Source organism: Paenibacillus sp. J22P143 (assembly GCF_059692035.1).
Genome location: NZ_JCAUAQ010000008.1, coordinates 1 through 57,671, shown reverse-complemented (window position 1 = coordinate 57,671; position 57,671 = coordinate 1). Strand labels below are relative to the sequence as shown.

The 57,671-nt window shown below is 47.9% G+C and carries 44 protein-coding genes, 1 rRNA gene and 1 riboswitch (1 of these 46 running past the window's edge); of the genes, 36 read left to right on the top strand and 9 right to left on the bottom strand.

Annotated features, from left to right (window positions below; genetic code table 11):
- The 9 genes from queG to AC58PQ_RS14380 form a co-directional block, all read left to right on the top strand.
- Positions 1-1,123: the 3' portion of a tRNA epoxyqueuosine(34) reductase QueG gene (queG, locus tag AC58PQ_RS14420; protein WP_497242769.1), read on the top strand. It extends 50 nt beyond the left edge of the window; the window shows 1,123 of its 1,173 coding nt (coding positions 51-1,173); its start codon lies off the left edge, out of view; the stop codon is at positions 1,121-1,123.
- A 1-nt stretch (position 1,124) separates the two neighbouring features.
- Positions 1,125-1,661 (top strand): methylated-DNA--[protein]-cysteine S-methyltransferase, encoded by a 537-nt coding sequence (locus AC58PQ_RS14415; protein ID WP_497242612.1) that lies wholly within the window; start codon positions 1,125-1,127, stop codon positions 1,659-1,661.
- Between the two features lie 34 nt (positions 1,662-1,695).
- Positions 1,696-2,727 (top strand): HD-GYP domain-containing protein, encoded by a 1,032-nt coding sequence (locus AC58PQ_RS14410; RefSeq protein WP_497242611.1) that lies wholly within the window; start codon positions 1,696-1,698, stop codon positions 2,725-2,727.
- A 78-nt stretch (positions 2,728-2,805) separates the two neighbouring features.
- Positions 2,806-3,027, top strand: coding sequence for a YneF family protein (locus AC58PQ_RS14405; RefSeq protein ID WP_028555371.1), 222 nt, complete (start codon positions 2,806-2,808; stop codon positions 3,025-3,027).
- 25 nt (positions 3,028-3,052) lie between these two features.
- Positions 3,053-3,643 carry a GTP cyclohydrolase I FolE gene (folE, locus tag AC58PQ_RS14400; RefSeq protein WP_497242610.1) on the top strand — a complete coding sequence of 197 codons (591 nt, stop codon included), beginning with the start codon at positions 3,053-3,055 and terminating at the stop codon, positions 3,641-3,643.
- Between the two features lie 259 nt (positions 3,644-3,902).
- A complete protein-coding gene (locus AC58PQ_RS14395; protein WP_497242609.1) occupies positions 3,903-5,228 on the top strand; it encodes a deoxyguanosinetriphosphate triphosphohydrolase family protein in 1,326 nt (441 codons plus the stop codon).
- Positions 5,229-5,425: 197 nt separating this feature from the next.
- Entirely contained in the window at positions 5,426-6,646 is a 1,221-nt protein-coding gene (locus AC58PQ_RS14390) for a sensor histidine kinase (protein WP_497242608.1), read from the top strand.
- A gap of 3 nt (positions 6,647-6,649) precedes the next feature.
- A complete protein-coding gene (locus tag AC58PQ_RS14385) occupies positions 6,650-7,243 on the top strand; it encodes a response regulator (protein WP_497242607.1) in 594 nt (197 codons plus the stop codon).
- A 118-nt stretch (positions 7,244-7,361) separates the two neighbouring features.
- Positions 7,362-12,008, top strand: coding sequence for an S-layer homology domain-containing protein (locus tag AC58PQ_RS14380; protein ID WP_497242606.1), 4,647 nt, complete (start codon positions 7,362-7,364; stop codon positions 12,006-12,008).
- A gap of 124 nt (positions 12,009-12,132) precedes the next feature.
- Here the strand turns inward: AC58PQ_RS14380 and AC58PQ_RS14375 are convergent, their stop codons facing one another.
- Positions 12,133-13,161, bottom strand: a complete 1,029-nt coding sequence (locus tag AC58PQ_RS14375; protein WP_497242605.1) for an alpha/beta hydrolase — start codon at positions 13,159-13,161, stop codon at positions 12,133-12,135.
- 298 nt (positions 13,162-13,459) lie between these two features.
- Here AC58PQ_RS14375 and AC58PQ_RS14370 point away from each other — a divergent pair, with 298 nt between their 5' ends.
- From AC58PQ_RS14370 to AC58PQ_RS14360, 3 genes are all read left to right on the top strand, one after another.
- Positions 13,460-14,203, top strand: coding sequence for an IclR family transcriptional regulator (locus AC58PQ_RS14370; RefSeq protein ID WP_497242604.1), 744 nt, complete (start codon positions 13,460-13,462; stop codon positions 14,201-14,203).
- 200 nt (positions 14,204-14,403) lie between these two features.
- Complete coding sequence (locus AC58PQ_RS14365) at positions 14,404-15,300, top strand: cation diffusion facilitator family transporter (protein WP_497242603.1); 897 nt, start codon at positions 14,404-14,406, stop codon at positions 15,298-15,300.
- Between the two features lie 117 nt (positions 15,301-15,417).
- The gene (locus AC58PQ_RS14360) at positions 15,418-16,335 is read left to right on the top strand and encodes an SRPBCC family protein (RefSeq protein ID WP_497242602.1); all 918 of its coding nucleotides are present in this window, start codon (positions 15,418-15,420) and stop codon (positions 16,333-16,335) included.
- Positions 16,336-16,446: 111 nt separating this feature from the next.
- Here AC58PQ_RS14360 and sleB read toward each other — a convergent pair whose 3' ends face one another.
- Both sleB and acnA read right to left on the bottom strand, forming a co-directional pair.
- Positions 16,447-17,106, bottom strand: a complete 660-nt coding sequence (sleB, locus tag AC58PQ_RS14355; RefSeq protein ID WP_497242767.1) for a spore cortex-lytic enzyme — start codon at positions 17,104-17,106, stop codon at positions 16,447-16,449.
- Between the two features lie 238 nt (positions 17,107-17,344).
- Positions 17,345-20,062 carry an aconitate hydratase AcnA gene (gene acnA, locus AC58PQ_RS14350; RefSeq protein ID WP_497242601.1) on the bottom strand — a complete coding sequence of 906 codons (2,718 nt, stop codon included), beginning with the start codon at positions 20,060-20,062 and terminating at the stop codon, positions 17,345-17,347.
- A gap of 227 nt (positions 20,063-20,289) precedes the next feature.
- Here acnA and AC58PQ_RS14345 point away from each other — a divergent pair, with 227 nt between their 5' ends.
- From AC58PQ_RS14345 to fabI, 5 genes are all read left to right on the top strand, one after another.
- Positions 20,290-21,312, top strand: coding sequence for an amidase domain-containing protein (locus AC58PQ_RS14345; protein WP_497242600.1), 1,023 nt, complete (start codon positions 20,290-20,292; stop codon positions 21,310-21,312).
- Positions 21,313-21,351: 39 nt separating this feature from the next.
- On the top strand, positions 21,352-22,494 hold the full coding sequence (locus AC58PQ_RS14340) for a D-alanine--D-alanine ligase (RefSeq protein ID WP_497242599.1): 1,143 nt from the start codon (positions 21,352-21,354) through the stop codon (positions 22,492-22,494).
- 7 nt (positions 22,495-22,501) lie between these two features.
- Positions 22,502-22,819: a hypothetical protein gene (locus AC58PQ_RS14335; protein WP_497242598.1), complete on the top strand. Its 318-nt coding sequence runs from the start codon at positions 22,502-22,504 to the stop codon at positions 22,817-22,819.
- Positions 22,820-23,150: 331 nt separating this feature from the next.
- A complete protein-coding gene (gene uvsE / locus AC58PQ_RS14330) occupies positions 23,151-24,140 on the top strand; it encodes a UV DNA damage repair endonuclease UvsE (RefSeq protein WP_497242597.1) in 990 nt (329 codons plus the stop codon).
- A 96-nt stretch (positions 24,141-24,236) separates the two neighbouring features.
- The gene (fabI, locus tag AC58PQ_RS14325; protein ID WP_497242596.1) at positions 24,237-25,007 is read left to right on the top strand and encodes an enoyl-ACP reductase FabI; all 771 of its coding nucleotides are present in this window, start codon (positions 24,237-24,239) and stop codon (positions 25,005-25,007) included.
- A 188-nt stretch (positions 25,008-25,195) separates the two neighbouring features.
- Here fabI and AC58PQ_RS14320 read toward each other — a convergent pair whose 3' ends face one another.
- Positions 25,196-26,137 (bottom strand): spore germination protein, encoded by a 942-nt coding sequence (locus AC58PQ_RS14320; RefSeq protein ID WP_497242595.1) that lies wholly within the window; start codon positions 26,135-26,137, stop codon positions 25,196-25,198.
- 367 nt (positions 26,138-26,504) lie between these two features.
- Between AC58PQ_RS14320 and AC58PQ_RS14315 the strand changes: the two genes are divergently transcribed.
- The 4 genes from AC58PQ_RS14315 to AC58PQ_RS14300 all read left to right on the top strand — a co-directional run bounded on the left by AC58PQ_RS14315 (position 26,505) and on the right by AC58PQ_RS14300 (position 30,139).
- Positions 26,505-27,365, top strand: coding sequence for an inositol monophosphatase family protein (locus AC58PQ_RS14315; protein WP_497242594.1), 861 nt, complete (start codon positions 26,505-26,507; stop codon positions 27,363-27,365).
- A 200-nt stretch (positions 27,366-27,565) separates the two neighbouring features.
- Positions 27,566-28,531 carry a sugar kinase gene (locus tag AC58PQ_RS14310; protein ID WP_497242593.1) on the top strand — a complete coding sequence of 322 codons (966 nt, stop codon included), beginning with the start codon at positions 27,566-27,568 and terminating at the stop codon, positions 28,529-28,531.
- Positions 28,532-28,561: 30 nt separating this feature from the next.
- On the top strand, positions 28,562-29,224 hold the full coding sequence (locus tag AC58PQ_RS14305; protein WP_477589232.1) for a bifunctional 2-keto-4-hydroxyglutarate aldolase/2-keto-3-deoxy-6-phosphogluconate aldolase: 663 nt from the start codon (positions 28,562-28,564) through the stop codon (positions 29,222-29,224).
- A gap of 69 nt (positions 29,225-29,293) precedes the next feature.
- A complete protein-coding gene (locus AC58PQ_RS14300; protein WP_497242592.1) occupies positions 29,294-30,139 on the top strand; it encodes a DinB family protein in 846 nt (281 codons plus the stop codon).
- 343 nt (positions 30,140-30,482) lie between these two features.
- On the opposite strand, the gene AC58PQ_RS14295 is transcribed toward AC58PQ_RS14300, so the two are convergent.
- The 4 genes from AC58PQ_RS14295 to AC58PQ_RS14280 form a co-directional block, all read right to left on the bottom strand.
- On the bottom strand, positions 30,483-30,611 hold the full coding sequence (locus AC58PQ_RS14295; RefSeq protein ID WP_477589236.1) for a DUF6254 family protein: 129 nt from the start codon (positions 30,609-30,611) through the stop codon (positions 30,483-30,485).
- A gap of 145 nt (positions 30,612-30,756) precedes the next feature.
- Entirely contained in the window at positions 30,757-35,298 is a 4,542-nt protein-coding gene (locus AC58PQ_RS14290; RefSeq protein ID WP_497242591.1) for a glutamate synthase-related protein, read from the bottom strand.
- A 519-nt stretch (positions 35,299-35,817) separates the two neighbouring features.
- Complete coding sequence (locus AC58PQ_RS14285; RefSeq protein ID WP_497242590.1) at positions 35,818-37,164, bottom strand: glutamate-1-semialdehyde 2,1-aminomutase; 1,347 nt, start codon at positions 37,162-37,164, stop codon at positions 35,818-35,820.
- Positions 37,165-37,457: 293 nt separating this feature from the next.
- On the bottom strand, positions 37,458-38,498 hold the full coding sequence (locus AC58PQ_RS14280) for an LCP family protein (RefSeq protein WP_497242589.1): 1,041 nt from the start codon (positions 38,496-38,498) through the stop codon (positions 37,458-37,460).
- A 344-nt stretch (positions 38,499-38,842) separates the two neighbouring features.
- Here AC58PQ_RS14280 and AC58PQ_RS14275 point away from each other — a divergent pair, with 344 nt between their 5' ends.
- From AC58PQ_RS14275 to AC58PQ_RS14265, 3 genes are read left to right on the top strand one after another with little or no spacing between them, the layout of a single operon-like run.
- Entirely contained in the window at positions 38,843-39,895 is a 1,053-nt protein-coding gene (locus AC58PQ_RS14275; RefSeq protein WP_497242588.1) for an ABC transporter ATP-binding protein, read from the top strand.
- Positions 39,888-40,682: an ABC transporter permease gene (locus AC58PQ_RS14270; RefSeq protein WP_497242587.1), complete on the top strand. Its 795-nt coding sequence runs from the start codon at positions 39,888-39,890 to the stop codon at positions 40,680-40,682. The genes AC58PQ_RS14275 and AC58PQ_RS14270 overlap by 8 nt, the downstream gene beginning before the upstream one ends.
- A 3-nt stretch (positions 40,683-40,685) precedes the next feature.
- On the top strand, positions 40,686-41,471 hold the full coding sequence (locus AC58PQ_RS14265) for an ABC transporter permease (protein WP_497242586.1): 786 nt from the start codon (positions 40,686-40,688) through the stop codon (positions 41,469-41,471).
- A 76-nt stretch (positions 41,472-41,547) separates the two neighbouring features.
- On the opposite strand, the gene AC58PQ_RS14260 is transcribed toward AC58PQ_RS14265, so the two are convergent.
- Positions 41,548-42,426, bottom strand: coding sequence for a YheC/YheD family protein (locus AC58PQ_RS14260; protein WP_497242585.1), 879 nt, complete (start codon positions 42,424-42,426; stop codon positions 41,548-41,550).
- A gap of 226 nt (positions 42,427-42,652) precedes the next feature.
- Here AC58PQ_RS14260 and AC58PQ_RS14255 point away from each other — a divergent pair, with 226 nt between their 5' ends.
- The 12 genes from AC58PQ_RS14255 to AC58PQ_RS14200 all read left to right on the top strand — a co-directional run.
- A complete protein-coding gene (locus AC58PQ_RS14255; RefSeq protein ID WP_497242584.1) occupies positions 42,653-43,846 on the top strand; it encodes a phenylacetate--CoA ligase family protein in 1,194 nt (397 codons plus the stop codon).
- Between the two features lie 14 nt (positions 43,847-43,860).
- Positions 43,861-44,826, top strand: a complete 966-nt coding sequence (sbnA, locus tag AC58PQ_RS14250) for a 2,3-diaminopropionate biosynthesis protein SbnA (protein ID WP_497242583.1) — start codon at positions 43,861-43,863, stop codon at positions 44,824-44,826.
- Between the two features lie 16 nt (positions 44,827-44,842).
- A complete protein-coding gene (locus AC58PQ_RS14245; protein WP_497242582.1) occupies positions 44,843-45,838 on the top strand; it encodes a 2,3-diaminopropionate biosynthesis protein SbnB in 996 nt (331 codons plus the stop codon).
- A 203-nt stretch (positions 45,839-46,041) separates the two neighbouring features.
- Positions 46,042-46,662 carry an FAD-dependent oxidoreductase gene (locus AC58PQ_RS14240; RefSeq protein WP_497242581.1) on the top strand — a complete coding sequence of 207 codons (621 nt, stop codon included), beginning with the start codon at positions 46,042-46,044 and terminating at the stop codon, positions 46,660-46,662.
- Positions 46,663-46,843: 181 nt separating this feature from the next.
- Complete coding sequence (gene bcp, locus AC58PQ_RS14235; RefSeq protein ID WP_497242580.1) at positions 46,844-47,326, top strand: thioredoxin-dependent thiol peroxidase; 483 nt, start codon at positions 46,844-46,846, stop codon at positions 47,324-47,326.
- A 165-nt stretch (positions 47,327-47,491) separates the two neighbouring features.
- Positions 47,492-48,955, top strand: a complete 1,464-nt coding sequence (locus AC58PQ_RS14230; RefSeq protein ID WP_497242579.1) for a polysaccharide deacetylase family protein — start codon at positions 47,492-47,494, stop codon at positions 48,953-48,955.
- A 64-nt stretch (positions 48,956-49,019) separates the two neighbouring features.
- The gene (locus AC58PQ_RS14225; protein WP_497242578.1) at positions 49,020-49,997 is read left to right on the top strand and encodes an AAA family ATPase; all 978 of its coding nucleotides are present in this window, start codon (positions 49,020-49,022) and stop codon (positions 49,995-49,997) included.
- Between the two features lie 11 nt (positions 49,998-50,008).
- Complete coding sequence (locus AC58PQ_RS14220) at positions 50,009-51,229, top strand: DUF58 domain-containing protein (protein WP_497242577.1); 1,221 nt, start codon at positions 50,009-50,011, stop codon at positions 51,227-51,229.
- Positions 51,216-53,663, top strand: a complete 2,448-nt coding sequence (locus tag AC58PQ_RS14215) for a transglutaminase TgpA family protein (RefSeq protein WP_497242576.1) — start codon at positions 51,216-51,218, stop codon at positions 53,661-53,663. The genes AC58PQ_RS14220 and AC58PQ_RS14215 overlap by 14 nt, the downstream gene beginning before the upstream one ends.
- A gap of 159 nt (positions 53,664-53,822) precedes the next feature.
- The gene (guaA, locus tag AC58PQ_RS14210) at positions 53,823-55,361 is read left to right on the top strand and encodes a glutamine-hydrolyzing GMP synthase (protein ID WP_497242575.1); all 1,539 of its coding nucleotides are present in this window, start codon (positions 53,823-53,825) and stop codon (positions 55,359-55,361) included.
- Between the two features lie 97 nt (positions 55,362-55,458).
- A riboswitch (purine riboswitch) is annotated at positions 55,459-55,559 on the top strand.
- Between the two features lie 141 nt (positions 55,560-55,700).
- A complete protein-coding gene (locus tag AC58PQ_RS14205) occupies positions 55,701-57,104 on the top strand; it encodes an NCS2 family permease (RefSeq protein ID WP_497242765.1) in 1,404 nt (467 codons plus the stop codon).
- 370 nt (positions 57,105-57,474) lie between these two features.
- A 16S ribosomal RNA gene (locus tag AC58PQ_RS14200) occupies positions 57,475-57,671 on the top strand; the annotation flags it as partial.

Genomic DNA, 57,671 nt, shown 5'->3' with positions numbered 1-57,671 from the left:
AGCCGCACCCTCTCTCGGTATTGATAAAATCGGCTTCACCTCCGCGGAGCCATTCCACGAACTGAAAGACATCCTTCTCCGCCACAGGGAGAAGGGCTTCGAATCCGGCTTCGAGGAGCCGGATATCGAGAAGCGGGTGCATCCCGAGCTTAGCTTCGAGGCACCGCGGTCGATCATTTCAATCGCCGTCGCGTACCCGTCGAAGCTGCCGAACCCGCCCCGATCCGAGCCTGGGGCTTATCGGGGCATGATCTCGCGCTCCTCGTGGGGGAGCGACTACCACGACGTGCTTCGCGATCGGCTCGCGAAGCTGGAGGCCTTCATCGCCCAGCGCGTGCCAGGGGCGAGGCTGCAGAGCATGGTCGACACCGGTGCCCTGGTCGACCGTGCTGTCGCCGAACGTGCCGGTATCGGCTGGAGCGGCAAAAACTGCGCCGTCATCACCCCCGAATGGGGATCGTGGGTGTATTTGGGCGAAATGATCACGAACATCCCGTTCGAATCCGATATATCGATCATGGACCAATGCGGAGACTGCACGATTTGCATCGATGCTTGTCCCACAGGGGCGCTAGTCGGCCCGGGGCAGCTCAATTCGAGCCGCTGCATCTCTTTCATCACACAGACCAAAGGGTATGTGGATGACGAATACAAACGCAAAATCGGCAACCGACTCTATGGCTGTGATACGTGCCAGGTCGTCTGTCCGAAGAACAAGGGGATGAACTGGACGCATCATCCAGAGCTAACGCCTGACCCTGAGAAGGTCAAGCCGTTGCTCATTCCCTTGCTCACGATGTCGAACAAGGATTTCAAAGAGCAGTACGGGCGCATCGCGGCATCCTGGCGCGGCAAAAAACCAATCCAGCGCAACGCGATTATCGCGCTCGGCAATTTCAAGGACGCGTCAGCGGTGCCGGTCCTTCGAGACCTGCTGCTGAGCGATCCTCGCCCGGAGATCCGGGCTACCGCAGCGTGGGCACTAGGGCGAATCGGCGGCGCAGAAGCTTGCGCAGCCTTAGACAAAGCTGCTGCGGCTGAGCAAGAGCCGCAGGTGCAGAAGGACATCGAGAAGGCCATTGCTGGACAGAACAGCGAAGCGGTGGTCGTACAGGAGGAATAAGATGAAACCGCCTCAGGAGGTTGTCCCGCTTACCTATACCGAGATCGATTCACCCATCGGTCCCCTTGTTCTAGTGGCATCTCCGAAAGGGCTGTGCAAGGTTGAGTTCGGTACGTTTGAGAAGAACCGAGAGCAACGTGAGGGGTGGGTTCGTCGTTGGTATGGGGCGTTTGAGCTTAGCGAAAATGCGGAGCAGCTAACGATCGTAGCTGAGCAGTTAACGCAGTATTTTAAGGGAGAACGAGAAAGCTTTGAAGGGGAACTGGATCTGCAGGGGACTGATTTCCAGAAGCGTGTTTGGCTAGCCCTGCAAACGATCCCTTACGGAGATACTGCCTCATATAAGCACATTGCAGGAGCTATTGGCTCGCCTAAGGCTGTAAGAGCTGTAGGGGGCGCGAATAATCAAAATCCGATTCCTGTCATCATCCCTTGTCATCGCATTATTGGAGCAAGTGGAGATCTTGTAGGGTATGGTGGAGGCCTTCCGACCAAAGTGCACTTATTAGATTTGGAACAACGAACATTGCTAACATAGAAGTTCAACAACTACAACATGTGGAGTGAATCCTATGAAATATGTGCATTTGGATTCTGTAGAGGCTGGTCAATATCTGGGACGTACGATTTATTCCAGTAATGGGGCTATTTTGCTTGCGGAGAATGTGCAGCTAACCGTATTTATGATTAATACGCTGAATCGTATTGGCGTGACGATGATTTATATCAAGGACCCGAATCTGGCGGATGTGGAAATCCCGGAAATTCTTTCGGATGAAACGAAACGTCTTGTCATGACGCAAATGGGACAGACGTTCGCCTCTATTCAGTCGGGTAAAGATTTTAATTCGCGGAACGTCAGTATGACGATCAATACGCTGCTGGATGAGATTATGAAAAATCGCGATGTTCTCGTGCAGCTGAATGATATCCGTTCGCAGGATAATCAAATGTATATCCATGCCATGAACGTGTGTATGATGTCTGTGCTCATCGGGATGAATATGGGGATGAATGCGACCCAATTGAAAGATCTGGCTATGGGGGCACTGCTGCACGATATAGGGAAAGTGGAATTGCTTACGGACGATAATTCGGAGGATCCGCGGCGACATCATACGTGGCGCGGGTTTGAGCTATTGAAGAATAAGCGGGAGTTCAATCTGCTCATTGCACATGTCGCGTTCCAGCATCATGAGGCATTGAATGGCGAAGGCGTTCCTAGGGGGCTAATGGGTGAAGACATTCATCTTTATGCCAAAATAACGGCCGTCGCCAATATGTACGACAATTTGCTATTCGATATGTCTGCGGGTCGCCGCATGCTGCCGCATGAAGCCTGTGAATATATGTTGGCGTTGGCTGAGACGAAGCTGGATCGCGATGTGTTGATTCAATTCCTGAAAATAGTTTCGATCTATCCCACAGGTAGTTCGGTTAAGCTAACCAATCGGGAGACGGGCGTTGTGGTGGGTCAACATAGAGGACTTCCAACACGACCGATTATTCGGATTGTGAAGCAGGATGCGACAGACAAAGTGCTCGAGATCAAAGAAGTCGATTTAGCCAAGGAAACGACGGTATTCATCGAACAAGTGCTTTAATTTGTAAACCGAGGAACAGTAATGATATGATAGAACAAGCATTCTATTCTAATAATGTATAAGCAGGGGGCATAGGTTATGTGGAGTTATTTGATTCCCATTCTCACGTTGATTGTTGGTTTGGTTGGCGGTTTCTTTATTGGTGTGTTCTATTTGAAGAGACAGCTCGAATCCATGCAGAACAATCCTGAAATGCTTGCCAAAATGGCGAAGCAAATGGGCTACAACATGAATAAGCAACAATTGAATAAAGCACAGCAAATGATGAAAAACCAAAACTTTAACCAAAAGCGGAAATAAGAAATAGGGTGGAGTGGTAGAGAAGATGGCATCCATCGATTATAAAAATGAAAGAGTCGCGGAGAATCGCGAACAGATCGAAAGTCATGTTCGTGAGATTTTGCGCTTGATTGGTGAAGATGTAGATCGGGAAGGGCTATTGGAAACGCCAGCTCGTGTAACACGCATGTATGAAGAGATTTTCGCAGGGTATGCTGCAGATCCTCGTGAAGTCCTCGGGGTCACCTTTGATGAACAGCATGAAGAACTAGTCATCATCAAAGATATCGTCTATTACAGCCAGTGTGAGCACCATATGGCGCCTTTCTTTGGAAAAGTCCATGTGGGTTACTTACCGAGCGGTAAAGTGGCGGGTCTCAGTAAATTTGCGCGTTTGGTCGATGTCGTTACACGCAAGCTGCAGGTACAAGAACGGATTACATCCGAAATTGCTGATATTTTGGCTGAAGTGCTGAAGCCGCATGGCGTCATGGTTGTCGTTGAAGGCGAGCATATGTGCATGTGCGCAAGAGGCGTGAAGAAATACGGCAGCCAAACCGTAACATCTGCTGTACGCGGCTCCTTCCGTAAAGATGCGACACTTCGTTCCGAATTTCTATCCTTAATTAAATCATAAGAGCGAGGGAATGTGCATGGAGACAACGGTCTTGTGCAGCATTCCCTTTTTTCACGTTTACAGCAAGTAAGGCTTGTTGGGGCATGAGGAATATAGTATCCTTTTAACTTAATAATCCTTATGATATCGGCCACTTCAAATAGTGACTATCGTACATGCTCTCGCATAAACTGATAGAAGAATGATGGATGGCTTGAAACAGCAGGATACGGATGAGATCGGCGCCCTACAGCGCTAGAGGGCTAGAGGAGGCAAGCATATGAACAACATACGGAAATTTCGGCCTGGTGAGGCAGCTTCCTCAAAATGGAGTGAAGAACGGGATGAATTTGAGCGGGATTATGCAAGGTTGATTCAATCACCGACTTTTCGGCGTCTGCAGGGGAAGTCTCAGGTGTTCGGAGCGGGCTCGGGCGATTACTATCGGACACGGTTGACACACTCCTTGGAGGTCGCACAGATTGCGCGAGAAGTAGCGAAGCGCTTAGAACGGACGAATCCCTTTTTGAGCAAAAGAGAGCATCCAGGCCTGATCATTGATCCGACCGTGGTCGAGTGTTCATCCATTGCGCATGACTTCGGTCACCCGCCTTTTGGTCATAAGGGCGAAGAAGTGCTCAATCATATCCTGATGAAGGACCACGGCTTGAAATACGAAGGCAATGCGCAAAATTTTCGGATCCTCATGTTTCTGGAAAAGCGAGCAGGCAGCGAGAGCGGCTTAGATCTGACGGCAGCCGTGCTTCTTGGAATCAATAAATATCCCTTCCTCATCGAGGAAGAGGGGCGCCTCAAGGGGGTATACGGGGCGGAGTGGGACATTATTCGTGAGCTGCGTGACATTTGGAAAATGCCGGTGGGTTGCTCCACATTGGAAGCGCAATTGATGGATTTATGTGATGATATAGCCTATTCCACACACGATATAGAGGATGGCATCCGGGCAGGTAAGATTCAAATGAACGCCACCTTTTTTGAGGATCAACGATTGATTCGCCATCTCGTGATGGAGATTTTGAATGACCCGAATCAGCATAAATTCGGCTGGGAACAAGTCGATATCGAGCAGATGGTGAGACGCGTACTGCATGATTATTTGGAGCAATGGGAGATCATCTTTGCCGAGTGCAACCGCGAGGAATCCCGGACGCGCAGAGAGATGAAAGCTCGCTGGGTCAGTTCTTTCGCTAGTCGCCTCGACATTATCGACGATACGGAACGCGGCTGGAAGAAAGTCGCCCTCGTCAGAGAAGGCGCGGAGGATATGGACCTGCTGCGGACGATGGAAATCCTCAAGAAGCTGGCGTGGGTCACGCTGATTAAGGATTTCCGCGTCTTGCGCCTGCAAAAGCGCAGCGAGATCATCGTCGAGCGTCTCTGGGACAGCTTCATCGATCAGGAGAAGGGACAGTGGATCATTCCACCCGACTGGATCGATAGCTACGAGCGTCGTAGCAGCACTAGCAATTGGAGCTGGCCGCGCTTCGTGGCGGACTATATCTCTGGCATGACCGACGCGTATGCGGAGAAGGTATATGCGGAGCTGTTTGCGAGTAAATCCGGATCGATTTATGAGATGGATTGAAGAGGCTGTCTTGGCAGCGCGGCAGGAGCCAGCGCGTTGTGAGAGGGGAGTGTGTGCGGGTTGCACACGCTCCTCTTTCTTGTGAGAGGGCGTACGTGGAGCGCTGTTAAGCAAAATGAGATATACTAAATAAGAAAAAGCGCAAGTAAAACCAATAGTTTCTGTGGATACTTAACGAAATAGGTGATAGGTTGACTATGAACATTATAAAGGACTTTTTAACACCAATTTCACTTATAACATCGCTTATATTCGCTTTTCAAATATTTGTTGCGGAAAGGTCGGAGGGCCATAAGCACGAAAAGGCCATTCTAACCGTACTCATGGGACTAGCCATCCTTTTATGTATGACTTTCCCTGTCCATATTACCACCGGCATCCGTATGGATATTCGAATCGTTCCCTTACTGTTGGGAACATTATATGGCGGCGTACGAACAGGCGTAGTCTTAGCTGCGCTTATCATCCTATACCGATGGTATATTGGGTTTAATTTGGGATTCTATACGACGTGTCTGACGCTTGTATTCAGCATGCCGATTATGTTAATCTTTCAAAAATATTTCATTAAAGCACAGAAGAAAAAGAGAATACAAATTGCGGTTCTCCTATCCTTCTATTATTGTATTGTTGGGGAAATAATGGGGTTTTCTATTATAGGCGTTACAGCAGATGCTCTAAGGGTTCATTCCATTTATTTCATGATAGCTGCAACGGCTGTGTTGTTCTTCGTTTCTTTAAAAGAAACGATCAATGGAATGATCAGCAAGATTCAACAGATGAAAGCAGACGCGAAGGATGCGGAAATCGCCTTTTTGCGATCCCAGATCAAACCGCATTTTCTGTACAATACCCTGAGTTCTATTGCTGCGCTCTGCATCGACGAGCCTCGTAAAGCGGGAGAATTGACGATCGATCTTTCGCAGTATTTGAGAAGCAGCTTCGACTTCAAGCAATTGGATACACTAACAACTTTACAGAATGAAATGGAACTGGTAAAAGCGTATGTCAATATCGAAAAAGTACGATTTGGGGCCAGATTGCATGTGGAGTACGATGTGGATGCCGATCCGGATATCCGAATTCCATCGCTGATTGTGCAGCCATTGGTGGAGAATGCCATAAGACATGGCTTGATGTCCAATTTGCGTGGGGGAACCGTAAAAATAGCTGTGAAACAGGAAACATCCGCCGCGGTTAGCTTTACCATAGAAGACAATGGATGCGGTATGAGTCAAACCAAACTAGCGGAAATACTTAAACCGAGAGCGAACAAGAAGGGCGTAGGGCTGTGGAACATTAGACAGCGCATTCAACTGCTATATGGGAAAAGTCTTCGTATTGAAAGCTCAGAAGGCACAGGCACGAGTATTTTTTTCGAAATACCCTCTGGACCGTTCAAACAGATTGGAGATTAAAGCATGCTGCGAGCCATAATCGTGGATGATGAAGAATTACCAGCGAAGCTTTTGAAGAAAATCGTATCCGAAATCGGCGGGATCGAAATTTGCTGTACGTTTCTGAATCCACTAGAAGCCTATGAATTTGTGAAGGAGAATCCGATACAACTTGCATTTCTGGATATTTCCATGCCGGAAATGGACGGTATGCAGCTTTCCAGCCTGTTGATGGATCTCGATGATACGATAGACGTGGTCTTTGTAACCGCCTATGACGATTATGCCGTTCAAGCTTTCGAGATGAGTGCTTTAGATTATGTGATGAAGCCTGTGATCGCACAGCGGCTGTCGAAAACATTGGACAAGATCATGAAGAGACGTCGCCATGTGCCTACCAAGACCTTCACAGAGGTCCCTCAAGACATACTAACCGAGCAGGAAGTGAAGGCGCTGCGGTTGATTGCGGATGGATTGTCGAACAAGGAAATCGCCCTTCGACTGAATATTACAGCAGAAACCGTCAAGTTTCATATCAAAAATGTGTACAAAAAGCTTAGCGTCATCAACCGCGTGCAAGCGCTGCAACGTGCTAGAGAATTAGGGATAATTGGATAATATTCAAACATAGTTTCACCAATAAACTACCCATTTGGGTAGTTATTTTTTTGGAATGAAAGTTTTATAGTTGAAAAATACGACAGAAAGTGACATGAAGGAACGGGAGTTGAAGAATATGAAACATGTAATCAATAAGAAGAGATTAACAGCTATGCTAATGAGTTTCGTACTGGTTATCCTTCCGATGATCCAGATATTTATGGAGGGGGGAGCGGCTCATGCTGCATCGGCGCCCAAAGCTTGGGTTGACATTACGGGTGCAGGAGGATTTAGTAGTCCGTGGAGTGTAGCAGTAGGTAGTGACAGCACCGTGTATGTGTCTGATTTTGGAAATAATCAAATTAAAAAACTGCCGAGCGGAAGCAGCACTTGGGTGGACATCACCAATGGTGCAGTATTTAACAGTCCGCGTGGCATAGCAGTAGGCAGTGACGGCACCGTGTATGTAGCCGATACTTTGAACCAAACAATCAAAAAACTGTCGCATGGAATCGGTACATGGGTTGACATATCCAGTCCGGGAGAACTTGCGTATCCGGGTGATGTAGCAGTAAGTAGTGACGGCACGGTGTATGTGTCTGATGATAATCATTCAAAGATTAAAAAATTGCCAAGCGCAAGCAACACATGGGTTGACATCACTAGTAATGGAGCTTTTTACTATCCGCGTTATATAGCGGTAGGCAGTGACGGTGCCGTGTATGTGAAAGATCATGAGAATATGATTAAAAAACTGCCAAGCGGAAGCGACGCATGGATTGACATCACTAACGGCACAGTATGTTCGTCTTATAATTGTGAAATTACAGTAAGCAGTGACGGTACCCTGTATATTGTAGAACCTACTGGGATAATTAAAAAACGTCCAAGTGGAAGTCATACATGGGAGGACATCGACAGTGCGGGAGGATTCAACAATCCGCAGGGTATAGCAATAGGCAGTAATGACACCGTGTATGTGGCAGATACGAATAATAATCGAATTAAAAAGCTGTCTAGCCCCTATACGGTAAGCTTCGATAGCAACGGAGGGGCAAATGTTGCTGCTCAAGATGTTATTCCTAACGGCTTTTCTTTTACAACAGCGCCTATTGCTCCGACCAAGACGGGCTCGGTGTTTGGTGGATGGTATAGCACAAGTGACCTAAGTGGCACCCCATTCAACTTTGAAACAACTGCGATTACAGCGGATACAACTTTATATGCGAAGTGGAAAGTTTGGGTTGACATTGACTCCACCCCGGGTGCAGGAGGATTTTACATGCCAGGTGGTGTTGCAATAGGCACTAACGGCGCGGTGTATGTAGCTGATTCTGCTAATAACCAAATTAAAAAACGACCGAGCGGAAGCAGTACATGGGATGTCATCACAAGTACAGCATCATTACAAAGTCCGCAGGGTGTGACGGTAGGTAATGACGGCACGTTGTATGTGGCTGATACGAATACTAGCATGATTAGAAAAATGCCGGTTGGAGCAACTGATTGGGTTGACATCGCGAGTGCGGGATTATTTAGCTATCCGAATAGTATAGCCGTAGACAATGGCGGCGCGGTGTATGTGGCAGATACGAATCGTAACATGATTAGAAAGCTGCCGAGTGGAGCAAGTGACTGGATTGACATCGCCATTAATGATGAATTTTCGGTGCCAAAGGCTATAACAATAGGTAGTGACGGCACGGTGTATGTGGCTCATGTTGGAAGTGGCAAAATCAAAAAACTACCGAGTGGAAGCAGCACATGGGAGGACATCACCGGTACGGGAGTGTTTGCTAATCCGAATGGTATAGCAGTAGACAGTGACGGCACGGTGTATGTGAGTGATTTTACAACTAATAGAATTCAAAAACTGACGAGTGCAGCAGGCAGTACCTGGGAGGACATCACGAGTACGGAAATATTTGATCGTCCGGGTGGTGTAGCCATAGGAAGTGATGGTGTCGTGTATGTGGCTGACACTTATCATAATAAAGTTAAAAAACTATCGGACATCTACACAGTAAGCTTCAACAGTTTCGGTGGGACGGCCGTAGCAGATCAGTCTGTTATGCCTAACGGAACTGCTTCAACACCGACTGCCCCGACTATGATGGGCTACACATTCGGAGGGTGGTACAGCACAAGTGATGTAAGTGGTGCGCCATTCGATTTTACAACGAATATGACAGGGAATAAGACGTTATATGCGAAGTGGGAAATGGCCGCAGCAGCAGTAAACATTGTTGCGCCAGCACTGGGTGCAACCCCGCAAAACTCGGCGGCGATTCAAACAGCATCGAATAGCGCTGATTACCTCGTAACAAGTGCAACTTGGAATGAACCCTTAACAACTGGCGGTAAATTCAAAGCAGGTCAAGGGTATACAGCAACACTCGTACTGACTTCAAAGAATACAAAAGTATTCCAAGAAGGAGCATTCACCCCGACCGTATTAGGTTCGGCTTCTGTCGGACCTACTACGACAACGGGTACAGGGGTAGGAAATACCGTGACCTTTACGGTAACTTACCCAGCAACGGGAGCTTTAGCCGTAACTGGCATAGCGGTAGCTACTCAGCCAACGAAGATGAGTTATTTGGAACCAACAGATGCTGTATTAGCTTTGAACGGCATGGTCGTCACAGAGACGAATAATGATGGTTCGACAACAACGGTGCCATTTACTGATGGAACAGCTTTAGGCTATACAGCAAGTCCAGCGAATGGAGTGACGTTGACATTAACTGGCAACAATGGTAATCCGGTAACCATCACACACACGGAATCGAGTCAAACTGCAACAACGAATACCTTATCAGTAAATGCATACATCACTGCTGCAGCAGTAACTATCGTTGCGCCAGTAGTAGGTGCAACCCCACAAACTAGGACAGCGATACAAACAGCAACAGCAAACCCTGATTACAGCGTAACAACTGTAACTTGGAATGAAGCCAGAACATCTGGCGGTAAATTCAAGGCAGATCAAGTCTATACAGCGACAGTCAGACTGACCTCAAAGAATTCAAAATTATTCCAGGCAGGAGCATTCAGCCCGACAGTAGCAGGTTCGGCTTCCGTAGGGCCAACTACGACAACGGGTACAAGCGTAGGAAATAACGTAACCTTTACGATAACTTACCCAGCAACGGGCGCGTTAGCTGTAAACAGCATAGCCGTAACTACGCAGCCGACGAAGATGAGTTATATCGAAACGACAGATGATGTGTTGGCATTGAACGGCACGGTAGTCACGGCGACGTATAACGACGGCTCGTCAACAACAGTACCATTTACAGATGGAACGGCTGGAGGTTATACGGCAAGTCCAGCGAATGGGGCGATGTTGACAGTCGCAGGGAACAATGGACAAGCAGTGACAATTACGCACACTGCATCAGGTCGTACAGCAACAACTGGTAATTTAGCAGTGTCGCCAGCAGACACTTCCATGTTCGTTACAATCCCAACAGCAGCTATAGCTGGTGTAACAGCGCCAGTGACAGGGGCAACTCCAGTACCTACAATAACGGAGACAACGTACTACACTGGAACTATAACGTGGTCGCCTTTGGACGCAACATTTGCTGGAGGTACAGCGTACACAGCGACGATTTCAATCCTACCGAAAGCGGGATATAAGTTAGCAGGTGTGGCTCAAAACTTCTTTACAGTAGCAGGAGCTACATACGCAGCAAATAATGCCGATTCAGGCGTTATAACTGCGATATTCCCAGTAACAGTATCAACAGCGCCAGTTACACCACCATCAAGTGGAGGCAGCGAAGCTCCAACAACCATTACGCCTGTAACTTCAACGGACGGTACATTATCACTGCCATTAGGTAGAGCAGGCGAAGTTAGCTTGAATCAAGAGGTAACACTCTCTATACCGGCAGGTGCTACAAATAAAGAATTGAAATTAACAATCGAAAAAGTGCTTGAAACTCAAAATTTTTTAACGAATAAAGACGTACTAGCCAGCCCGATCTTTGAGATTCTAAAAAACTTCTCGGAAAACTTCAGTAAGCTGGTCACACTGACCTTTTCATTCGATCCGGCCAAATTGAGTGGCGACCAAAGAGCAGTCGTATGCTATTTTGACGAAACGAAGAAGGAATGGGTAGAGGTTCCTGACGGTAAAGTAAACGGTGATAAGATATCCGTAAATGTAAACCATTTTACGAAATATGCGGTATTTGCTGTTGGTCGAGGGGCAACTTTGCCAGTAAATCCAACGATTAACTTTAGCGATATCGCTGGACATTGGTCTGAAGAGAACATCAAGAAGGCAGTAAGCGGCGGGATCATCACAGGTTATCCGGACGGCACGTTCAAGCCTGAGAAAACCGTAACGCGTGCGGAATTTGCAGTCATGCTGATGAACGCATTGAAGCCGCAGGATGAAGGTACGACACTGACTTTCACAGATACAGCGAAGATCGGAGCTTGGGCGCAGCAAGCAGTCGCGCAAGCGGTACAAGCTGGCATTATTAGTGGTTATGAGGATGGCACTTTCCGTCCAGATGCTCAAATTACACGCACGGAGATGTCCGCGATGATCGCGGCCGCGCTGGGCAAGTCAAACGAAGTGAATACAGCAACTGGCTTTACCGACGACAAGGACATCCCAGCTTGGGCGAAATCGAGCGTTGCCTACGTGAAGCAAGCAGGTATCGTGCAAGGGAAGGGCGACAATGAATTCGCTCCTCAAGACCATGCGACGAGAGCTGAGGCTGTAACGATTCTATTGAACCTGTTGGCACAGAAGAGCAAGTAAAGCAAACGTATATCTACCTTGCAAAGGCACCGCCCAATGTAGTCTTACTACAGATTGGTCGGTGCTTTTTGCTTTGCCAAAACTCAAATAGACAAAAAAAGACCGACCTCATCAGAGGTCGATTTTATAGGGAGGAGGGAATACCAGCGTTAACGTGCTCGGATGTGGCCGATGGCTTAATGCTGCCGAGGAAGTCCATCGTGCGGCGCACATACGTTTTAGGCTCAGCACGGTACAGAAGCTCATGCTGTGCGTTAGGAAGAATCCATAGCTTAGAGGCGGTGTTGTGCTGCTGCTTGAACATTGTTTCGACTAGGCTATGTGGAGCTTTGTTGTCATTGGTGCCATGGATCATGAAGATCGGCATCTCATAAGACGTTGTAGTTACTTTGGTGAAGGGAACATCCTGTAAGCTTACGCCATTTAGTAAAGGAAAGAATAAACTTACAAGCGGTAGAGAAGGGTATCTAGGTAAATGCACGACTTGATTCATATTTTGATAAAGGGTGTCCGAGTTCAGCAGAAATGTGCTGTCCAGAATCATCCCTGAAATATCCCCGTTTTGCTGCAGAGCCGTCTGCAAGGCAGTACCTGCCCCCATGGAAAAGCCCCAAATAAAGATCGAACCGCCAGTTGACTCTTTGATATAATCAATGGCTCCAAGCAATTCTTGTGATTCTTGAACACCGCCGGTCATAAGGCGACTGCTATTAGGATTCACGTAACCATAGTCAAACATAAGAACATTGTACTGCTGTTTATGAAGCTCGCGGGCCAGGGTGTACAAGGGAACCCATTCTTCTTCGCGATTACCGCCGTAGCCATGCGAGAAAATAACCGTTTTATTCGCCCCAGCAGCGGGGATGAACCAACCTTCCAGTTTCGAAGTGCCATTTTGACTCGGGAAGGACACGTTTGTATAAGGAAGTCGAACGGCCTTCATCGGATTCGAATGTAGAGGCTCAATATGAGGCCGGGCTAAGGTCCAGGCAACATAAGCATGGAAGATGAGAACGATCGATGTACTTAGAATTAATAAGGCTAAAAGAGTCGTGGTGATTAGCTTTTTCCTGCGTAAAAATGGTTGCGTGATCACCTGATCAAGTGTGGGTTGAAGCGATCCAGTTCCAGGATTTAGTGTTGTAATAGACATCGATGTAGCCTCCCTCCGTGAAGATATGTATGTGAAATGCTGCGAGTTAGAGGTGTAAATTGTGAAGGGAGTTTTAATTGTTTAAATATTCTGATAAGTTAGGTTCTTACTTTTATAGTAGTATGAATGCGCTTTCAAGTCAATGGAGATGCGGCATTTGTAAGCCTATTGTAACGGTCCTGTAATAATGGGAAAAAGAGGTGTTTAAGCTTTACGGTTCCATGTAGTTTCGTTATACTGAACATAACAAGGTTTCATATAGTGAAACAGTTTGGCTCATGAAAGTGGTGACTCATCTATGGAAGATGGCAAGCTGACCGTGCGTGCTGTTGAGCGCGCTTTAGATATTTTGCTTTGTTTTACGGGGGCGTCCGAGCTGACGTTAACCGAAATTGCCACCCGTGTGCAGCTTCATAAAAGCACGGTGCATCGCCTTCTAGCATCCCTAGAAGGCAAAGGCTTCATCATGCGTGATGAAGCGACGGAGAAGTACAGACTAGGCTACCGTCTATGGGAGCTTTCGGCTAACTTGTCCAAAGAAGGAGATCCAGGCATCATTCTGCTGCCTGAGATGGAACGATTGCGCGATCAGCTCGGCGAAACGATCTCGCTGTACGTACAGGACGGCTTGGTGCGTGTACGCATCCAAGCCGTGCAGAGCAACCATGCCATTCGCCGTGTTGCCCCTGTCGGGGCGCGAATGCCGCTTTATGTCGGCGCCTCGAGCAAGGTGCTCGTCGCCTTTGCTGAGCCAGGGCTGCTGGAGCTGCTTCTAACCTCGGCCGATTGGCCGACAGGGTTAGATACGCAGGCATACCTGCAGCAGCTCAGCGACACAAGACGCGCGGGCTTCGCCACGAGCGTCGAAGAGCGCGAGCCAGGCGCGGCGGCTGTGTCCGCGCCGATTCTTGACCGCGGCGGCCGACTCGTCGCCGCCCTCGCGGTCTCGGGTCCAGCGAACAGGCTTACGCTGGAGCTGATGCAAGAGCAGGCGCCGACGATTATGGAGGCGGCGCGGCGCATGGGGACGATGCTGCGCTAGCGGCATTGTTCCCATGCGAGACTCAAGTGCTTATCGCTTCGCACACAGTCTAAGATTCCGTTCCATCTCCATCACCCTCCAACTAGCTCATCTATCTCTAATCAATAACAATACCCTCACCCAACCCAACCTACCCAACCTCGACGGATGCTTTACTTCTGAAAGGTCATACTATTGGTTGGAAGGGGAGTGGGCAAGTCATGAAGAAGACAGCCTCGATGCTGGCGATCTGGATAAGTCTGGCCAGTAACATCGTGCTGACCGCCATCAAAATCATCGTCGGCCTTATGTTCCAAAGCCAAGTACTGATTGCCGATGGCATTCATAACGCTGGCGACGTTATCGCGACGGCAACCGCCTACAGCTCTATGCGCGTGTCCTCGAAACCAGCGGATGTTGAACATCCCTATGGGCATGGGAAGGCAGAGGTACTCGGTGCTTTTATTGTTGCTATTATATTGGTCGGAGCCGCTATTTATATGGGCTATCACTCCATTCATGCCCTATTCGAACCAGCGGGTGAGGCGCATATCATTGCTCTTTGTGCAGCAGTGATTTCGCTGATCTGGAAGCAAATTCTTTATGTCTACACGATGCGCATTGGGAAGAAGCTCAATAGCAAAGGGTTGATTGCTACAGCCTACGACCATTTAGCGGACGTATACGCCTCAATCGCGGCTTCCGTGGGGATTGGCCTGGCATTAATCGGAGATCAGTACAACATCAGCTACTTGGGGTACGGAGATCCGGTAGCAGGGATTATCGTCTCCTTCCTCGTTTTGAAACTCGCCTACGAAATGGGCAGCGAATCCTTCGATATTTTGATGGAGCGAAGTGTCAGTCCCGACTATATTGAGCAGTATGCCGCGTTGATCAGAGGTGTACCAGAGGTGAAGCGGATCGATCGCCTCCGTGCGAGGGAGCATGGCCATTACATATTAGTTGATGCGAGACTCGGCGTTTCGGGTAAACTGACGATTCAAGAAGGTCACGATATCAGCCGCAACATTAAGCGGAAAATTAAAGAAGCCCATAGCGATGTGGATGAAGTGCTGGTGCATTTGAATCCCTGGTATGAAGAGCAAGCTGACGCATGAGTATCTGCGTTAGCTTTTTTTATTTTCCTAAATATTTACAATCTATCTGATTCGGGTTAGATTAGTCATAACATCTTACCGGCAGTGTTTATGTTTGAGTCAAAGGGAGTGAAGGCGATGAGTAGAAGAGCAAAAGATATCTGGTTAGGGATTCTCGTGGCAAATGGAAGCGCGGCATGTTTAATTGCTTTGACCGCGTATATTGTCAAAATATCAACAGGTGCGGGCGGTATACTAATCCTATCTGATTTTGTCCTACTCCCGTTTATCATGGGCATTATTAATGCTTATTTCTGGCGAAGTCATAGAGTGACTGCTGGTCCAGTATTCGGCTATGCGTTTCTTAATCTGCTTTTGGCTCTCATTTATAGTTATTTCATGATGGGCGAAGGCTACATTTGTGTTATCATCGTGGCTCCTCTAATTTATCTCTTTATTTTACTTGGCATTACACTCGGCAAGACAATGTTCAAAAAGGAACAAAAGACGATCAATATCTCCATCATCGCCGCGATGTCCGGCCTCATCTTGATGAATGTGATTACCGCTCAACCAGGTGAAAATGAGGTCACAGACCGCATCCTGATTCATGCCAAGCCCGAAGTCGTATGGCAAAATGTCACTGCATTTTCGCCCATTACGTCAAAGCCCGACTATTGGTTGTTTAAAATCGGATTGCCAAGCCCCGTACAGTCAACGGCAGAAGGCAAGTATGTTGGTGCAGACCGTAAGTGCATTTTCAGCAACGGAATCGTTTTCGATGAGAAGATCGTGGAGTATGAAGAAAACCGCAAGCTAACCTTCGCGATTACCAAGCTCCCTGACGATCCAGAAATTTTGGGGCATATCAGTTTGTCCAAGGGACAATTCATCCTAGAAGACAATGGTGACGGGACCACCACACTCGTAGGCACAAGCTGGTATGATTTGAAGATAAAGCCATCGCTCTATTTTGACATATGGACGAAAAGCATTATTCGCAATGTACATCTTGAGGTTATGGAACACATGAAGGAGCTGGCGGAGCAAGCATAACAACGGTCTTCTTATATCAAAAAAACACCTCTACACGAGCGCGCTTCAATAGCGGCTTCGGTTAGAGGTGTTTTCGAGTACTAAGCATCATGCTCTCACAAGATTCGCACATTATTTCGCGAAAATATGATTCCCAATCTGCACGATTTGCTCACGTGACCAGATCCAAGAGCTTGTCGCTGTTTTCGGGTTGAAATAGTAGAGGGCTCCACCTGTTGGATCCCAGCCTCGCACGGCTTCCAGGGCGGCTTTGTAGGCGTCGCTATCTGGCGTTAGGTTGTATTGGCCGTCACTGACTGCCGTAAAAGCACCAACCTCGAATATAATGCCTTGAATGGTGTTATCAAACTGACTGGATTGTAGTCGGTTCATTACGACTGCTCCAACAGCAACTTGACCTTTAAAGGATTCACCGCGTGCTTCACTGTAAATAACCTTAGCTAGCATATCGAGCTCAGCTTGATTGACTGTGAATTTACGCAAATATTCCCACGTTTTCGCACCGACAATACCATCCACACTCAAGCCATAATTCGTTTGGAAATTACGAACAGCCGCGGCTGTAGTCGGACCATATTTTCCATCTATAGATGGCTCATATAAGCCTAAAGTTTTTAGTCGGAATTGCGCGTCCCAAACGTCACCGTTTTGAGTGCCTTGTTTCAAGGTAGTAGCTCCTGCTGCGGATGCCTTCGGGCTCCACGTTCCTGCGTTTATTCCTAAACCAAAGGAAGCTACGAGTGCGACTACGACTAGTTTTTTAAACAACATCATCTTCATCTCCCCTTTCGCTGTTCTCAGTATAGGGTCCTGATATACATCGTCTCAACCCGCAGTTTTTGGAAATGTAAGTCAATGCCTTGGGGCTCTAAGGTTTGAGAGGGGTGCATGTTTCATCGATTTTGTGAAATTATGCGTGATTTTTCCCATAAATATGCAAAAAGCCCAAGACTGCCATGATGGCAATCTCGAGCTTTGTGTGTGTGTGTGTTTTACTGGTTACTTACAATTAGTTTTTATTTTCAGCAAGAATCGAACGAAGAACGGTTTGCAGGATACCACCATTACGGTAGTAGTCTACATCAACCAAGCTATCCAAACGCACAAGAGCTGTGAATTCGAAGTTTGTGCCATCTTCACGAGTTGCAGTAACTTTTACCGTTGAACCTGGTTGAACGTCATTGCTAAGGCCTGTGATATCGAATGTTTCGCGGCCAGTAATACCTAGCGTTTTCCAGCTTTCGCCGTTAATGAATTGAAGTGGAAGAACACCCATTCCAACAAGGTTACTGCGGTGAATACGCTCGAAGCTTTCCGCGATAACAGCTTTAACGCCTAGCAAGAATGTACCTTTTGCTGCCCAGTCACGGGAAGAGCCAGTTCCGTACTCTTTACCTGCGATAACGACAAGGTTTTGACCTTCAGCTTGATACTTCATGGAAGCATCATAGATGGACTCAACTTCGCCAGTTGGCAAGTAAGTTGTAACGCCGCCTTCAGTTCCTGGAGCTACTTGGTTACGAATACGAATGTTCGCGAATGTACCGCGCATCATCACTTCGTGGTTACCACGACGGGAACCGTAGGAGTTGAAATCTTCTCTTTTCACACCATGGTTGATCAAGTATTGGCCTCCAGGGCTGTCAACTTTGATGTTACCAGCAGGGGAGATGTGATCCGTTGTAACGGAATCGCCCATAAGTGCTAGTGTTTTTGCGCTGCGAATATCTGCGATATCATCAAGAACTGTGCCTAGGTCTGTGAAGAACGGAGGCTCTTGGATGTATGTGGAGTTCGTGTCGAACTCGTACAGATCGCCTTCTGGAATTTGAATTGCGTTGAAACGCTCGTTCGCACGGAATACATTGCTGTATTTGTCGCGGAACATATCAGGACTCATGGCTACGTTAAGCGCATCTTGAATCTCTTGGTTTGTAGGCCAGATGTCTTTCAAGTAGACAGGTTTGTCGTTTTGGTCGTAACCAATTGGATCAGTTGCCAAATCAATGTTCACAGTACCTGCAAGCGCATAAGCAACAACAAGTGGAGGTGATCCAAGGTAGTTCGCTTTTACTTGTGCATGTACGCGGCCTTCAAAGTTACGGTTACCGGAGATAACAGCAGCAACGGTCATATCGTTGTCGATAATCGCTTTGCTTACTTCGTCTGGAAGCGGACCGGAGTTACCGATACAAGTTGCACAGCCGTAACCAGCAACGTGGAAGCCAAGAGCTTCAAGGGACTCAAGAAGGCCTGCTTTAATCAGGTACTCAGTAACAACTAGGGAACCTGGTGTCAAAGAGCTTTTTACGAAAGCTGGTTTTTTCAAACCAAGCGCTACTGCTTTTTTCGCTACGAGACCAGCACCGATCATAACACTTGGGTTGGAAGTGTTCGTACAAGAAGTAATCGCCGCGATTACGACTGCACCAGTACCCATTTTAACGGTTTCATTTGGATACACAACATCAACAACTTCAGCCACTTTCTCTTCTGTCAAACCGTAGCCGCCTTTTTCGATCGGTGTACGGATGATAGCATTGAAAGATTCTTTCATGTTCGTAAGCTCAACGCGATCTTGCGGACGTTTAGGACCAGCTAAGCTAGGAACTACCGTGCTAAGATCTAGTTCAAGAACTTCTGTGAACACTGGATCTGGTGTGCTGTCAGTACGGAACATGTTTTGTGCTTTGTAGTAAGCTTCTACAAGCGCGATTTGCTCTTCATCACGGCCAGTAGCACGCAAGTAGTTCAATGTTTCGTTATCAACAGGGAAGAAACCGATTGTAGCGCCATACTCAGGAGCCATGTTCGCAACTGTTGCACGGTCAGCCAAGGAGATGTTGCTTAGACCAGGACCGAAGTACTCAACGAATTTACCAACAACGCCTTTTTTACGCAAAATTTGAGTAACCGTCAATGCCAAGTCAGTCGCTGTAGCGCCTTCTGCCAATTGACCTGTCAATTTGAAACCAACTACGTCTGGAGCGACAAAGTATAGAGGTTGACCAAGCATACCAGCTTCCGCTTCGATACCGCCAACGCCCCAACCTACGACACCAAGACCATTGATCATTGTTGTATGGGAGTCTGTACCTACAAGGGAATCTGGGTACACGACAGTTTCGCCGTCGATTGTTTTCGTTGCTGCAACAGATGCCAAGTACTCCAAGTTAACTTGGTGAACGATACCTGTTGAAGGTGGCACAGCACGGAAGTTATCAAATGCAGTTTGTGCCCAACGCAAGAAACGGTAACGCTCTTCGTTTCTTTCGAATTCTAAGTCAATGTTCATTTCGAGTGCATCCGGGGATCCGAAAGCATCAACCATGACAGAGTGGTCAATTACAAGGTCTACAGGAACAAGCGGGTTGATACGTTTAGGATCTCCGCCTTCACGAGCCATAGTCGCACGCATTGCCGCAAGGTCAACGACGACTGGAACGCCTGTGAAATCTTGAAGAACGATACGAGCAGGAATGAAAGGAATTTCTTTATTCTCATCGCGGCCTTGAGCCCAGCCAGCGATTTGTTTCACGTGCTCACTTGTAATCGCGCGTCCGTCGAACTGACGAACAGCTGCTTCAAGCAAAACGCGGATGGAAACAGGCAGATTGCTAATTGTGCCATGACCTTGGCTTTCAAAGTCAGGAAGGCTGTAATACTGGAACGATTTCGTGCCGACAGTTAACTGCTTACGCACAGAAAAAGAGTCCTTATTGGACATAGGTAGTTCCTCCTCATTAATTAAGATCATCCATTGGTTTCATCTAATGAAACTCAATTTCATAATTCCCTCTACTTCAAGTATAGCGTCTCACCACGTGTGAGTAAAGATTAATTTCAATCATTTTTACGGTCAAAATGTCATATATTGAATCAATTCAAACCAATTCGGGCTTGTCCTGCCTAAACCGATAACTACCCTAATAAAAGCTAAGGAGGGATACCAAGATGTCCTGGAAAACAGCGCTCTATAATTACGTTCATGCGAAAAATCAGGCTGAGCTTGAAGGCTCATCTGCACCCTTGGAAGCATTTGTCTTGGACAGCGCTTATGTACGGAAACAGGATGTCAAGGTACGAAGGCTCTTGAACAGTTACCGAGATCGCGATGCTAAGCTGCTGCGGGGCGAAACAAAGCTTCGTCTGCTGGGCGTTAAGGAATTGCCTTATGGCATTATTGCGGATATCCAGCTGCATCGATTTTTGACCTATCAAATTGGTTCCAAAGAACATCAAGAGGAGCGCATAGAGTCAGAACGCGTGATTATTGAGAATGGAGCTTCTACCTGGAAGGTCCAAAGTGCGGAGCCATTACAAGGCGAAAGGTCGCATCCCAGCCGGGGGCGCAGCTTCCATTTATCAGAGAATGAAACATTCATAAACACCAAGCGCAGCTCACCTTCTCTTCCTTATATCAATCCTAGTATACGCAATACGAGCAGTCTGGAATCCGTTCATCGCAAAATCATTTATAATCGCCCCAAAGCCGTCCAATATGCGGAAACTTGGTGGCAAACACCAAATCCGAGATACGAGTATTTTGAGGTAGATTGCACGAATTATGTGTCTCAATGCCTCTTTGCAGGCGGGGCTCCAATGGACTATACTGGGAAAAGGGATTCGGGTTGGTGGTATTCTGGGAAAAAAGGTCATCAAGAGCTCTGGAGCTTTAGTTGGGCTGTGGCCAATAGCTTACATCATTATTTTGAACGTCCCCACAACCATGGTTTGACAGGTACAATCATCGGCGACCCTCGGGATCTTCAGCCAGGGGATACCATTAGCTATGATTGGGATGGCGATGGTCGGTTTCAGCACAATACGTTTGTTATCGGAAAAGATGCCAATGGGATGCCGCTTGTTAATGCGCATACCTTTAATAGTCGCAATCGGTATTGGGCATATAAGGATTCCCCTGCTTGGTCGGAACGGACGAAATACGTGTTCATTCATGTTCCGGATGAAATGTAAGAAGGCATAGAAACTGTAAATACTAGACGGAGGTACGTAATGAGCCGCAAAATACGAATTGGACTAATTTATGGAGGGAAATCCGGCGAGCATGACGTGTCTTTGCAAACCGCATTGGCGGTTATGAAGGCTGTGGATTTCACGAAATATGAGATTACACCGTTTTATATATCGAAAAAAGGGGAGTGGAGAAGCGGTGCACCCCTTCTAGGGCCTGCCCAAACCAAGGAAGCGCTGACCTTCAGCACGGACGATGCTAGCACGCCTGCATCCAATGCCTTGGCGCCGATTTTCGGCGGCATCCAAACGAAGGGCGATGTGGCTGTTTCTTCTATTACTTCAGCTGGTGCTGAGGATCTCGGATTAGATGTCGTGTTCCCGCTTTTACACGGCACATTCGGTGAAGATGGTACGATTCAAGGGCTTTTGGAAATGGCGAATATCCCTTATGTGGGAGCTGGCGTACTGGCTTCTGCGGTAGGCATGGATAAAGTCATGATGAAAAAGGTATTCGCGCAGGAAGGGCTTCCTCAGTGTATTTTCCGTCATTTTACCCGCACAGAGTGGGAGAAGAATCGCGCTTATCACCTTATGGAGCTGGAAACGGCAATCGGTTATCCGTGTTTCGTAAAGCCGGCTAACTTAGGCTCAAGCGTTGGGATCTCCAAAGCGAGGAATCAAGAAGAGCTGATCGCGGCGGTTGCTTTCGCCTTTCAATATGATCGCAAAGTTATTATTGAAGAAAACATTGATGCTCGCGAAATCGAAGTTGCCGTTCTGGGGAATGATGAGCCTATCGCTTCTGTTGTTGGTGAGATCGTATCTTCGAATGAATTTTACGATTATAAAGCCAAATATCTAGACGGTAAATCGGCAATGATTATCCCTGCTGAGATCTCCCAAGAGATATCAGATGAGGTCAGAGCGTTGGCGCTCCGTGCATTCTTGGCGGTAGATGGCAGCGGCTTGTCGCGTGTGGACTTTTTCCTAGGCAAAGCCGATCAGAAAATCTATATCAATGAAATCAATACGATGCCGGGCTTCACGCCGTTCAGCATGTATCCATTGCTATGGCAAGAGACAGGTAAACCATATAAAGAGCTGCTGGATGATCTCATTCGTCTGGCACTTGAGCGACATGCAGCTAAACAAAATATCCAATATTCTTTCGATGCGGAGTAGATGAGCCATGGGTTTTCAAACGGAATTCAATTCAGTTTGTAAGTTTAAGTCCGAGCAGGAGCTCTATGAGCTGCTGGAGTATGGCCGCGGCAAAATGGTAAAGAGCGGCTTCCGAGTGTTTCCAACAGGTCAGAAGGTCATCGCGTACACGCCTGAGAACCAGGCGATCGCCATCGTACGCATTGTGGCCTCCATCGCGGAAATCAATTTCCAAGGTGAAGAAGTCACGCAGGTGGAGATGGAGCTGATTCGTCAATTGACGGAGGAAGAAGCTCGCATTCAGACCTCGCTTGCGTTCGAGATGTTTTTCGGGGAACAGGCTTAAGATGTAATGATATAGAGAAGCACCGTCCTTTTTTTTGGCGGTGCTTTTTATAATTCTATGCGGTCTCGGTTGTCCCTTTCGAACAGAGTGCTAGCTTCATATAATAGCTAAACCGAAGCGTTTGCAATCCAGCTGGTATACTTGCACGTATTGAGATTAAATACGAGCACTAATTGTTTCTCAAGAAGTACAAAGGCCCTTATGACGTTCTTGAACGTCGAAGGGCCTTTTGTACTTGATCGTTGTATGTGCATCTATTTGCTAGGGCAATCTATTTGTGAGAAGCAACCATACAAATCCATTTGGGAACGAACCTGGAGGTTAACCGAACATGCTCATTCGCCTCGGATACGTGGCCATGTCCACCGTGGTTAAGAATGCTTCCCCGTCCAAGACGATGACGGCAACAAATTTTAGTAAGCTGCTCGATCACGAGGCAGCCATTCGTAAGCTAGAGCGAATCGGCGCTGAAAATTTATTTAACACACTCCGCCTACTTAAACATAATCGCGCTCATGATATCATGGTGTTCCGATTTTCATCCCGTTTTATCCCGTTGATTGGTCATGAGATGCTGGGAGATTGGGATCCAATCCCGGCGCTAGCGGCTGAATTCGAAGAGCTTGGCAGCTATGCCAAGCTTAATCATATGCGTGTCAGCTTCCATCCGGATCACTTCACCGTGCTCAGCACCCCGAGGAAGGACGTGCTGCAGAAATCCATCGAAGATCTAGAACGTCACTCCGCCATGCTGAACGCCATGGGTCTTGGTATGGAGGCGATGTGCAACATCCATGTCGGCGGTTCTTATGGGGACAAAACAAAGTCAGCGAAGCGATTTGTCCACAACTTCAACTCCCTGCGTATCCCCATTCAACAACGAATCACGCTCGAAAATGACGACAAAACTTTCAACGCGCTAGAAACGCTTGAGATTGCCGAGGAAGTCGGTGCCCCGATGGTGCTTGACATTCATCATCACACGGTTAATAACAACGGCGAGGACGTCACGGAGCTATGGCCTCGCATTCAAGAGACGTGGCTAACACGCGCACGCTTGCATCTCGATGAGGCTTCAGCCACGCTCCCTCCGAAAATTCACGTTTCCAGCCCCAAAGGTGAATCAGAGCCGAGAAGTCACGCCGACTATGTGGAGGTTGGGCCCTTATTTACATTTCTCAAAGCAATAGCCCCAATCACACCGAAGCTGGATATCATGATTGAAGCGAAGATGAAGGATGGCGCCTTATTCAAGCTGATGGAGGACCTGAAGGGACAAGAAGGCGTCACAGCGCTCGATCAAGCATCGATTCAGCTGTAATCCCATATTTTGCTTGAATTGTTGGACAAAATGGGGTACTTTGAATGGTAGATCTAACGACTAACCATGCCATTGTGAGAGGGGCTTCTACGAACCATGAGTCAACTATTAAACGGAAAAAATATACTTGTAATGGGTGTTGCCAATGACCGCAGTATCGCTTGGGCCATTGCACAATCTTTAGCCGCACAAGGCGCTAATCTTGTGTTCACGTTCGAAAACGAGCGCGTTGAGGAACGCGTACGCAAGCTAGCAGACACGATTCCAGGCTCAACTTTGATGCCGTGTAACGTAACCGTTGATGCAGAGATCGATACCTTGGCATCCGCGCTTAAAGAGAAGTTCGGTGTGGTGCACGGGCTTGTACATAGTATTGCTTTTGCTAAAACAGAAGAACTCGACGGGCTGTACGTTGATACATCACGCGAAGGCTTTGCGCTTGCGCATGACATTAGCGCCTACTCCCTAGTAGCAGTTTCCAAACGTATTTACCCGCTAATGACCGAAGGCGGAAGTATCATGACAATGACGTACCTTGGCGCAGAGCGCGCAATGAAGAACTACAACGTCATGGGTGTTGCCAAAGCGGCACTTGAAGCGAGCGTTCGCTACTTGGCGGCAGATCTTGGTCAATTCGGCATTCGCGTGAACGGTATCTCAGCGGGTCCGATCCGTACCTTGGCTGCCAAAGGGATCAAGGATTTCAACTCCATCCTGCGTCAAGTCGAAGAGAAGGCTCCGCTCCGTAAAACAACAGATACAGCTGAAGTTGGCGACACGGCCATGTTCCTAATGAGCAACTTGTCCCGCGGCATCACTGGCGAAGTTATATATGTAGATGGCGGGTACCACATCGTTGGTATTTAAACAGAAGTATGAGACAAACAACCCTCAAGCCGCGGCTTGAGGGTTGTTCTGCGTGCGCCCGAGGGGGGGACTTCACATAAACTCCACATTGCACACGATAATTCATCTCATGAAAGAGGTGGTTGAAAGGCATAAATAACACCTAAAGTCCTATCGAAAATAGTCGTATTTTGTCTGTTTTTATACAATTATATTAGTGGGAGGAATAAAGAAATATAGCAATTACTCCGAAATTCTCCGATAGTTAACAACAGCTTGATTGGAATAAGATCGAAATTGAATGAAATTAACGCAATATAGAAGGACGGCAAGAAAAGCGCGATGAAAAACGCTAAAAATCGCAGGAGTCGCAAAAAAGTGGATACCATCCAACGGGTGCCATAATCATCGACATTCTGAAAAAAGGATGAAAACGATGCCGGTGCAATAAGGACACTTGGGGACCCGTCAACGATGGCCACAATTCTACCCTGTAATAGTTGGGAAGCGGCTGCATCCGGCCGCTCGGTTAATATAAATTGCGGAAAGGGAGAATACGGGTTGTCCTCAAAAAATTCTGCCAATTCTCCTGAATTAATAATAGAGTCCACAGACAACTGAGTAATACGGTCTTCCAATTCTTGAAGTATTTCTGGGTTCGCCACATCAGCCAAGTACATGAGTAAGATTTGGGTGTTCCCTCTAGCTCCGACCGTAAGCTTCTTGATCTTCAGTTCCCGGTTTGCAATATAGCGTCGAACCAAAGCAATGTTCTGTCCAGCCGTTTCAGTAAAGCCTTGATGAGCCCCCTTTAAGGAAGACTCAAGCTGAGGATCTTCGATCGCCCTTTGCGGCCATCCATGTGTATCCAGAGAAAGCGCGTCTGTGCGACCCTCAATAAACAAGATACTACTGCCTTGAAAAATTTCATTTTCGATTTTAAACCATTCCGTGAGCCATTGGATATTGCCGACCGACACCGGAATTTGAATTTCGCCTTCCATCGACTCACTAGTAGCCGACTTTTGAAGCAACGGCTTAAGTATATTGTTATTAATAGCGTTCAAATCTGAGAGTCCGACCAAATAAATAAGCGCTGCCCGCTTTCCCGTTTGTTGTATGACAAATTCGCGAATAACCAAATCGGGCATTTGGGTAAAACGCGAGTTTAACTCCGCTAAATTGCGGGTAATATCGCTGCTAACTGACTCCGTTATCGGCAGATCGTTATTTGACGGATCCGTTGAGTTGGTTTTTTTTACTAAATAGACTTCTAATAGATAACATGCATCATCATCCTATAATTGCAACATTTGCTTATAGTGTTAGTTCATTAGTACCATTTTAATCCTGATGTTGCTTCTCTTTTGCGATCGTACCGATTCTCATGCAATGGACGGCAAGCTTTCATGTGAAAATGTACGAATAATTTAGGATGAAACGCACTAGTATTAGAAACGTATAATTTACTATACTTAACGTATTATCTAAATTAATGAAAAGAAAGAGTTGATATATATGGTACATGGTGAGACGGAAACCTTCGTAGTAGGAAGTAAAAGTTTTACAGCAGTAGCCATTAATACGGCAGCGAAAGCGGGTCAATGGATCAAGACGAAGCTCGGGGACATTAATCATGTAGGGACGAAGTTCTCTGCTCAAGACCTTGTGACAGAGGTTGATAAAGGCTCGGAAAAGCTGATTCGCAATCTCATTATGACCCATTTCCCAAACCACTCCATTCTTGGGGAGGAAGGCGTTGAACCAGGTCCTGAAGCGTCGGCCAAAGCGCTGCAAGAGATGAGTGACGAAGAGTATCTCTGGATCGTAGATCCGATCGATGGGACAACGAACTTCGTACACGGTTTTCCTTTCTACTCCGTATCCATTGCGCTTGCGCACAAGGGTGAAGTGATCGTAGGGGTTGTATACGACCCGTCACGCGACGAGCTTTTTGTAGCGGAGAAAGGGAAAGGCGCCTACATGCACGGCAAGAAGACAGAGGTCTCCGAGGAGGAGACACTGCTCACCAGTTTAATTGCCACGGGGTTCCCGGCTGATCGCGATGGAGCTTTGCCAATTAATCTGAAGGGTGTTGGGGCGCTATCGCCCAAAGTACGCAACATTCGAGTAGCAGGCTCTGCTGCGCTGCATTTGGCTTATGTGGCTGCTGGGCGTCTTAGCGGCTTTTGGGAAATTGGTCTGAATGCCTGGGACATTGCAGCAGGTGCCTTGATCATTCAAGAGTCAGGCGGCCGTGTGACGGATACGGAAGGCAAGCCGTATCATTTGGGTGTCCGTAACGTATTGGCGTCGAATGGGCGCATTCACGAGGAGTTTCAGCATGAGCTAGCTGTGGCTGAGGCGACGGGGCTATAGAAATAATCCAACCTCTTGCATGATCGTTCCTTGTGGAATGATTGTACGAGAGGTTTTTTCCTCTATTTGGAAACGGCGCAACGCTTGGTAAAAGTCTGGTGAAATCCGTTCAAATCCACTATAATATGAGATATCTCTTTATTTAAGCGTTTCAATTAACAGGACACGCGAGTCGTGATCGGAATGGATGGAGTGCTTCTATGTTGATAAATACAGGATCAGGACCAGATATTATTACGTTTGGCGAAACAATGGCATTGCTAATGCCTTCAGGCGGTAAGGGTTTGGAGTATTCTTCTGAGCTGCATAGCCTTTTTGGCGGTGCAGAGAGCAATGTGGCGATCGGGATTTCACGTCTTGGCGGCAGCGTAGGCTGGTTTGGCAGGCTGGGGAAGGACCCGCTAGGTCGTATGATTTTCAAAAAAATCCGAGGTGAAGGCGTCGATGTTTCTCGCGCGGAGTTGACCGCAGAGGCGCCAACAGGGCTTATGATGCGTGAAGTGATGATGGGCAAAACGTCCGTCTACTACTACCGCAAAAACTCGGCAGCAAGTCAGATGAGCCCGAGCCATTTGGATGAGGCGTACATCGCTGGGGCTAAGCTATTGCATATTACCGGTATCACACCGGCGTTAAGTGAGTCGTGTAGAGCTGCAGCTTTCGAAGCCGTTCGCATGGCACGTAAGCATGGTGTGAAGGTTAGCTTTGATCCGAATTTGCGCTTAAAGCTGTGGAATATCGAAGAGGCACGTCCAGTGCTGCTAGAGCTTGCGAAGCTGTGCGATATTTTCTTGCCAGGCTTGGATGAGCTGAAGCTGCTGTACCAAACAGAAGACTGGGATGTCATTGTGAGCAAGCTGCGCGAGTTGTCGGCCGTATCCATCGTCAAAGGTGGAGAAGATGTGACGTACGTCGTAACAGCTGATACCATTACGACGGTGCCTTACTTCAAAGCAGAGCAAGTCATTGATACCGTGGGTGCGGGCGATGGGTTTTGCGCGGGCTTTTTGGTTGGCGTGCTGAAGGCGTATGAGTACCCAGAGGCAGTTCGCATCGGTAATTTGGTGGGCTCCATGATCGTGCAGACAGAAGGCGACTGGGAAGGCGCTCCGACGTGGGAGCAAGTGGAAGCGGTACTTAACAATATTAAACATATAGAACGTTAAACAAGCACAGACATAGAAGGGAAGATGATTGTGAAAAAACTTCAATTACTTCAGCAAATTACAAATGAGGGTGTTGTTGCCGTCCTACGCGGCGATACTCCAGAAGAAGTCGTCGAAATGGCGGATCAAGCCATCGCCGGCGGTATTAAAGTCATCGAAGTCACGATGACTGTACCATTCGCGCTGCGCGCGATCGAGGAGCTTGCGAAGCGCTACTCGAGCACAGCGAAGGACGCGTCTAAGTACGCGATTATCGGGGTGGGCACAGCCCTAGACCCCGAAACGGCGCGTGCCGCGATCCTTAGCGGGGCCGAGTTCGTTGTCGGCCCGTCCTTGAACCCGAACACGGTTACGCTGTGTAACCGGTATCGTGTACCCATCATGCCAGGGTGCATGACGATTGCTGATATCCAAGCCGCGCTGGAGCTTGGCGTAGATATTGTAAAGCTCTTCCCGGGTAATCTGTACTCCCCGGCGATGATTAAGGCCATTAAAGGTCCGCTGCCACAGGCGAACATTATGCCTACTGGCGGGGTGTCGCTGAGCAACCTCGGCGAATGGATCCAAGCCGGCGCAGTTGCTGTCGGCATCGGCTCCGATTTGACCAGCGAAGCGGTCAAAACAGGAAACTACAGCCTTGTAGCGAAGAAGGCTGCTCAATATATCGAAGCCTATCAAGCGGCTAAGAAGTAGGTATGGAAGTGCGCTCCGTCGAAATTAGGACGGAGCGTATTTTTATGCGCGGAAATGGAGGCATAGAAAATGAAGCAAGCTAGACTTTTGCTGAGGGTGGACAACCTGGAGGCTTCGTTAGCTTTTTATAGAAGCCAGCTAGGCTGGGAAGTGATAGAGCTTGCTGAAGAGGGTTATGCGGTCTTGCTGCGCATCGGCAGGACAGAAGATCATGCAGTGTTGATCGCTGAAGGAGAAGCGGATCGCTGGCTGCTACCAAATCACACATCCCCACAACCTGGGGGTCTTGTTTACATTGGCGTCCCTTCCGTGGCAGATATGGAGGCGAGCTTGCGCTCAAACGGCTATCAGGCTGCCATGACGATTCATGAAGAGCCAGGACATATTCGTGAGCTGCATGTGCCCACGATAGACGGGTACACTTTCGTGTACTGGGAGGAACTGTTTCCCTCCGAGGGGGACATCGTGCTGATGTTCGAAGCGGGATCGGTTGAGCTGGAGATGGCGATAGAAAGCTTATCTGAGTCACAACTCAGTCTCAAGGAACATCCAGACAAGTGGTCCATCCGCGAACATGTGTGCCATATAATTGATCTAGAGCTAATCGCCATGAACAAAGTGAAATTCGCGCTCGCCGAGCCTGGGCGAATGTACCAAGGAAGTTCTTTTCATCCAGACGATTGGCAGCGAGGATTAGCTTATGAGGAAAGACCGCTTACGAATGAAATGCTTTTATTCCGTGCCGCCAGAGGGCATATTCTTGGCCTGTGCAAACATCTACCTAGTGCGCTGGAAAGAACCATCCGCACGTCCACAAGAGAAGAAAGTGTTGCTCAATTGCTGAAAATGATGGCCGGCCACGCGAACCATCACATACGTGCTATATGGCGTACCCGCGAAAAGCATGGCTGCTAGAGGCGACTCGGCTACTGTGCTGCGTTACCAGTACTATCCCCATGACTCGTCAGACACTATCAAGATGCCTGCCGTCCTGAGTGAGGGAAAGTGTCCATAGCTCAGCCCAGAGCACTATCCCGAACATCTCGATTACACAAAGAACCCGAAGACCTAGTTTCCGTAGAAACGGGTCGAACGGGCTCTTTGTGTTGGTCCCTCTAACGTGTGGGAGGAGAGGGGGGCTTATTTACCACATTAGAAAGTATAAGTTTTCGGTTCCCGAAAACATCTTTCTAATTGGCGATAAAACTTTCCTCTAAACGCGGTCGCTCATCATTGAATGGCCTCGATAGAGGTTTTCTCACTTCTGGTTTTCCGCGTCATACTCGCTGGCGAATTCCGCCAGGGCTTTCACCTTACCATGTGGTGGATGTTGAGCTTGTTTACGACCCTTCCATGCAGCTTCTTCGCGGCGTTTTGAGTGGCTCATCGCTAAAAACCTCCTCTGGCATGCGGATGGTGTTGCACTAATAAAATGCGATAGATGAGCTTATTTTATGCAAGGTATGAACCATCACTTGCAAAAAAAGCTCCACCTGACCAATGAAGGTCGGGTGGAGCTTGTTACAGAGATCCTATTCCGTAGCAACGGATTGGTCAGCTTGCATGTTGACCGGGGAGATACGGATGAAGTTAGCTTCAAGATTGCTTAGCAAACCTTCGATTTTAGCTGCGGCTTCCGATTGACCGGAGTTCGCAAGCTCAGCGTGGTAAGCTGTGAGCAATTCGGTAAGATCTTTTTTACTTTGAAGGCCGATCGGCTCAAGTTTAACTTTAGCGCCTTTAGCAATACGTCGTTCGATGGCTGCTTGATCAAGACCCATTTCTGGCACGAGACGTTGGTAGATAACCCCACCAGTCATACCGGCACAGATCCATGGACCTGGATCGCCCATAACAACGGCACGGCCGTTTGTCATGTACTCGAACGCGAAGCCTTTGAGGTTCGCACGTGCTGCTAGACCACCAAGCTCATCTTGCAAAGGTGTCGTGATTTCGCCGCCGAATACAACGTCAGCACCGGAGAAACGGATACATGCACGTGTATCTGCGCTGCCTTGGATCAAGAACAAACCTTTTTGAGCGCCGTAACCGAATGATTTACCAACGCTGCCGTTGATGAAGGTGTTGTTATGGCCAAGCGACTTCACGATGGCAACTTTACCACCGAAGGCCATTTTACCAAGACCATCTTCAGCTCCGCCGTGAACAGTAATGTTCACACCACGTGCGTTGAATGCGGCAAGACCGTTACCAGGAACGGAACCGTCAATCAAGTTAAGAGCAACAGCTGGAAGTTCATCGTAGCTGCCGTCGAAACGGTCTCTTACACGATGGCTAGAATAACGAGTTCCTAGAATACGGGACTCGGCGTCCACTTTGGACCAGTTACGAACGACAGGAGCATCGAACGATACGGAATCCGGGAAGAATTCCAAACCTTCTGCACCAGCCGCGATACGGATATCAGACGAAACTGCTGCTTCTTCAGCCGCTCTTGTCTCTTCAGAGATGAACTGAAGTGGAGCTGGACGAAGAATATCGGATAGATCAATTCGTTCAATGTGGCTGATTTGTTCCAAAAGATCGGAACGGCCAACGAGTTCTTGTAAGCTTGAGAAACCAAGGGAAGCAACGACTTCACGTACTTCTTCACCAATACCACCAAACAATCGAACCAAGCTGTCTACAGCCACATCGAATTGACGAGGTACGAAACGGCGAAGACCTTTTTCTTCGGCTTCTTCCATGGAATCGATTTGAGTCGCGATACCCACGTGACAAGTGTCCAAGTGACAACCACGACATGTTGTACAACCAATGGATTGCATGGCGATACTACCAAATCCTGCACGGTTCGCACCGAGCAATACCATTTTAACAACGTCAGCGCCTGATTTCAGACCGCCATCGGACCATAGCTCAACGCGGTGACGAAGACCAGCTTCAATCAAAGCAACGTGAGCAAGCTTCGTACCGATCTCGGTAGGAAGACCAACGTGCGTCAAGGAGTGAATACGAGCCGCACCTGTACCGCCGTCGAAACCGGAAAGGGTAATCACGTCAGCGCCAGCTTTAGCAACACCAACCGCAATCGTTCCGATACCAGGAACAACTGGGATTTTAACGATGATTTTGGCTTTACGTCCGCTGCCTTCTTTAAGCTCGGAAATGATTTGCGCCAAATCCTCGATCGAGTAAATATCGTGGTTGTTGGATGGCGAGATCAGGTCTGAACCGATTGTAGCGTTACGTGCTTCAGCGATTTTAGCTGTTACTTTGGATCCTGGTAAGTGACCGCCTTCACCTGGCTTTGCCCCTTGACCGATCTTGATCTCAAGGAAAGCTACTGCGTTAGCAAGCTCAATGTTAACACCGAAACGTCCGGAAGCGACTTGCGCTCCACGCGTTTTTTTGTAACGGCCAAGCATATCTTTAATCTCTCCGCCCTCGCCGTTCATGGTTACCATGTTCAGGCGTTCGCCGGCTTCAGCGTAGGCACGGAAAGCTGTTTCATTTTGTGAACCGAAGGACATGGAAGAAATCAACATCGGCAAAGAGTGACCGCCAATGGAGATATCAACTTGCGACGGATCGAGCGGCTGACGGCCATCGCTAATTGCTTTGAAGCCCGCAATGTGACGAATGGAAATCGGGTTCTTCTTCTCTTCTTCACGCAGCTTGTCGCGGTAGTCGCTGTAAGGAGCAGCTCCTGAAGCAGCATCGCCTAGTGCTTTCCACATACGTTGGAAGAAACGGAAGTTTTTCGCTGCTTTCGCTTTCGGATTCGTGTAGTCCGCATAACGTGCTTCTGCTTGAGCTTCAAGCTCTACAAAGCCAGTTCCTGCTTTTTCACTACCCAGGTAGTTCACGATATCCAGTACCTCGGATACTTCCGGGTGGAAGCCGATGGAGGAGAAGAAACGTGTGTACCCGCGAAGCTCGTGCGTTCCGATTGTTGAAATGACTTTTTCAAGCCCTTTCGTTAGAGCCGCGTACACTTTACGTGCTGCTGCTGCCTGGCCTTCTTTGTCAGAAGCCGTGGAGAACAACAAGTAAGGTGAAATGACATCGGCACCTAGACCACAAGCTACAGCAATATCATGCAGGCTGCGAATCGCAGCTGAACGAAGAATCAGCGTAACATGACGGCGCAGGTTGTCGCCGAAACCAAGCTTTTCCGCACGAAGTGCGATGTCGATTTTGGAAACGACAAGGTGCGGATCCAGCCACAAACGGTCATTTTGGTGAGCTTCTGAATCATCTAAGACGAGAAGAACAGCGCCATTACGTGCAGCGGAAATCGCATCTTCAGCAAGTTTAGCCAAGCCATCCTTCAGAGAAGTTCCTCTTGCGAATGTTGTGGATAGAACAGCGACTTTGTTATCACCTTGCGCACGGAATTGTGCAAGCAATTGCTCCAAAGATGGTTGGGACAAGTGCTCTTCGCTGCCAACACCGTTCGTTCCTTCAAGAACTAGCGGAGTAAGAAGCTCAAGACGAAGGTTGCTATCCACCTGTGCGAATACAGGTAGACGAGCTCCAGCGATAACACGTGTTGAGAAATGCTCCATTTCACGGTCACGGTCAATGGCAGGGTTTGTTACAACGGCAACACTTTCTTTAATGAAATCTGGCACGTTCTGACGTTCCCATGCAAGCGCTGCGTGAGGTGAATCATGACCGAGTGAACGAATCGGCTCAGCGCCAGTTTCGGACATGGATTCAATGTGTGAAATACCGTCACGATCCCAACCAAATGCGCTATAAACTTGATCTGTTGTAACAATATTCTCATTAAGCTCGGCTTCTGTATTCGTTTGAGCAGGGTTCAAATAAGAGCGGAGACCGCCCAAATTCACACGCTTGCTTACACGCTCATACACCAAGGTTTGAACTTCGTGATAAGGAATCACTTGAATGTGCTCGCCTGGTGTCAGAACAACACCGACTTTTTCGCCTGGAGCGATTGGCTTCGGATCAGCAACCATTTCGCCAACTGTAATAACACCTTGCTCAGATGAGAAGTATAGGGACGTGTCACTTTCAACCATCCATACAGGACGAAGACCTAGCGCATCAACGCTGAAAATACACTCGTTACCGTAACGGGAAACGATACCCGCTGGACCTTGAGCAAAGTGGCCCCATACTTGACGGTAGTACACATATAGATCTTGAAGTTCCGGACGGAACTGTTTCATTTCATTAATAATAGGAGGGAATACCAATTCCATCGCTTCGAAAAGGGACAATCCAAAACGGTGAATGAACGTCTCAATCGTTCTGTTCATGTCTTGGGAGTCGGAGCCGCCGCTAACAAGCGGAACGCCAACCATGTCAGCTTCAAGACGAAGTTTCTTTACCGTGTTAATTTCACCGTTGTGTCCAAGAAGGGAGAACGGTTGAACGCGGAAGAAGCTGGACAATGTATTTGTTGAATAACGATTATGACCGATCGTAACTTGGGACGCAAATAAAGGATCACGCAAGTCGTTAAAATATTTAGGAAGGATGCTTGCTGCACCTAGTACTTTGTAGGCAGAGGTCACATTGCTAAGTGTAGCAACATGGACGTTGTAACGATCTTCAATCGCAATATGCAGCTCATAAAGGTGATCGGCAACTTGACCTTCCGTCTTGTTGGAGATCCCTGCAATTTGCCAGAACGTTGGCTCATCGAGCAAACCGTTAGCGCCTAGCGAACCGCTGTCAACGAGGTTTTCTTGCTCAAGAATAATGGATACATCATGGGAGGCAAAAAGCTCACGAATGCCGTTTTGAATCTCAGTAACAGTCAAATCCAACTTGCGTGGAACAAAGATATGTCCAACAGAAAAACGGTTGTCATAAGCAAGCTTGCCGTCCAGACCCGCATCTGTTAATTTCTTTTCCCAGAGAGTACGTGGAATGTCTGTTAGAATACCGCAACCATCGCCTTCACCATTGATAAATCCTGAACGATGTTCCATTTTAACAAGGGCATCAATCGTTTTTTGGATGTTATCACGGGAAGGGTGACCATTCTTTTCAATAATACAAATAATACCGCAGCTGTCGTGTTCGGTTCCTAGTAGATCTTGAAAACGGCCTTCATTACGCATAATTTCATTCATTGCTCTGGTCAGTCGCCTGACCGTCACCTCCCATACATAATTAAACTCCTCTTGCTTACGCTTCTTGCATTCTGGCGCCGATGAGCCTGCCAGTTTTCACTTTTTAGGGGGGAAATCCACAATATGCCTAAAACCGAAATATGCATGTTTGTGTATAAAAATGCAATATAACTGAATATCATGCCAATTTACAGGAGATATAACTCTTAAAATACGGCATAAATCGACTCATAGGAAAGTAAGGCACCGCACACAAAAATCCGTGTAGTATTTGTAAATCATGCCCTAACTTTCTAGGAAAATACTGTGTAATCAAGCCGTTTCGCTAAAAGGGTAAAAGTAATCTTAGAATAGCATGAAAAACTTCATCCGACAATACTTGCAAACGCAAATCACGAATGTAAGCGTTACCTTTTTTGTATATTGGTGAATAAAACCAAAAATTCTAACAACTCATGTAAGGGTGGAAAGACGAACGAACTATAATCCTAATAGGATCATAGTTCGTTTTTGGGACAATCAGCGTGTTTTCATCACTTTGAAAGCGCGATCTACGGCCTCGAGCGTTTGGGCAATATCTTCATCCGTATGGGCAATCGTCATGAACCAAGCTTCGTATTTCGAAGGCGCAAGATTGATGCCTTGCTCCAGCATAAGTCGGAAGAAATCGGCGAAGCGATCGCCGTCCGTATCCTGCGCTTCATCATAGTTGGTGATCGGATGATCACAGAAGTGCGTAGAGAAGGCGCCGCCGATGCGGTTCAGCGTCAAGGCAATGCCATGGCGGGCGGCGGATTCTGCGATGCCTTGTGAAAGGCGTGTGCCAAGCTGTTCGAGCTTGGCGTATACTCCCGGCTGCTGGAGCACCTCCAAGCAGGCGATGCCGGCGGAGATGGAGGCGGGGTTCCCCGCCATCGTGCCGGCTTGATAAGCAGGTCCGAGCGGAGCGACCTGCTCCATCACTTCCTTGCGGCCCCCGTAGGCCCCGATCGGCAGCCCGCCTCCGATCACTTTACCGAGGGCCGTCAGGTCCGGCTCCACGGCGGCGAAGCGCGCCGCCGCCTCGGTAGAGCCTCCCTCTAGAATAGGGAGGCCTTCATAGGTCTGTGCTGATCCGTAATGGAATCGGAACGCCGTGATCACCTCGTCGTAGATGACGAGGGCACCGTGTTTGCGAGCAGCCGCGCATAGCTGCTCAAGGTAACCGGCATGAGGCATTACCATGCCGAAGTTGCCGACGATGGGCTCCACCATCACCGCGGCGATCTCTTCACCCCAGCGCGCAAGCGCGGTCTCTAGTGCCGGAATATCATTGAACGGCACGGTGATGACCTCATGCGCGATGCTCGCCGGCACCCCAGCACTATCTGGTATGCCCAGTGTGGACGGCCCGGAGCCGGCCGCCACGAGCACGAGATCCGAGTGGCCGTGGTAGCACCCGGCGAACTTAATGATCTTGGTGCGCTTCGTGAACGCGCGCGCCACGCGGATCGTCGTCATCACGGCCTCAGTGCCGGAGTTGACGAAGCGCACTTTGTCGAGCGAGGGAATCGCCGACTTCAGCATCTTAGCGAACTCGATCTCGAGTTCGGTCGGGGTGCCGTACAGCGTGCCGTTCTGTGCGGCACGGTAAATCGCCTCGGTCACGTGCGGATGCGCGTGACCGGTAATGATCGGGCCATAGGCGGCGAGGTAGTCAATGAAGCGATTCCCGTCTACGTCCCAGAAGTGTGCGCCTTGCGCACGCTTCATGAAGACGGGCGCGCCGCCGCCAACGGCTTTGAATGAGCGGGAGGGGGAGTTGACCCCGCCGACGATGTGTTTAAGTGCTTCTTGATAGAGGAGCTCGGATTGCTTGCGTTCCATGGGGAGTATCATTCCTTTATATGTAGTAGTTTTTGAATTTGTTGAATTTTCATGCGCGATGACGTTCCCTTTCAAGAGGGGACATGGTCTGACTTTGTGTATGCATGCACCTTCATTTCACCGCACTGACATTTTACAAATGACAATTTTCCACTTTTGTCACTCGCAATTATTACGTTTCGCAATACACCGCCTCGGACAGCAAGTCAGAGTCAATAACCCATAGGCATATTCATGCGCTTGAGCGCTCACACAAAAAATAAGAGTGGATACCCACTCTTATTATCCGTAACTTACTTCATCGTTTTCCCTGTCACCTTCGGCGTTGGCGAAGGTGAAGGCTTGGTTGGACCTGAATCGGCGTCCGCCTTACCAGCGAAAAGTTCTTTAATATATTGCTGGAGCTTCAATTTATCCGCTGTAATCACCGAAGCGCCGCGGATCGTTCTTTCCATGAGCAGGTCCGAAGGCGGAAGCTGCGATGATACGATCCCATCTGCTTTGGCTTCATAGCCAAGACTTCCGAGCTTGAGCATGTCCGTTACACTGAGATTCGTATCGATATAAGGATCGATTGCATTCAGAATGCGCGGCAGCTTGATTATAGATGACGTTGATTGCATTTTACTCGCAACAGCTGTCAGGAACTTCCGTTGTCTCTCTGTTCGGGAGAAATCGGATAACGCATCATGTCGGAAGCGAACATATTGCAGGGCTGTTTTGCCATCCAGATGCTGCTGCCCCTTTTTCAAATTAATATCATACACATGATCATCTTCGGAGTCGGAATATTTCATATCCTTCTCGACCTCAATATCAATACCGCCTACCGCATCAATCAAGGCGATGAAGCCTTTGAAATCTGTATATACATAATATTGAACAGGAATGCCGAGCAGATCACTGACGGTTTTCATAGCCAAATTCGGACCGCCCGTCGTAATCGCGGTGTTAATCCGGTCTTCGCCTTCGCCAGGGATTTTCACGTACGTATCCCGCAGAATTGAGAATAGATAAGCCTTCTTCGTGACAGGATCGATAGAGGCGAGCATAATGCTGTCCGAACGCGGCAGCTCATTCTTCACCATGCCGCGAGAATCGCCGCCTAAGAGCAAAATGTTCACGCGCTGCTTGCCTTCCCATTTGGGTGGCGTGTACTTATCTCCTTTTTCCTTTACGGTGTCGGGAATAAAGCCTGCACTTCCGGTCCCTTTCGTACTATCTGATTTATGCGAGATATTATTTGCGAAGCTGTAGATAGAGTAAGAATAATAGCCTGCGACTACGAATAGAAGCATAACGATCAGGAGCATGGTCCGTTTGAAGATTTTCATACAAGTTAAGCTCCTCTCAAGGGTAAAATTCAACGTGATTTAAGGGGTAATACAAGAAAAGTTAATCTGTACTTTTTTTATTTTCCACATAGGTAAGTATAAGGTTTCGGTATACGAAATCTGCTTCCTATTGGCGATAAAACCTACATCTAAACGCGGTCGCACATCATTGAATTACATCGATATAGGTTTTCTCACAGAATTGGGTTATCATGAGCATGTCGTATGGTTGTGAAAAACGTCATTATGATCCATATTATAGATGCTACGAAACTTCGATAGCAAGTTATGACGAATGTTGCCGTAATCTGTAACCGAGACGACAAAGTCAGGGGGAAAGACGCATGTTAGCTATAGATGTTCAAATGCTTCGCAAAGAATTCCAAGTTCAGCAAAGCCGCGGTGGCCTCAAAGGTGCCGTACAAGATTTATTCAAGAGAGAGTATAAGCAAATCACAGCTGTGAAGGACATCAGCTTTCAGATTCCTAAAGGCGAAATTTGTGGATATATTGGTGAAAATGGTGCTGGAAAGTCAACGACGATCAAGATGCTGACGGGTATTCTTGTACCCACATCCGGTCATATCAAGGTGAATGGCTATGTGCCTTTCAAAGAGCGTGAGAAATTCGTAGCTGGGATCGGTGTTGTTTTCGGTCAACGCAGCCAGCTTTGGTGGGACATTGGAGTAGTGGAGTCGTTCCAGCTGCTCAAAAAGGTGTATCGTGTCTCCGAAGCTGATTACAAGAAACGTCTTGACGAGCTCGTAGATCGTTTGCAGCTTTCTGAGCTCCTTTCACGACCTGTCCGTAAACTCAGCTTAGGTCAGCGGATGCGTTGTGAATTAGCAGCTTCACTGCTGCATAATCCTGAAATCGTATTTCTCGATGAGCCGACCATTGGTCTCGACATCGTTGTGAAAACAGAAATTCGCGAATTTCTGAAGTCACTCAATCAGCGTTATGAAACAACCATCTTGCTGACAACGCACGATTTGCAGGACATCGAGGCATTGTGCTCCCGTGTTATTATGCTAGATGACGGCCGAATTATTTATGATGGCGGTCTGGAAGAGTTGAAAGCCAGATGGGGCAAGGGCAAAGAAGTTGTGCTACAGTTTGAGCACCCTACAACATTAGCCCGTCTCCAAGAGTTGACTCTCGGCTTAGATGTAGCTTGGCAGCTAGACAATGAGCTTTCCGCCAAAGTGTTCATCCCTTATGAAAGAGCGAACATCTCGGAGGTGCTAAGCCGCGTCGTTGGTGTGCTCCAAATCCAAGATATTAAGATTAATGAAACGAATACCGACGATATCGTCCGTGAAATTTATAAATCAGGCTCCGCCGAAGTAAAACGCTTGGATATCGATCAGCCAGAGGGAGTCACGACCCATGCATAGAGCTTATATAGAAGTCATACGCATGCGATTTCTCATGATGCTCGCTTATCGGGTGAATTATTACAGCGGGATTCTGATTTATGCGATTAATATTGGTTCCTACTATTTCGTCTATAAAGCGATATACGGAGACCAAGCAGTCATCGGAGGCCTTACACTGGGCCAAATGACCACCTATGTGGCGATTTCCTGGATGGGCCGCGCTTTTTACTTCAATAACTTAGATCGTGAAATAGCGAATGAGATTCGGGATGGCAGCGTAGCGATTCAGTTCATCCGGCCGTACAATTATATTTTTGTTAAAATGATGCAGGGCTTAGGTGAAGGTATTTTTCGCCTGCTGCTCTTCACGACACCTGGCATGATCTTTATTTGGCTTCTGCTTCCGATTCAGTTCCCAACAGATCCAAGCTTGTGGGTCATCTACTTAGTGATGTTGTTCTTCAGCTTCCTGATTAATACGCAGTTGAATATCATTACGGGCTTGTTTGCCTTCTTTCTCGAAAATAATGAAGGCCTCATGCGGATGAAACGCGTAGCGGTTGACCTTTTTTCAGGGCTCATTATTCCGATTTCCTTTTTCCCAGGATGGTCCGAATCCATTCTCGAGTGGCTGCCATTTCAGGCGATAACATACTTGCCTAGTGCAGTGTTTACTGGCAAAGTTACGGGCAATGCCATACTCCACAACTTTGGCGTACAAGTACTGTGGTTCTTGCTCTTAATTATACCGATCTATGTATTGTGGGTTAAATCCAAAACACGTTTATTCGTACAGGGAGGGTAAAACATGTTTTATATCACCCTCATTTTCGACTATTTCAAAAACTACATGAAAACAAGGCTCACCTACCGATCCGATTTTTGGATTGAAGTGCTGTCCGACTTGTTATTCAATGGGTTGAATCTATTCTTCATTCTTGTCGTCTTTCTGCAAACGCAATCGCTTGGCGGCTGGAATCAAGAACAAATTTTGTTCATCTACGGTTATTTTATGATCCCCTATGGTATATTTATTTCCTTTTTTAATCTGTGGGGCTTTAGCGAGCGCTACATTGTCAAAGGGGAAATGGACCGTATCTTAACGCGGCCTGCTTATAATCTGTGGCAACTCATGCTCGAAAATCTCGATCCAGCCTCCATGTTCAGTGCGTTGGCAGGCTTGATTGTCATGATCTACTCCTGGGTACAGCTCGACCTGCCGTTTCATTGGCATGATCCGCTGATCTTCATCGTGATGGTGGTGGGCTCGATCCTCATCTATGCAGGGGTGTATATCTCGCTGACGTCATTAGCTTTCTTCTCTGATGCGCCAACGGGTATCTTGCCATTGATATGGAACATTCAGAACTATGGGCGTTATCCAGCGACGATTTATAATAAACTATTGCGAAGTATTCTAACGTGGATTCTACCGTTTGCGTTCGTTGGCTTCTATCCAGCCGCGTATTTCATTGATCCGGAAAACTGGAAATGGTTCGCACTGCTCACCCCTGTGGTTGGCATCACGTTTAGTGCGCTGGGCATTACGGTTTGGAATATTGGCGTCAAGCGGTATCGCGGCGCAGGTTCATAAAAAAGTGAGAGCCGGTCCCAGGGTTGAAATCAACCTTGTGGACCGGCTCTTTTTCACGCTGTAAGTGTGAAAAACATCACTCACTATCAGTAGGAGGTTCAGCCGTGGCTTCAGCAGGAAGCTCTAAGTTCGAGGGTGGCTGCACATTAGTAACGGTCGACACCCGTTGCTTCGGCGCTTTTTTCGCCTTCGAGCAGGTCAAATCATACTTCCGGCCATTGGCTCTGCCGAAACGGACTATTTTCTGGATAATCGATTTGTCCTCCAACTTGGTGAAGGGACAAGGATCAGGCCGCGTGTTGACCTCGAGAATCCATGGCTTCAGCTTGTGATCGACGGCAATATCAATGCCGAGCTCATTCATGGCAGGATAGGCGCGCCCTAATTGAACGGAGGTCAAATGGGCGATTTGTTCCATTTTATGCATAAGAATAGATGTTGCATCTACCCCGAATTGGGGTTCCAAGAGGTCATAGGGACTGTAGATGGTGCCGCCTTGACTGCCGTTGGTTACGGCCTTCTGCGGATGAGCAACACGGGCAGCAGTCCCTGTACATACCCATTTCCCTGCAGGGCTGCGCTGAATCATGACCCGGAAATCGAAGGGGTTTCCCTCATGCTTAAGCACATGGATCCCCTTCTGAATGAGATAACGCTTGGTGCTGCATCGGTGCAGGAGGGATTGATACAGTTTCTCGAACGTCGGAAAACGATAAATGTTCACGCCATTTTGATAGCGGTAGGTGTTCCCCCTTTTCTCAACGCGCATAACGCCTATACCGAGGGAACCGATGTCGGGTTTAATGTAGAGCATACCGTGCTGGGTGAGCATGGCAAATAATCGATTTCGACTAAAGGGATGCGTAGTTGGCACATGCTGGCGCAGCTTCGCACTCCGAAGCGTGACGCGTGTTTTAATCCATTTGCTTGAAACGGCCTTGAGTGAACTTGTCATGGGTACGATCCTTTCTCTAGCGAGCATGTCGTTTCATTATTCCATATGATATGAGTGCTTGCGGAGGCAGGTGAACACGGATTCCAGTTTGTAAATCAGGAATAGAGAACGATGGGCAGGAAGGGCGCATAGGATATGTAGTCAGGTGTATTTGGGATCAGGTTTAGTTCGTACTGCCGAAAGGAGGAACCGCACGTCCATGCACATGAAAGAAGTAATACAAAGGATGAAACATCAATTTCCGTGGTTGCTGCCAGGGCACGTGCAAGAAGCTTCGTTGGATCAAGAAGAGCTGGCAGTGCTTCCTACACTACCGCTTGTGTCAGCCGGGATCTTGGAATCGTACTACTACATTGATACCAATCCATGCCTACCCCGCGCGGAGATGAATCGGTATCAGACGTCAGGCACGAGCTCCAAGCGACGTAAGACGATTTTTTATTCCCCATCGGACGAAGAAGCTTATTTGCGAATCAAACTGGACGTTTTCCGCAACATTCTGGCAGGCGCGAGTTACCGAACCGCGATGGCAGACATGGGTACAGGGCATGCGGAGGCAACGGCAGTTGAGGTATTTCGTGAGCTCGGTATGGAGGTAGAATCAGTATCCTTTCGGCTGCCGATCGAGCAGCATATTGAACGGCTTCAAAGCTTTAGACCCGAAGTGCTGTATACGATGCCGTCCATTTTGGATCGGATTTTGCAAGCGTCGGAGGATCCTGCAGGCTATGGCATCCAACATGTCATTCTGGTTGGCGAGATTGCTTCGCCAGGCTGGAGGCAGCGTATAGCTGAAAGGTTAGGCATTGCAGCAACGTGTGTCACCGATACGTACGGCTCCATCGAGATAGGGACAATTGCTTATTTTTCCCACGAGCATTGCAGGTATTTGTTTACGGAGGGCATCGTTGCAGAGGGCATCAAAGCGGAGTTATTAGGTGCTGATATGGAGCCGCTGCCAGATGAGCTGGAGCAGGTGTTGGTCCTCACCTCAACGGTAAGGGACTCATTCCCAGCGCTGCGTTATGTCACCTATGACGTCGTACGAGATTTGAGAGCTATTGATGTAGATGGCGTTCCTACGCAGAGCTTTCAGAGCATCGTAAAACGCATTGGGCCTGACCTGAAACACGGTGAGAAAATCAGTATTTATGACATCGAGGATGTCGTCTATCGTCACCTTCGCGAAGCAAGCGTTCGTGTGCAGGTTAGCGGCAACACTTTAACTGTGTATGTCTATACCGCGCTAGCAACGCCAGCCGTTCTGGACTGCATTCGTGCGGATGTGGAGAGCCATATACCAGCTATAGGAATGATGATTAAGTCCCAGCTTTTAGAAGGCATTCAAGTTATCGGGGGCACCTTTGAGGATTCACAAACCAACACCTCCGTGAAAAATAAAAAGATTTTTTACACGTAAAGGAGGGGAAGCGAATGGAGCTTGAAGGAGGTATTGTCCACGCGATCGGACGTACGCCGCTGATTCGGCTGTCTCGCTTGTTTAAGGATCAACCCTTTGAGGTATATGGCAAAATGGAGTGGATGAACCCTGGCGGCAGCGCGAAGGATCGTCCTGCCTTGTTTATGCTGCGGGAAGCGATACGTCGAGGCGAGGTGAACAGTGAGAGTGTCATCGTAGAGTCTAGCTCTGGCAACCTGGCCATCAGTCTGGCCCAACTCTGCCGATATCTTGGGCTTCGCTTCATCTGTGTAGTTGATCCTCGTACGACGCAGCAGCATTTGCAGATTATCCGCAGCTTTCATGGGGAAATCGACCTCGTTTCCGTGCCGGATGAGGCAACGGGTGAGTTTTTGCCGGCCCGTATACGGCGTGTAGCTGAGCTGGTTCGGCAAATCCCGAACGCCTACTGGACGAACCAGTACGGTAGCCCAGACAACGCGCTGGCCCATAGCGAGACAACGATGCGGGAAATTGGCGAGCAGTTAGGTGCAGTCGATTATTTATTTTGCGGAGTAAGCTCGTGTGGCACGATTCGAGGTTGTATGGACTATATCCGCAGTCGCGGATGGTCGACACAGATCGTGGCGGTGGATGCCGAGGGCAGTGTTATTTTTGGCGGGGAAAAAGGTTCGAGAAAATTCCCTGGACTAGGCGCAGGCATCACGCCAGGCTTGCATCGGCATGATGTTGCGGATCGGGTCATGTACGTATCCGACAGGGATTGCGTAGAAGGCTGCCGCGCCTTAGTGCGGGAAGAAGCGGTCCTGGCTGGCGCCTCTTCAGGCGGCGTGATCTCGGCGATCCGCAGAATGAGCAGCGCCATTCCTGCGGGAGCGGTTTGCGCAGCGATTTTGCCAGATCGGGGAGAGCGGTATTTGCGTACTGTGTATAACGATGAATGGGTACAGAGTGAGTTAGGTTATACACCGAGTAACTAGCATGGGAGACTAGCGAATGTTGTATTTACAGGATGACCATATCCGAGAGATCGGAATCGATTGGGCGAAACTAACCGACATCATTCAAGATGTCGTTGCCATACAAGATAGCGGGGACTGTGCTCGCCCTTTGAAGCCATACTTACGCTTTCGTGATCCGAAGAACCGTATCATTGCGATGCCTGCCTATGTAGGCGGTAACATCGATATGTCGGGCATTAAATGGATTGCGAGCTTTCCAAACAATCGCCTTTTGGGACTTCCCCGGGCCCATAATACGTTGATTTTGAATAAACCCTCGACGGGTGAGCCTATGGCATTTATCCACAGCGGTCTGTTAAATGGTCTGCGGACCGCAGCGGTCAGCGGTGTGATGCTGAGCCAATTTGTGAAAGCTAGGCAGCCTGATCCAATGCGCATCCACTTAATCGGATGGGGACCGATTGGTCGACTGCATCTTGATATGTGTGTCGCTTTATTTGGTGAACGAATTGAAGAGGTTCGGATTTATGATTTGATGGGTGTAAGTCATGAAACGATTCCGGGAGCTATTCAGAGTAAAACTCAGGTAGTAAGTGATTGGCGAGATGGCTACCGCGAGGCTAATGTGATTATGACCTGCACGGTGTCTGCGGAGAGATATATCGATGAGGCTCCGCCTCCAGGCGCGCTCCTTCTCAATGTCTCTCTCCGAGATTATAAACCGGAAAGTGTGTCGGGCCTGAAAGCGATCATTGTGGATGATTGGCGTGAAGTGTGCCGCGAACAGACGGATATTGAACAGCTGCACCTCCTGTATAACTTACAGGAATCTGAAGTGAGTACTCTCGCGGATGTCGTGTTGCGCGATCACTTAGCTACTGTGGATACGGAGGAATCGATTTATTTTAATCCGATGGGCTTAGGGATCTTCGACATTGCTATTGCTGGTTACTATTGGCGGGAAGCTGTGCGGCTGAACAAGGGCGTTATGTTGGAGGGCAGCAGGTCAACTCCTCCCAGTAGTAGTTAATCCACTATTATCCACATCTATCCACAGAGTTACCCACAAGTCCACAGGGCCTTAAGTCCCTATTGTGCATAACTTATTCGACGCATATCAACATATCCACATACTGAGATATCCACAGAAAAGCGTCTGTGGATTATTTTTTAGTCACAAAACAAGCGCCTATTTCGCCTTATAGAGGGGAAGCGAAAAGGAGGATGTTGCATATGACAAAATACGATACAGCCGTGATTGGGGGCGGCCTAGCTGGATGTATTGCCGCTATAGAAGTTGCTAAGGGTGGAGGAAAAGTGGTGCTGCTAGAGAAATCAGGGCGTATGGGTGGCAGAGCGATGACAAATAAGAAAAACGGGGTATTTTTCAACCTAGGCGGGCACGCCCTATATCTTCACGGAAAAGCAAATAGCATTCTCAAGGAGCTTGGCATTCGCATTGAAGGAGGTCCGCCTTCTGCGAAGGTGAAAGCACTGTGGAACAATCGGTTGCAGCCGATGCCGTCAACTCCACTTAGTATGCTCACAACGAAGCTGCTCTCGTGGTCGGGGAAGCTGAGCCTTCTGCGATTGGTCATACGACTAATGAAGCTAGACGCGAAAACGGTAAAAGCGATAACGTTGAGAGAATGGGCGGAAAAAGAGATTCCAGACCCGATGGTACGTCATATTTTTTATTCCCTGTGTCGAACAGCAACCTATGCACACGATACAGATCATCAGCTAGCAGGATCTGTGCTTGCGCAGGTGCAGATGTCCTTGAAAGGGGTTCTTTACCTGCACGGAGGGTGGCAAACACTTATCGATCAATTGCATGATAAAGCCATTGAATAATTAAGACACTTAGAAGTGAACCGTACAGAAACATAAAATTATGGATGATATGTACAGCAGCTGCTCACGAAGTCTCTACGATTCGTAGTGGCTTTTTTTCGTTTGATGTCGCCCAGTGAATGACGCATAATGGATGAAGATAGTAGCTGGTTAGCAAGACGAGAAAGAGGAGAGAGCACCATTGACCAAAGTGAATGAAACGGCAGTAACCAAGCGTAAGGCACCAGCCTTTTCGCTGCCTGCCTCTAACGGAGAGAAAGTCTCATTAGCCGATTACAAAGGGCGCAAAGTCGTCATTTATTTTTACCCGCAAGACAATACACCAACCTGTACGCAGCAATCGTGCGATTTTCGGGATTATAATGGGAAGTTTGCCGAGTTAGGCGTTGAAGTGATCGGGATTAGCCCCGACGAGCTGAAGGCGCATGATAAATTTATTGCCAAGTACGAGCTGCCGTTCATGCTGCTTTCGGACACGAATCACAAGGTGGCGGAGAAGTATGGCGTATGGGCGATGAAAAAGCTATATGGTCGCGAGTACATGGGCATTATCCGTTCCACTTTTCTCATTAATGAAAAAGGATATATCGTGAGAGAATGGAGCAAAGTGAAGATTAAGAATCATGTGCAGTCTGTTCTGGATGCTGTGATGGAAATGAAGTAGACACATATTTTGCTGATAAAAATATAGAATCAAAGCGACAAATATAGGTGAATGATTACTATATTTGTTTTTGGTTTCTCTAGTTTTTTGCTGTCATACTCTCGATCCTACTTCCATATAATCTATCAGATGTCAAAATGATAGAACATGCGGAGGGATCATCGGATGCGCTTACACGTACAAGCTCCAATCAACGAAAGACTTCGAATTCAAATCATGATGGTTGTAGTTTTACTAGTTTCACTCTTGGTTGGTATGATGCCGGCCCATGCCGCGGACAATGACGCTGATCCAGCTGTGCGAGAGGTCTATCAACAGCTTCAATCAGGGAAGCGACTGAAGAGTGAGAGGACCTATGTAACACCGGAGCAACCTACTGTGTATCTCACATTTGATGATGGTCCAAGCAAGCTGACGAATCAGGTGCTGGATATTTTAGATAAAGAAGGCGTCAAGGCGACGTTCTTCGTACTTGGGGAACAAGCGAAAGCGCATCCTGCTGAGCTCAAAAGAATCGTAAAAGACGGTCATGCCATTGGCAATCATACATATAACCATGTTTATAAAGAGCTTTATAGTGATTTTCAAACCTTTTGGAACCAAATCCAGCGCAGCGAGGACGTTATTTCAAATATCGTGGGGATACGACCACAGATCGTGCGAGCACCCGGCGGGACCGCTACGAATTTTGATGCTAACTACTTCTACCTCATGGAGCAAGCCGGTTATATCGTGCATGACTGGAATGTTGACAGCGGGGACTCCAAGAGAGCGAACGTCCCTGTGAATGAAATTTGGCAGACGGTGAAGGCTTCACCGCTTGATCATGAGATCAACATTTTGTTTCACGATGGAACGGGGCATGAATCTTCCGTCCAAGTACTACCCCAAGTGATTAACTATTATAAAAAGCTAGGATACACGTTCGCCACGTTAACAGATCAGGTTAAACCTAAACAATTCACTGTCACGAAGCCGAAATGGGCGCGAAATATGAGCTTGAAGCATTTTCAAGATCTGGTAGAACAAACACAGCAATATGCAGTTGCTCACCCTAGCACATCTGACATCGCCAAGAAGGCAGAGGAAAAACTCCTCGTACAGAAACTGGAGGCCGAGGCTGAAGAGAAAGCGATAGCGAAGAAGGAAGAAGAGGAGGAGGCTGCTCGCATTCTCGCCCAACAAGCTGCCTTGCCTCTGCAGGTTCATGTGGTTGGAGGCACATTTACCATTGAACCATCTATTTATAAGCTCCAATCGAATCGAATAGAGCTGCCCTTACGCTATCTCATCGAAAAGATGGGCGGGAAAGTCGATTGGCAAGCGAGTACGAAAACAGCCAATGCGCATTATGGCATCTATGATATGGATTATGATCTAGCCAATAGAAGCATTAGTTTGTACACCTTAGGTAAGCAAACAGCCACGTATTCGTTAGCGGATATGCACATGCAGAATAATCAAATTATCGTTCCTTTGCGAAAAACCATAGCTTCACTCGGCGGCCGAATTACGAATGCCGTGGTGGATTCGAACACACGAGAAGTTTCTTTGGCGCTGCGCCCCCTCTACTTTTTCAAAGAAAATAATAGTATTCTCAAAAACTCTCTATTTGCTATGGGCGGTTAATGTCTAAAAGAGTAGAGAGCTGGAAAAACTAGAAGCATACCCTTATTAAGGAGGCTTCTTGTCTATGGCATCGAAAACCCGAATATTCGATCAACCGCAGCCTCTAGTGGAACGGATGATCATGAACGTAGAGAAAGTGATAGTTGGCAAAAGAGAGACGATAGAGAAAGCTTTTATCGCCATGTTGAGCGGCGGCCATCTTCTGTTAGAGGACGTTCCTGGTGTAGGCAAAACCATGCTAGCACGCGCGTTAGCCAAAACGATCGGTTGCGAGTTTAAGAGAATTCAATGTACGCCAGACCTGCTCCCTTCGGATGTGACCGGTGTTTCGGTATTTAATGTGAAGCGTAATGAGTTTGAGTTTCGCCCAGGCCCATTAATGACGTCTGTTGTACTTGCTGATGAATGTAACCGGACCTCTCCGAAGACACAGTCTGCTTTCCTCGAAGCGATGGAAGAGAAACGAGTGACGATTGACGGCACGAGCTATGAACTGCCGAAGCCCTTCGTTGTCATCGCAACGCAAAATCCCATGGATTATGAGGGGACGTATGCCTTGCCGGAGGCACAGATGGATCGTTTTATGATGAAGCTTTCCCTCGGTTATCCAACGCATGATCAAGAGATTCTGATGTTGGATCGTCTGCAGGATCGTCACCCGTTGGAAAGCCTGAAGCCTGTTATCGTGCAGGATGAGTTTGTGCAATTACAGAAAGAAGCGGCCATGATACATGTGGATAACACGTTAAAAGATTTCATCGTTCGCTTAGCCTTAGCGACGCGAGATCATGCTGATTTTTACATAGGAGCAAGTCCAAGGGCGTCTTATTCCTTGATGCGTGCTGCTCAAACGGCGGCTTATGTGAAAGGGCGAAGCTTCGTTGTTCCCGATGATATTAAGGATTTGGTTCTACCCGTTTGGACACACAGGCTGATTCTAACTTCGGATGCTCGCATGATGGGTCGTTCGGCCGAAATGATTCTTAAAGGCTTACTAGATGGCATGCAAACACCAGTTCTCCGATACGTAACGGCGAAGTAGGGGGCCATCTAATGAAAAGCTGGGGGAAGACGACGTTATTGCTCGTAGGTTGTGTGTTGATGATCTTTTTGGCGTATCGGCAAGGCGGATTTGCTGCTTGGTATCTAGGCATTTGTTTATCATTGATCTGGATTCAGGCAGGATTGTTTTATGTATTTGCTCTAAAAGGCATGAACTTGCATCGGCACATGTCAGGCGACGTGTTTCTTTCTGGCGAAGATGTGACGATTGTGCTGGAGTTTAAGCATCGCTCACCAGTGCCCCTGCCATGGCTGCTGCTCAAAGAAACCTGGATACATGAAGGAAACGGGGGAAAGCTGACGTATAGCAAGCTGCTTTTCCCTTGGTTTCAGAAGACGCTTTTGCTTCCTTACAAAATAACCAATCTCATGCGAGGCAGCTACCGATTTGCTCACCTTGAAGCTGTAGCGGGGGATCTCTTTGGTTTCGCGCTTCGCAAAGTACATAGAGAAGACCTGCAGCGATATGTCGTATATCCGCGACCGGATGCTTTGGGTCGAAGCGGGATGACGTTTCAGTCCGAGGATGGTTCTTCCTCGACAACATTAAGTTCAAAAGCCGAAACGCCGCTCATCAGCTCCGTTCGTGATTACGTCAGCGGCGATCCGTATCACCGCATCCACTGGAAATCGACGGCTCGTCTGAGCCGCCTCATGACCAAAGACCCCGAGCAGGCCGCCGCCACGAAGTGGATGCTGCTGCTCGATGTAGCGCCTGCGGCGGGCCCAGCAGAAGCGGCGCAGCCGCTGCTGGAGAAGGGCGTCGCCCTCGCGGCTGGCTTCTTCGAAGCTGCCGCGGGTGGGCGAGAGAGCTGCGGCTTCGCCTGCAGCAGCTCTAGTACTAGGCGAATCGCGCCGACGATTCGCCCCGATCTAACGCTCGCGTACGAAGTACTCGCGAGCGTTGGCGGCAAGTCCGCCATCTCCTTTCCTGACCTCATCAGGAAAGAGGCGGCAGACTTGCCGCTGCAGGCGTCGATGCTGTGCATCACATCGACGCTGGATGTGGCGCTGGTGCGCGCGGTCACTGATGAAGCGCGCACCAGGCGCCAATGCGTGCACGTGATCTACGTGCACGCGCGGCCTTCCCTCTCGGTCGCAGAGCGAGAGGGGGCTTCTCAGCTGCAAGCCGCAGGCTGCAGCTTCACAGAAGTGCCGCATCCGCAGAGCCAGTGGCCTATGCAAGGGGGTGCCCAGGATGCAACCGCTTGAACCACGCCGCGGGCTGCACGCACGCTCTCGCCCGTTATCTTTCACTAAGCACGCAGCTTCTTCACGCTCAGTCACTTCGCACTTTGGTGCTTCGAACTCACGCTATACGAAAGCAGCTTCTTCACGCTCAGTCACTTCGAACTCTAATCCGTCGCACTCAGACACATCAACCAGCGCTTCCCGCAACCCATCACAACTCATCTTCCGCGCTGATACGATACCGCCCACACACAATAGTCTCTTCCGAGATAGTCTCATCACCTTACTGCTTTTTCTCCTTCTTTCGGAATGGTTGCGCCCTTTGGCTTGGATGGCCGATGAGTCCATTCAGATTGGACCGGTCCTTGTTGTTTTTGCTCTCTGTCTTGCACTGGATTGCTTCAGGGTTCCTTATGGATGGGGATGGCCCGCTAAGTGCAGCATAATCGTGATCTTTATTGGCTATATGTTTAACGGCGAGTCCATACTTGCTGGGGGATGGATCATCTCATTAGTGAGAACATTCGCACAAGATTTTGTGTACATCGTACAAGCGCATTTTGATCTCATCAGCGGTGAAATGCGTACGTTCCTATTCCTAATGGGGTGGGCGCTGCTGCTCTCTGTGGTTCAAGCGCTTATGCTGCAAAGACAGCACAGTCTTTGGTTTGTGATGGCAACGCTGATTTACCTAGTTGGTTTACAGCTCGTGTTAGGGGCGGATACCGTTCAAGGGATTATACGCACATTAGGCTATGGAATGCTCTTGATGGCTTTACTTAATCTATCTAGAATCGAACAGACGTACCAAGTTAGGGCGACACGCTCTAGAAGCTACCTCCAATGGGTGATCGTCAGTGTGTTCGTCGTTGGGATATTGTCTGGGGTCGGTTGGATGTCAGCCAAACAAACCGAATCTGAACTTTTGATGAAGCCGGTGAGCTGGGCGCATTGGTATGATCGTTTGTTTGAGCTGTATAACGAAGACATGGGCGTAAGTCCTGCCGTGGCGACTTCTGGATATGGCCAGAACGATACTTCCTTAGGAGGTCCACTCCAAGTGGACACCTCGCCAGTATTTACAGCCAAAACCACCGAATTAACCTACTGGCGCGGTGAATCCAAAAGCTACTACGATGGCAAAGGCTGGACGCAGCCTATTCAGAAGCGGGAGCCCTTCACAGCCTCTAGTCCATCGTCATCATCAGTATCACTTGTAACGCAGGAAGTCTTGTTGAACGCCAAATCGCCCATTAAACAATTGTTCGTGGGTGGTGGGCTGCGGAGTGTGGATATGTTATTGAGTGAAAAAGGGAAACCAATTTCATCCGGAAGTCTTCTTACTTCTGAAGCGAGTGGCTTAACGACTTTGCCAGAAATCGCTGACTCTCTATCTTATTACAAAATAACCGTTCAACCGGTCACGGAAAATCCAGACCTTTTGAACACAGATATGGCTCCTTATCCAGATGAAATCACTAGTGAATATTTGCAATTGCCAGAGGCGCTGCCGCGGACTGTGAGGAGCACAGCAGAGCAAGTAACAGCCAATCGCTTGACGCCATATGCCAAAGCGGTGGCCATCGAGCAGTATTTGAGCCAAACCTTTCCCTATAGTCTCGAAAAGCCTACCACTCCTAGCCGAAATGAGGATTTCGTCAGTCATTTTCTGTTCGTTGATCGGACAGGGTATTGTGATCATTTTTCCACGGCCATGGTTGTTATGCTTCGTTCTGTCGGGGTACCCGCTCGATGGGTGAAGGGGTTTGCTCCAGGAACAGTAGGTGCCACCGATGACAATGGGCTGCAAGAGGTCGTCGTCGGCAATCAAGATGCACATTCATGGGTTGAGGTATATTTCCCGTCGATGGGATGGGTACCGTTCGAACCGACGCCAGGGTTCTCAAGGATATCCGCGGATCAACCGAGAGATTTGTTGACGACAGCAACGATGGAGCAACTGGGGATGACAGCTTCCCTCACCAATACGCCAGTGCCCGGTTCAGTCATCACCAAGTCGAGTGAATGGTTGCACACGATGAAGAATAATCTCGTTCAATTGGTAAAGGCTTATAAGAGTGCTGTTATCGTTCTAATCGGCAGCATTTGTCTACTTGTTGGTATGGTTCTCGTGCTGAGACGTCAAGGATACTTGTTGCATAGAACGGTGGAGCTCCCGAGCTACAACAATGGAACTTCAGCTCAGCAGCATCCATTGACGCCGTATATGGATCGTTTGTGGAGGCAGCTTTTCCGTAAATATGGTGCCAAGCCTGCTAATCAAACGGTTCGCGAATATGTGATGAATCTTCAGGTGACCCATCAAGGGCAACAACAAGCATTGATGACTTTCGCTCAAATCTATGAAAGTGTCCGCTACGATCCGGCGCGTGCATTTGCCTATTCGAAGCGGGAAATTACAGCGATTTGGAAAGCCATTCAAAAGACACATTAAATCCCCTTTACATCCTAGGTGCCTAATGTTTAAAATTAGTACCTAGAAATAGCGATAAGTGGACAATGGTTCATAAGTGTTGCATCAAAGGTTTCATGCAACACTTGTGACAAGGGTTCTCCCGAAGCTTCAATCGCTATGAACCTAGGAGGTCGGATAATGAGTAAACCAAGTGAATTGATCGTCGTTTTAGATTTTGGAGGCCAATATAACCAACTGATTGCTAGAAGAATCCGTGATTTGGGCGTATACAGCGAATTGCTGCCGCACAATACAACGGTTGAGAAAATTCGTGAGATTAATCCAAAAGGGATCGTATTCTCTGGCGGTCCTGCAAGCGTTTATGGCGAAGGAGCTCCTTCCGTTGACGCTGGCATTTTCGATTTGGGTATTCCGATCTTAGGAATTTGTTATGGGATGCAGTTGATTGCACACCAATTGAACGGAAAAGTAGAACGCGCACATACGCGTGAATACGGGAAAGCAGATCTGCTTTTCTCAAATGAAAGTCCCCTTGTCAAAGGTCTTGAGGCGAACCAAACGGTATGGATGAGTCATGGTGACCATGTTTCCGTTTTACCTGATGGCTTTGTCGTAGAGGCAAGCACGGAGTCACTTCCCATTGCTGCAATGAGCAACCGTGATCGCAAAATTCATGCCGTACAGTTCCACCCTGAGGTTCGTCACTCTGTTCAAGGAAACGAAATGATTAACAACTTCATCTATGAAGTGTGTGGTTGTGTCGGCGATTGGACGATGTCCTCTTTTGTTGAAGATATGATTAAAGAGCTTCGTGCTGAAGTTGGCGATAAAAAAGTGCTTTGCGCACTAAGCGGCGGCGTAGATTCCTCCGTAGTAGCGATTTTGCTTCATAAAGCAATCGGCGCACAATTGACATGTATGTTTATTGATCATGGCCTGCTGCGTCAAGGTGAAGGCGAAAGCGTTATGGAGACGTTTGTCGGCAAATTTGATATGAAAGTTGTTAAAATCGATGCCAAAGAACGTTTCCTAGGAAAATTGGCTGGCGTAGCGGATCCGGAGCAAAAACGTAAAATCATCGGCACGGAATTCATCCGTGTGTTTGAAGAAGAGTCCGCTCAGTTTGATGACTTTACCTTCTTGGCGCAAGGCACGTTGTACACCGATATCGTAGAAAGCGGTACTGCTACCGCGCAAACGATCAAATCCCATCATAATGTTGGCGGCCTGCCGAAAGATATGAAGTTCAAGCTCATCGAACCGTTGAAAACACTATTCAAAGATGAAGTACGCAAAGTAGGCGAAGAGTGTGGCCTGCCGTCCGCGATCGTGTGGAGACAGCCATTCCCAGGTCCTGGTCTAGCTATTCGTGTTTTAGGTGAAGTTACCGAGGATAAGCTGAAAATCGTTCGTGAATCCGACGCCATCCTGCGTGACGAAATCGCCAAAGCTGGCCTAGATCGCGAGATCTGGCAGTACTTCACAGCCCTTCCAGGCATGAAGAGCGTAGGCGTCATGGGCGATGCTAGAACCTACTCCTATACAGTTGGTATCCGTGCAGTTACGTCCATCGACGGCATGACAGCTGACTGGGCACGTATTCCTTGGGATGTGCTTGAGAAGATTTCCGTGCGTATCGTAAACGAAGTTGAAAATGTAAACCGTATTGTCTACGACATTACGTCCAAACCGCCAGCTACGATTGAGTGGGAATAGGAATTTAATCTATCTAAAAGACGAACAATCTAGGAGATTTTGCCCAGATAATGTTCGTCTTTTTTTATTGACACTTGATCAATTCTTCACTAGAATATGAAATTGGATAACAGTTTTTCGTATAATCTTGGGGATTGGCCTGAGAGTTTCTACGAGATCACCGCAAATGATCTGGCTACGAAAAAAAGGAACGGTATCCGTATGAGTTTTTACGTGCGGCTTCATATTCTGAAGGCAGCCCTCATATGGACGGCTCCTTTTTCGTACCCGGAATCAGGTAACATGATTCCGGGTTTTTTGCTGTCCACCATTCGTTTTAGGAGGAATAGGAAAATGGATTTGGATCGTTTTTTTAAGTTGAAACAAAATGGCACGACAGTAAGAACAGAAATCATGGCGGGGATTACGACGTTCATGACGATGGCTTACATCCTTGCAGTAAATCCAGACATACTCAGCGCATTTAAATCAGGGGCAACAGGCGGAGATTGGACAGCGATTTTCTTAGCAACAGCTATTGCAGCAGGTGTGATGACGATTGCCATGGGGCTTTTCGTTAACTTCCCAGTAGCACTAGCACCGGGGATGGGCTTGAATGCTTACTTCGCGACGATCATTTTGACGTCACAAGGTAAATTTACATTTTCGATGGCGCTCACGGCCGTGTTTATTTCGGGGATTATCTTTATCATCCTTACGATTACGAAATTGCGTCAAATGCTTCTTGTCGCTATCCCAGATAGCTTGAAGCATGCGATCACAGTTGGTATTGGTTTGTTTATTGCCATGATCGGTTTCAAAAACAGTGGAATTCTTACCGTAGCAGTTGAATCAAGTAATGATATTAAAGCACATCAATTTACGGATGTTCTTTCCTTTGAAACCATATTCCACATGGGATCATTAGAAAATAAAGGTGTTATTTTAACACTTGTAGGTATTCTATTGATTTCCGTCTTAATGGTAATTCGCCTACGTGGCGCGATCTTGTTTGGTATTTTAGGTACGACTGTTGTTGGTTATTTCATGGGTATGGTTGATCTAGGTACATTAACTAGTGACCAAACGACTTGGGTACCGGATATGTCTAAACTGCGCTTTTTTGATTTTGATTTCGCAGGCATTATGACAACAGGAATCATTTCAGTAATTGCTACATTTACGTTCGTTGAGTTATTCGATACTTTCGGCACCATGGTTGGAACAGCTTCCCGTGCTGGTATTATGAAGAACAAACAAGAAGGCAATAAACGTGTAGGTAAAGCGATGTTCGTGGATGCAATCGGTGTGAGTGGCGGTGCATTAGTTGGAACGAGTACAGTAACTGCCTACGTGGAGAGCGCAGCAGGTGTAGCAGAGGGTGGGCGTACAGGTTTAACTGCTGTAACAACGGGCGTATGTTTCTTGCTTGCTCTGTTCTTGGCGCCAATTGCGATGTTGATTCCTGGTTCAGCAACTGCGGCAGCGTTGATCGTTGTTGGTGTTCTTATGGTTCAATCCATTAAAGAGATCGACTTCCAAGACTTCGTTATCGCGATCCCGGCGTTCCTTACGATTGTATTGATGCCTTTCACATACAACATTGCGAACGGGATTTCCTTCGGAATCGTAACGTATGTCGTTCTAGCAACTGCAGCAAATTTCAGTGGCAAAAGTGAGAAGAAATACAGCGTCCACTGGTTAATGTGGATTCTAGCTCTTCTAATTATTGCTCGATACGTCTTTATTGGAAGCCAAGGTTAAAATAAAGTGAAGGCTCTGGTGCATGATGCGCCAGGGCCTTTTTAAATCCTGTTTTTTTCCATATATAAAAAGCTTGCAATCCCTTGGAGGATTTGTTATATTACTCCTTGTCGCTTCGGCGGTCGAACGAAAGAATGAAGGATTCGAAAGAAGTTGAAAAAAAAGTTCTTGCATTCGAATGAGCTGATGTGGTATATTACTTCTCGCTGCTTCGGTAACACGGCAGTGAGCGAAAGAAATTGATCTTTGAAAACTGAACAACGAGTGAGTAAGCACGAACGAGAAATCGTTCAAAAAAAGAGATTGCAAAATCTCGCTAGCAACGCAAATGAGCAATTAAGCTTTCAAATAGGACGAGCAATCGTCCACTATTATGGAGAGTTTGATCCTGGCTCAGGACGAACGCTGGCGGCGTGCCTAATACATGCAAGTCGAGCGGGTTTATCCTTCGGGATAAGCTAGCGGCGGACGGGTGAGTAACACGTAGGTAACCTGCCTTTAAGACTGGGATAACTATCGGAAACGATAGCTAAGACCGGATAACTGGTTTTCTCGCATGAGAGAATC

What these genes read in the sequence shown, in the direction of transcription:
- AC58PQ_RS14415 (WP_497242612.1), top strand. Translation starts at nt 1,125, where the DNA reads ATGAAACCGCCTCAGGAGGTTGTCCCGCTTACCTATACCGAGATCGAT.
- AC58PQ_RS14410 (WP_497242611.1), top strand. Translation starts at nt 1,696, where the DNA reads ATGAAATATGTGCATTTGGATTCTGTAGAGGCTGGTCAATATCTGGGA.
- AC58PQ_RS14405 (WP_028555371.1), top strand. Translation starts at nt 2,806, where the DNA reads ATGTGGAGTTATTTGATTCCCATTCTCACGTTGATTGTTGGTTTGGTT.
- folE (WP_497242610.1), top strand. Translation starts at nt 3,053, where the DNA reads ATGGCATCCATCGATTATAAAAATGAAAGAGTCGCGGAGAATCGCGAA.
- AC58PQ_RS14395 (WP_497242609.1), top strand. Translation starts at nt 3,903, where the DNA reads ATGAACAACATACGGAAATTTCGGCCTGGTGAGGCAGCTTCCTCAAAA.
- AC58PQ_RS14390 (WP_497242608.1), top strand. Translation starts at nt 5,426, where the DNA reads ATGAACATTATAAAGGACTTTTTAACACCAATTTCACTTATAACATCG.
- AC58PQ_RS14385 (WP_497242607.1), top strand. Translation starts at nt 6,650, where the DNA reads ATGCTGCGAGCCATAATCGTGGATGATGAAGAATTACCAGCGAAGCTT.
- AC58PQ_RS14380 (WP_497242606.1), top strand. Translation starts at nt 7,362, where the DNA reads ATGAAACATGTAATCAATAAGAAGAGATTAACAGCTATGCTAATGAGT.
- AC58PQ_RS14375 (WP_497242605.1), bottom strand. Translation starts at nt 13,161, where the DNA reads ATGTCTATTACAACACTAAATCCTGGAACTGGATCGCTTCAACCCACA.
- AC58PQ_RS14370 (WP_497242604.1), top strand. Translation starts at nt 13,460, where the DNA reads ATGGAAGATGGCAAGCTGACCGTGCGTGCTGTTGAGCGCGCTTTAGAT.
- AC58PQ_RS14365 (WP_497242603.1), top strand. Translation starts at nt 14,404, where the DNA reads ATGAAGAAGACAGCCTCGATGCTGGCGATCTGGATAAGTCTGGCCAGT.
- AC58PQ_RS14360 (WP_497242602.1), top strand. Translation starts at nt 15,418, where the DNA reads ATGAGTAGAAGAGCAAAAGATATCTGGTTAGGGATTCTCGTGGCAAAT.
- sleB (WP_497242767.1), bottom strand. Translation starts at nt 17,106, where the DNA reads ATGTTGTTTAAAAAACTAGTCGTAGTCGCACTCGTAGCTTCCTTTGGT.
- acnA (WP_497242601.1), bottom strand. Translation starts at nt 20,062, where the DNA reads ATGTCCAATAAGGACTCTTTTTCTGTGCGTAAGCAGTTAACTGTCGGC.
- AC58PQ_RS14345 (WP_497242600.1), top strand. Translation starts at nt 20,290, where the DNA reads ATGTCCTGGAAAACAGCGCTCTATAATTACGTTCATGCGAAAAATCAG.
- AC58PQ_RS14340 (WP_497242599.1), top strand. Translation starts at nt 21,352, where the DNA reads ATGAGCCGCAAAATACGAATTGGACTAATTTATGGAGGGAAATCCGGC.
- AC58PQ_RS14335 (WP_497242598.1), top strand. Translation starts at nt 22,502, where the DNA reads ATGGGTTTTCAAACGGAATTCAATTCAGTTTGTAAGTTTAAGTCCGAG.
- uvsE (WP_497242597.1), top strand. Translation starts at nt 23,151, where the DNA reads ATGCTCATTCGCCTCGGATACGTGGCCATGTCCACCGTGGTTAAGAAT.
- fabI (WP_497242596.1), top strand. Translation starts at nt 24,237, where the DNA reads ATGAGTCAACTATTAAACGGAAAAAATATACTTGTAATGGGTGTTGCC.
- AC58PQ_RS14320 (WP_497242595.1), bottom strand. Translation starts at nt 26,137, where the DNA reads ATGCCCGATTTGGTTATTCGCGAATTTGTCATACAACAAACGGGAAAG.
- AC58PQ_RS14315 (WP_497242594.1), top strand. Translation starts at nt 26,505, where the DNA reads ATGGTACATGGTGAGACGGAAACCTTCGTAGTAGGAAGTAAAAGTTTT.
- AC58PQ_RS14310 (WP_497242593.1), top strand. Translation starts at nt 27,566, where the DNA reads ATGTTGATAAATACAGGATCAGGACCAGATATTATTACGTTTGGCGAA.
- AC58PQ_RS14300 (WP_497242592.1), top strand. Translation starts at nt 29,294, where the DNA reads ATGAAGCAAGCTAGACTTTTGCTGAGGGTGGACAACCTGGAGGCTTCG.
- AC58PQ_RS14295 (WP_477589236.1), bottom strand. Translation starts at nt 30,611, where the DNA reads ATGAGCCACTCAAAACGCCGCGAAGAAGCTGCATGGAAGGGTCGTAAA.
- AC58PQ_RS14290 (WP_497242591.1), bottom strand. Translation starts at nt 35,298, where the DNA reads ATGAATGAAATTATGCGTAATGAAGGCCGTTTTCAAGATCTACTAGGA.
- AC58PQ_RS14285 (WP_497242590.1), bottom strand. Translation starts at nt 37,164, where the DNA reads ATGGAACGCAAGCAATCCGAGCTCCTCTATCAAGAAGCACTTAAACAC.
- AC58PQ_RS14280 (WP_497242589.1), bottom strand. Translation starts at nt 38,498, where the DNA reads ATGAAAATCTTCAAACGGACCATGCTCCTGATCGTTATGCTTCTATTC.
- AC58PQ_RS14275 (WP_497242588.1), top strand. Translation starts at nt 38,843, where the DNA reads ATGTTAGCTATAGATGTTCAAATGCTTCGCAAAGAATTCCAAGTTCAG.
- AC58PQ_RS14270 (WP_497242587.1), top strand. Translation starts at nt 39,888, where the DNA reads ATGCATAGAGCTTATATAGAAGTCATACGCATGCGATTTCTCATGATG.
- AC58PQ_RS14265 (WP_497242586.1), top strand. Translation starts at nt 40,686, where the DNA reads ATGTTTTATATCACCCTCATTTTCGACTATTTCAAAAACTACATGAAA.
- AC58PQ_RS14260 (WP_497242585.1), bottom strand. Translation starts at nt 42,426, where the DNA reads ATGACAAGTTCACTCAAGGCCGTTTCAAGCAAATGGATTAAAACACGC.
- AC58PQ_RS14255 (WP_497242584.1), top strand. Translation starts at nt 42,653, where the DNA reads ATGAAACATCAATTTCCGTGGTTGCTGCCAGGGCACGTGCAAGAAGCT.
- sbnA (WP_497242583.1), top strand. Translation starts at nt 43,861, where the DNA reads ATGGAGCTTGAAGGAGGTATTGTCCACGCGATCGGACGTACGCCGCTG.
- AC58PQ_RS14245 (WP_497242582.1), top strand. Translation starts at nt 44,843, where the DNA reads ATGTTGTATTTACAGGATGACCATATCCGAGAGATCGGAATCGATTGG.
- AC58PQ_RS14240 (WP_497242581.1), top strand. Translation starts at nt 46,042, where the DNA reads ATGACAAAATACGATACAGCCGTGATTGGGGGCGGCCTAGCTGGATGT.
- AC58PQ_RS14230 (WP_497242579.1), top strand. Translation starts at nt 47,492, where the DNA reads ATGCGCTTACACGTACAAGCTCCAATCAACGAAAGACTTCGAATTCAA.
- AC58PQ_RS14225 (WP_497242578.1), top strand. Translation starts at nt 49,020, where the DNA reads ATGGCATCGAAAACCCGAATATTCGATCAACCGCAGCCTCTAGTGGAA.
- AC58PQ_RS14220 (WP_497242577.1), top strand. Translation starts at nt 50,009, where the DNA reads ATGAAAAGCTGGGGGAAGACGACGTTATTGCTCGTAGGTTGTGTGTTG.
- AC58PQ_RS14215 (WP_497242576.1), top strand. Translation starts at nt 51,216, where the DNA reads ATGCAACCGCTTGAACCACGCCGCGGGCTGCACGCACGCTCTCGCCCG.
- guaA (WP_497242575.1), top strand. Translation starts at nt 53,823, where the DNA reads ATGAGTAAACCAAGTGAATTGATCGTCGTTTTAGATTTTGGAGGCCAA.